This window comes from Shewanella rhizosphaerae, assembly GCF_019457655.1.
In the GTDB taxonomy this organism is placed as follows: domain Bacteria; phylum Pseudomonadota; class Gammaproteobacteria; order Enterobacterales; family Shewanellaceae; genus Shewanella; species Shewanella loihica.
On sequence record NZ_CP080420.1, the window covers coordinates 2702923 to 2760381 of the forward strand.

Here is a 57459-nt window from a genome sequence, read left to right on the forward strand (position 1 = left end):
AGATGTGCGAGCCGCTTCTGTCACAAACTGCTCTGCCAGCAATTGCTGCACCACAGCCAGGGCGGTTGCCGCATTGGCCAAGGGTAAGGTTGGCAGTGGCAAGCCAGACAATGAAAATTGGGGCACAGACGATTGAGGCATATCACCTAGCTCAAAACACCAGTCAGTCTCGCTCGCCTGGTAGCTAAATTCGTGATTTACCCTTACCATCTTGGCGCCTATGGACTCGGCGTATTCAACAACGCTTGCCGGCAAGTCTGGGTCGCCTATCACCACGGGACGGCCTGCGCGCATGATCCCCGCCTTCTCGCGGCCCACCAACTCCCGGGTATCGCCCAGGTATTCCTGATGGTCGATGTCGATGGCGGTGATCACCGCGATATCGGCATCGATAATATTGGTGGCATCCAGGCGTCCACCCAGCCCCACCTCGAGTAACACAAGATCCAGTTTCGTCTGCTTAAACAGGTAAAGTCCGGCCAGGGTGGCATATTCGAAGAAGGTCAGCGAGATGTCGCCGCGCGCGGCATCTATGGCACAAAACGCCTCGATAAGCGCCTCGTCGCTGGCATCCACCCCGTCAATGCGTACCCGCTCATTGTATTTGAGCATGTGAGGCGAGCTGTAGACTCCGACGCGCTGGCCGGCTTCTCTCATGATGGCTTCTATCATGGCGCAGGTGGTTCCCTTGCCATTGGTGCCAGCGACGGTCACCACCTTGGTGCCCTCGAGGCTGTCGAGCGCCATGACCTTGGCAACGGCCGCGACACGGCCAAGACCCATATCTATCTCTGTGGGATGGATAGCCATCAGGTGGTTCAGCCAGTCATTAAGGCCAGATTGTGCGTTGGGTACAGGCGTCATATCAGAATCTTTTTAACCTTTGTTAATCAGATGTTTAGTTTGGGTTAGTCGAGCATAAACAGTGGCCCCAGGGCCAGTTTAGGCAGGGCATAGTGCTCGGGATAGGTCACATCCACCAGGTAAAGGCCGTTAGGTTTGGCTGTCGCCGCTGCCTGAGTGCGATCCTTTAGCGCCAGCAGATCCTTAATCCAGCTCACGGGTTGGCGGCCATAGCCCACCTCGAGCAGGGAGCCGACGATATTACGCACCATGTGATGCAAGAAGGCGTTGGCCTTGATGTCGACGCAGATATACATGCCTTGGCGGGTCACATTGACCTCGTGAACGCAGCGAAACGGGGTGTTCGACTGGCATTGAATGGCGCGGAAGCTGGTAAAGTCCTGCTCACCCAGCAGGAACTGGGCCGCCTCATGCATCTTGGCCTCATCGATCTGCCCCGGATAGTGGCTCACTCCAGAGCGGAGAATGCCGGGTCTAAACTGATGGTTATAGATCATGTAGCGATAACGGCGGGCGGTGGCGGTAAAGCGGGCGTGGAATTCGTCATCCACATCCTTGGCCCAGCGCACGGCGATATCATCCGGCAGGTTGACATTGACCCCTAGGGTCCAGGCACTCTCTTTACGCACGGCATTGGTCTCGAAATGCACCACCTGGCCCGTAGCATGAACACCTGCGTCGGTACGTCCGGCGCACTGAATCGAAATAGGTTCGTTGGCAACGAAAGATAGGGCTCTCTCGAGCTGGGCTTGTACCGAGTCCACCTCGGCCTGACGTTGCCAGCCAAAATAACGGCTGCCATCATATTCGATACCTAATGCTACGCGCATGAAATACCTGTCCTCATGTTTAATTACTCACGTTTAAATAAATCTGTTCGCTAGGCGGCGGATTCTAGCACAAGCTAGGTGTTAACTGGATAGTAAATGGCGCGTTAACTGGATAGTTAAGGAGAGAGTTAAGTGGAGAGTTAACTGCACCGATAGTCAACCTCCAGACTCGCCGCCATCAAAAATATGCTCGCCGCCATAAAAAAACGGCGCCTAAGCACCGTTTTTCAAATCGCTTCTCTGATTTAGAGCTCGTCAGGATTAGAGTTCGTCTAGCAGCTTCTTGGCTTCCTGTTGCTGACGCTCGTTGCCGTCCAGTTCGACCTCTTTAAGCAGCGCCTTGGCGCTGTCCATATCGTCTATTTCTATATAGGCGCGGGCCAGATCCAGCTTGGCGTTGACGGCATTCTCTTCGTCGTCCACATCGACCATGGAGGCGTTGCCCATCAGGCTATCGAGCTCGCCCATGTCTACATCCAGCTCCTTGTACTTATCGACATCCAGCTGCTCCTCGTCGGCCTCATTGAGCAGTCTATCGATATCGATAAAGCCGTTGTCTTGCTGGAAGGCGGTCAGGTCGTGCTCGGGCACGGCTCTGGCGGGACGCTTCTTCTCCGCCGCATCCAGGGCAGCCAAGGCCTGATCTACGGTCAGATTATCATCATCGTCCAGCTGCAGCGAGATAGCGTCGTCATCCTCAACCGGCGTATCTTCGACGCTCGGCGCATCGCTGGTCAAGGCTGATTCCCACTCCAGCATATTATCGCTGCTACGCTTGTTCCCCTTGAGATCACCGAAGAAACCCGATTCACCCTTTTCGACCTTAGGCTCTTCAGCCTCTTCGACCGATTCAAGATCGGCGAGCAGCGCGTCGAGATCCACCTCGCCGTCATCTTCGGCCTTAATCTCTTCCTCAGCTTCTGCCTCTGCAGCCGGCTTATCTTCACCTAGGTCGAACTCGAGCGGCGCATGACCGGCCGGCTTACTCTCTTTCTGGCTATCTTGCTGAGAGCCTGCTTCCAGCTCTGCGGCTAACTCGGCTGCAACGTCAAGTTCTGGCCCTGTCTCCTCAGGTGCAGTCTCCTCAGCTTCAGCCTCGGCGAACTCAAGATCGGCGACGTCGGCTTCTGGCTCGCTTGTCGGCGCAGCAGGTTCGAACTCGGCCAGTAAGGCATCGAGATCCGCCTCTTCAACCTCATCGTTTTCTTCCTCAAGCTCGGCGGCGATCTGACGCGCTATCTCATCATCCTCGCTATCGGACGCCTGGGCTGCCGGCTCGGCATCGAATCCAGCCAGCAAGGCATCGAGATCTGTCTCATCGACGTCACCCTCATCGCCCTTAGCCTCGATCGCCTCTTCGAGTTCCTGAGCGATCTCATCGGCCAAGGTTTCCTCGGACGCTGCTGTCGCTTCAGGCTCGGCGGCTTCTTCTGGCTTAATCTCTTCTAAGCTAGTCTCTTCTGCGCGAGTCTCTTCCGCGTTAGTCTCTTCTGCGTTAGTCTCTTCGTTCGCAGTTTCTGCCGGCAGGTCAAACTCCGCCAGCAGCGCATTCAAGTCTTCCTCTTTAGCCTCTTCGCTTGGCGTCTCTTGCTCAAATTCGGCTAGCAGTTCGTCGAGATCTGTCTCTGCGGTCGCCTCTTCTTCAAAAGTTGGCGCCTCGAAGGCAGTTTCTTCGATACTCTTCTCTTCAGCATGCGTCTCTTCGATTGGCGCTTCTTGCGGGGCATCCAGTTCGGCAAGCAGGCTGTCGAGATCATCTTCCTGAGTTGTCTTGGCTTCTTCCTGCTCCTGCTCACCCATAGCCTCGGCCCAGAGATCGTCCAGCGTTTGACCTTCATCCTCAATCGGTGACATCACCTGCTCATCACCCGCATCCACTACCATCTCGGCAGCTTCTTGGGGCAGCTCATCACTCAGATCCGCCTCAGGCTTAAGCTGAGTCTCATCGACCTTCATCAAGGAATCCAGCGAATCGGCCTCATCATCTGTATCCAGATGCACCGCCATCATCTCTTCACTGTCCTCAGGCGCTGGCGCGACTGGCTTGTCGTCCATCGGCGGCGTTACGGGCGCGCTCGACTCGACCGCCTCGTTCTTGTTGTTGCGACGCTTGATAAAGAGCCATACCAATACCAGCAGCAATAGCGCCGGAATGGCCGCAAACAGACCGAGATAAAGCGGATTGTCCATCATGGTGCGCCAGCTGTCGTCCACCTCTTTAGGCTTAGCCGGTTGGGTCGCGGCGGCCAGCTGCTGACGAAGCTGCTCGACCTCACTGTTTAGCTGCGCCTTCTGCTCTTTTTGAACCAGCAGCGCTTCTTCCAGCTCGGCGATGCGGCTGCTTTGTTCGTCTATCTTAGCCTGCAGCATCTCGCTGTCGTTGTTGCCCAGGTTTAACTTATCTTGTGCCCTGGCCAGCTCGTCGGTGAGCGACAGGTTCTTGGCCTGCTCGGCCTCAAGCTTGGCGGTTAACGCCTCGATCTGCTTCTGCTGCTCGGCGCTAGGCTTATCAGCCTGAACCATCTCTGGCTGACTAGCTTCTGACGCCTGAGCCTGTTTAGTCGGTGTCACTACCGGCTTAGGCTTTGCTGCCGTCTGTGGCTTCTGACGCCAGCCTTTATCGTTACTCTCTGCCTGCTGTTTGGCCAGGCTCTTAGGAATAGCCAGCATCACCTCTTTAGATGGGATCAGCAGGATCATCCCCTTCTCTAGGCTGTTGTAGTTGTCGCTGGTAAAAGCATGAGGATTGGCTTCATAAATCGCTGCCATCACCTGATAGATGGTCACACTCGCATCGGGACGGGTTTTCTGTGCAATACTCCAGAAGGTATCGGATGCCGTAGTAGGGCCATATTGGCGCAGGGTCTGGCGACTTTCACCATCTGGACCGGTAATATTAAGAGGTTCTGCGGCAGATAAAAGACCCGAAGTCGACGAGAGAACAAGCAGAGCGCTGGCTAGCAAACCAGCAAGATGCGATGTGCGAAAGTTCATCAATTCTTCCCTTTCAAGCGATGATGGACTGCCATTTGGCAGTGTGCTTTAGGCAATTGTATTTATTGAGATTACTATAAACCAGTTTTAGATGGCCTGCTACTGTTCACATTTCAAAAACAAGTGATCACACAAAAAAAGCCTGCAAACTGCAGGCTTTTTCTCCACTTATGCGCTACTTAGCCCCTTAGGGCCAGGGATCAGTAGTAGTCTCTGACCAAGACTTCGGCGATCTGCACGCTGTTGAGCGCCGCGCCTTTTCTAATGTTATCAGACACAACCCAGAGGTTAATGCCGTTAGGATGAGAGATATCTTCGCGCACGCGGCCCACGTATACAGGATCGGTTCCTGCCGCTTCGGTTACTGCCGTTGGATACTCTTCGTTAGACTCGAACAGCTCCACGCCAGGCGCATCACGCAACACGGCCTTAACATCCTCGGCGCTCACCGGCTGCACGGTTTCGATATGCACCGCCTCAGAGTGACCATAGAATACCGGCACACGCACCGCGGTTGGGTTAACCACTATCTGGTCATCACCGAAGATCTTCTGGGTTTCCCAGACCATCTTCATCTCTTCTTTGGTGTAGCCGTTGTCCATAAACTTATCGATCTGTGGCAACACGTTAAAGGCGATCTGCTTTGGATAGGCCTTAGGCTCTACCGGTAGTCCCTGAAGCAGCTTGGCACACTGATTAGCCAGCTCTTCGATGGCCTGCTTGCCCGAGCCAGATACAGACTGGTAGGTCGCCACATTGATACGTGAGATCCCGTAAGCATCATAGATAGGCTTAAGGGCAACCAGCATCTGGATAGTCGAACAGTTTGGGTTGGCGATGATGTTGCGATTACGGAAATCGGCGATCGCCTGTGGGTTCACCTCGGGAACGACCAGAGGGATATCGATGTCGTAACGGAAGTGTGAGGTGTTATCGATCACCACACAACCGTGCTCGGCGGCGATGGGCGCCCACTTGGCCGACACGTCACCGCCCGCTGAGAAGAAACCTATCTGCGCCTGAGACCAATCGAAGGTCTCCACATCTAAAATTTCGACCTGTTTACCATGGAAAGTTACCGTGTCGCCCGCACTACGACTACTGGCCAGAGGATACAAGTTGGCAACGGGAAAGTTGCGCTCTTCGAGGATCTCAATCATTGTTTGACCCACGGCTCCCGATGCACCTAAAACGACGACGTTAAATTCCTGCGACATAATTACAGACCGACTCCTGAAAAACCTAATTCGAGCAACCAATCTACATCAGAACCCGCGGTATTGGCTAGCATTAACGCGCTAAATTCACGTCGATGCTTATGATTTTTTCTCATCAGGTCGAAGCCTTTGTTATTTTGAAAGCGCTGGCGAAACAGTTCGTCGTCATCGCGCAGGTCATAGACCAGGCGCACCAGGCTCAGCAAGGCCTTTTCATCGGGCACAGACAAGGGTGACAACTGATGACTCCAGAGCGGTGGCAGCAGGCTGGCAAGCGACTTGTCGACCTCCCTGCCCAGCTGCGCCATCAAGGCCTGATACAGCATGAAGGTGCCGCGGGCCTTGCCCTCCAGGCTATAGCCAGCGATGTGTGGGGTGGCTACCTCAACCAGTGGCACCAGCTCGGGCAGTGGCAGAGGCTCCCCCTCCCATACATCCAGCACCAGCTTAAGATCGCTGCGCTGCTTTTTCACCTCGATAAGCGCTCGGTTATCGATCACCTCACCGCGGCAGCAGTTCAGCAGCCAGGTGTCTTCGGCAAGTGTGTTCAGGCGCTTCTTATCAAACAGATAGTGGGTGGGATGCTCGCCATCTCGAGTCAGGGGCACATGCAGGGAGATCACATCGCAGCGCTCGATAAGCGTATCTAACGAGACAAACTCTCGCTCATCACCCGCCTCTTCTAGCAAGGGATCGTTGAGCAGGGTCTTCACGCCATAAGCCTGCAGGCACTTTTGCAGCGCCGTGCCCGTGTTACCCGCACCAACTATGCCGACCGTCTTGCCCTTGAGTGGACTGTGAAAGCGCCTGGCCAGCTCCAGCATGGCATTGAAGGCGTATTCGCCGACGGCCACCGCGTTACAGCCCGGCGCATTGGTGCAGAAGATGCCGCGCTGCTTAAGATAGTCCAAGTCCAGATGATCCATGCCTATGGTGGCGCTACCCACGAAGGAGAGCCTGTCGCAGCCATCCAGTAGGCTCTTATTCACCTTAGTGACAGAACGCACCAGCAGCACATCGGCATCTTTTACCTGAGCCTGGGTCAGGGTGCGGCCATCGACCATCACCACCTCACCAAGATCGGCAAACAGGGCTTCGACATAGGGCATGTTTTCATCGGCTACAATTTTCATCGACTTCTCTTCACAGTTTACTTGGGGCTACTTTATCGTATTATTTCGCCGTACTATTTTGCCGCACTATTTTTTTGCAGTAAATTTCGGGCACAAAAAAGGAGCCCTAAGGCTCCTTTTCGAGTGTTTTGCATCGGACTCGGATTAACGAGTACGTGGGCAAAGTTCTTCAGCGCTGAAGAAGTAAGCGATTTCACGCTCTGCAGAAGCAACGGCGTCAGAACCGTGAACGGCGTTCTCGTCGATGCTGTCAGCGAAATCAGCACGCAGAGTGCCACGAGCCGCTTCAGCTGGGTTAGTTGCACCCATGATTTCACGGTTAGCCATAACAGCGTTTTCGCCTTCCAGTACTTGAACCATGATAGGACCAGAAGTCATGAACTCAACCAGTGCGCCGAAGAAAGGACGCTCGCTGTGCTCGGCGTAGAAGCCTTCAGCTTGTTCTTTGCTTAGGTGAACCATTTTAGAAGCGATGATTTTCAGGCCAGCGGTTTCAAAACGGTTGTAGATAGCACCGATGTGGTTTTTAGCAACGGCATCAGGCTTGATGATAGAAAAAGTACGTTCGATAGCCATGTCTAGCTTCCTTCATTAAACAGGTTTTTAAAAATTCGCGCGGATTATACGAAATTAAATCCGAAAAACCTACCTTTATAGCGAGATGAATGAGACATTCATCAAACCGTCATCTAGGCTGGCGCGATCCGGCTAGCAAACTGGCATGTGCAAATCGAAACCAGCTAGTAAGCGAGCGAGACTTTAAACCTCGAAACCGGCTCAGTACTCGTTGATCCAGCAGGCCTGAATCGCCTCCAGGATCCGCTCGTTGCAATGGTTGGGATCGTCGTCAAACTCATCCAGTGCCAGGATCCATTCCCGCAGATCGGTGAAGCGGATCTTGGCGGGATCCACATCGGGATGAGCCTCGAGCAGACTGAGCGCCACATCGAGAGAATCTATCCATTTCATTGTCTTACCTCTATCGCAAATGCTTATCCTTTAAGTTTAGCCCCTAGAAAATTGGCAGGATCAAAAAAGCCGGTCTGATAGACCGGCTTTCTTTGAGATTGCTAATACATTAAGCAGGCTTAGCCTTCACTCACCATGTTGATGGTGTATTTAGGGATCTCGACCACGAGATCGCTGTCAGGCACCTTAGACTGGCACGACAGACGGCTCTCAGGCTCCAGGCCCCAAGCCTTATCCAGCATGTCATCTTCCAGCTCATCGCTCTCTTCCAGCTCATCGAAGCCTTCACGAATGATCACATGACAAGTGGTACAGGCACAGGATTTCTCACAGGCGTGCTCTATGGTGATGCCGTTACGCAGCGCCACATCCAGCACAGTCTCGCCCACCTGGGCCTCGACTACCGCGCCGTCCGGGCATAACTCTTCATGGGGTAAAAAAACTATCTGAGGCATATTGTTACCTATATATTGTCAACCGACTGGCCCTTGAGCGCCAATCGAATGGAATTATCCATACGTTTCGCGGCAAAGTCCTGGCTGGCATCGTCCAGCGCAGCAATTGCCTTCTCGATGGCGTCAGTATCCGACTGGCTCGCCACCTGTGCCAAATTGGCCATGCCCGCCTGGATGGTCGCCGCTTCCGCTTCGTCCAGCAGATCGCCATCTTTGGCCAACGCCGCCGACAGGGACTCTAATACCCTTGCCGCTTCTACCTGCTGCTCCGCTAACATGCGGCGCTCGATATCCTCTTTGGCATGGGCCATAGAATCTTTGAGCATGGTACCGATCTCTTCGTCGGTCAGCCCGAAGGAAGGCTTCACCTGAATGCTCGCCTGCACGCCAGAAGATTTCTCCATGGCGGTCACGCTGAGCAAGCCATCGGCATCGACCTGGAAGGTGACACGAATATGCGCCGCGCCGGCTGCCATAGGCGGAATGCCCTTGAGGGTAAAGCGTGCCAACGAGCGACAATCGGCCACCAGCTCACGCTCACCCTGCACCACATGAAATGCCATGGCCGTCTGACCATCTTTAAAGGTGGTGAACTCCTGGGCGCGGGCGACCGGAATCGTGGTGTTACGAGACACCACCTTCTCCACCAGGCCACCCATGGTTTCGATACCCAGCGACAGCGGGATAACATCCAGCAGTAGCAGATCAGACTCTGGCTTGTTACCCACCAGAATATCAGCCTGAATCGCGGCGCCGATAGCCACCACTCGATCGGGATCGATTGAGGTCAGCGGCGCCTTGCCGAAGAAGCCTTCGACGCGCTCACGCACCAGAGGCACGCGGGTCGAGCCGCCCACCATCACGGTTTCCAGCACTTCATCGTTACTGATCCCCGCATCGCGCAGTGCGCGGCGACAGCTGGCGATGGTTTTCTTCACCAGAGATTCGATAAGCGCGTCAAACTGCGCCTTCTCAACAACTTGTTCATGAACGTTGCCCTGCTCCAGGGTCAGACTTGCGGTCACGCTAGCCTGTTCGGTCAGGGCCTCTTTCACGCGGCGACTCTCAATCAGTAGCGCACGGCGCTCACTGGCTGTAAGGCTGGTGAGATGCCAGCTACTCTGCAGATGTTCGGCCAGGGCGTGATCGAAGTCATCGCCACCCAGCGCCGAGTCACCGCCGGTCGCCAGTACCTCAAACACGCCTTTGTACAGGCGCAGAATCGAGATATCGAAGGTACCGCCGCCCAGGTCATAGATGGCAATCACCCCTTCCTGGCCTGAGTCCAGACCATAGGCGATGGCGGCCGCCGTCGGCTCATTGAGCAGACGCAGCACCTTGACACCAAGCAGGTTTGCCGCCTCTTTGGTGCCCTGACGCTGGGCGTCATCGAAATAGGCCGGCACTGTGATCACCACGCCTTCTAAAGCGCCGCCAAGGGTCTTCTCGGCGCGATCCACTAGTGGCCTTAAGATGTCGGCAGAGATCTGAATGGGATTAAATTGCCCCGCCTGAGTATTGAACAGTGGCAGGCCATTTTCGCTGGCAGAGAAATGATAAGGTAGCGAGGCATCCTTGGCCTGAATATCACTCAGGCTGCGGCCCATGAAACGCTTCACCGAGACCACGGTATTGAGTGGGTCCTGGGCGGAGAAACGCTCGGCATCCACGCCAACCTGCACTCCGTCCTCGCTGTAACGCACAACGGAAGCCAGGGCATGACGACCAGATTCGTCGGCCAGGGTATCGGCTACGCCGCTGCGCACGGCCGCCACCAGTGAGTTGGTCGTACCTAAGTCAATGCCTACCGCCAGCCTGTGCTGGTGCGGCGCGGCGCTCTGTCCGGGTTCAGCGATCTGCAAAAGTGCCATATCTTTCCAACTTAAAAAAATAAAGGCTCAGTCGACCGCAATCGACGACAGAGCCATAAAAAACATTCGCGCTTAAAAGAGAGCGTCTTCGGCTCGCTCGAGTTCCGCCTGCAACTTATCCATAAACTTGAGTTTACGCACCAGATCCGCGGCCTGCTCCAGAACTGAAGCCTCTTCACTGCCTATCTTTTGCGCCAGCTGCGCCGTGATATCGCTGCGATACTCGCCAAAGGATTGATGCAGGTGCTCGATAGCCTCATCGGGATCATCGCAATCGCTAATCTCCTCCAGCGCCTCGCGCCACTCCATCTGCTGCATTAAAAACATTGTGTCTTTAACCGTGGTGGATTCGTGGCTGAGGTCGATTCCCTTAAGGCTGAGCATGTGCTCGGCGCGCGAGATGGGATGTTTCAGGGTGTTATAACCATCGTTAACCTGAGCGGTGTGCTGCACCGCCAGGCGCTTGTCCTGCTCGCTGGCATTAGCAAACTTGTCAGGGTGCACCGCACGCTGCAGTTCGCGATACCGCTCTGAAAGCAGTGCGGTATCTAGCTCAAACGATGGCGATAAACTAAACAACTCAAAATAGTTCATGTATCTCGATTCGCTCTAAACGGTGAAGCTCTCGCCGCAGCCACACTCCCCTTTCGCATTGGGGTTGTTGAACTGGAAGCCCTCGTTGAGTCCCTCTTTGACGAAATCTAACTCGATCCCTTGCAGGTAGATGAAACTCTTGGCATCGATGATGATTTTCACCCCATCGATCTCATAAACTTCATCGTCGTCGTTGAGTTCGTCGACGAACTCCAGCACGTATGCCATGCCGGAGCAGCCGGACGTCTTCAGTCCCAAACGTAATCCGATACCTTTACCGCGGTTGGCCAAGAAGCTTCTTACTCGATCGGCCGCCGCCGGTGTCATCGTTATTGCCATTATTACTCCGACTATTACTTTTCGTGCTTAGCCTTGTACTCGTCTAACGCTGCCTTGATGGCGTCTTCAGCCAAGATTGAGCAGTGAATTTTCACAGGCGGTAGGGCAAGCTCTTCAGCAATATCCGTATTTTTAATCGCTTGCGCTTCTTCAATCGTCTTGCCCTTCACCCACTCGGTGACCAGAGAGCTTGACGCGATAGCGCTACCACAGCCGTAAGTCTTGAACTTGGCATCTTCGATGATACCGTTGTCGTCGATCTTCAGCTGAAGCTTCATGACGTCACCACAGGCAGGCGCACCTACCATGCCGGTAACTACTGAAGGGTCGTTCTTGTCGAATGAACCTACGTTACGCGGGTTCTCATAATGATCTATTACTTTTTCACTGTAAGCCATGATTCTGCTCCAATCTCTATTCGTTTATCGGCCGGATTAATGGTGTGCCCACTGCACTGTTGACAGGTCAACACCATCTTTAAACATCTCCCACAATGGAGACATCTCTCTCAACTGACCGATAGACTTGGTAATGGTCTCGATCGCATGGTCAATCTCCTCTTCAGTCGTGAAACGACCGATAGAGAAACGGATTGAGCTGTGCGCCATTTCATCGTCTAATCCTAATGCACGAAGCACATAGCTAGGCTCTAAACTTGCTGAGGTACAGGCAGAACCAGAAGAGACCGCCAGATCTTTCAGCGCCATCATCAAAGACTCACCTTCGACGAAGTTAAAGCTGACGTTCAGGCTGCCGCAGTATCTTTGCTCTGCATCACCGTTGATATAGGTTTCTTCGATATGCTTGATGCCGTCCCACAGTCTGTCGCGCAGACGACGGATACGAGCGTTATCGCTTTCCATGTCGGCCTTGGCAATCGCCGCCGCTTCACCCATGCCCACAATTTGGTGAGTCGCCAGGGTACCACTGCGCATGCCGCGCTCGTGTCCACCACCGTGCATGGTCGCTTCCAGACGAATACGTGGCTTACGACGGACATACAGGGCGCCAATGCCTTTAGGGCCGTACATCTTGTGAGCCGAGATAGACATGAGGTCGACCTTGCTCTGTTGCAGGTCGATAGGTAGCTTGCCGGCACTCTGTGCCGCATCCACGTGGAAGATCACCTTCTTGGCACGGCATAGCTCGCCGATGGCGTCGATATCATGGATCACGCCAATCTCATTGTTAACATGCATCAGGCTGAGCAGTATGGTGTCTTCACGCATCGCCGCTTCGAGCTTCTCGATAGGGATGATGCCGTTTGACTCAGGCTCAAGGTAAGTCACCTCGAAGCCTTCACGCTCTAGCTGACGACAGGTGTCCAGCACGGCCTTATGTTCTGTCTTACTGGTGATGATGTGCTTGCCTTTCTTATGATAAAAATGCGCAACACCCTTGATGGCCAGGTTGTCAGACTCGGTAGCACCCGAGGTGAACACGATCTCGCGTGGATCGGCGTTGATCAGCTCGGCGACCTGGTTACGGGCGATATCCACCGCCTCTTCGGCCTGCCAGCCGTAACGGTGAGAACGTGAAGCGGGGTTACCAAAAATCCCGTCCATCGTCATGTATTGCATCATTTTCTCTGCCACGCGCGGATCGACCGGCGTCGTAGCAGCATAATCTAAATAAATAGGAAGCTTCATCTCACACTCCGTACTGAGTAGTCATGGCGCGACCACTTAACCACGTACATATAGTAATAATTAATAACAAAGTTAACTTACAGGGTTACCCTTTGTTCCTGTTGCATCTTGTCTTGCTTGATTGAGATAAATTGCACATCTCGCTTGTTCATCAGACCCGCAAGGCTAATGCCATTTAAAAAATCTGAAATCTGTTTGCTCAAATCGCCCCAGAGCGAATGGGTTAAACATCGGGTGCCGCTCTGACAATTTCCCAAACCTTGACAACGTGTGGCGTCGACCGACTCATCTACCGCCCTAACCACCATGCCCACGGAAATATCGCTGGCGTCGAAACCGAGACGATAACCGCCGCCGGGTCCTCTGACGCTGGAGACTAATCCGTGCTTACGTAATTTAGCGAAGAGTTGTTCAAGATAGGAAAGGGAGATTCCCTGACGCTCGGAGATGTCAGCTAATGGGACCGGGCCAGAAGTAGAATGCATTGCAACGTCTAACATTGCCGTTACCGCATACCGACCTTTTGAAGTTAGTTTCATAGCTACCACTGCTCTCTAAAATGCTTGGGTCAATTCAACCATACTTGACTGTTTTAGTCAAGTATAAAACCTAGCAGATTAGTCAGGTATTAAGGACGTTATCGGAAACAGGAAATACCCTGCTTCGTTGCTGGGGTATTTAACCTGTTTCAAGGCAAAGATTCAACGCTCAGAGGGCAATAAATCTCACTCTTTATTAAATAATGGGATCAAACTCATCTATCGCCTGCTGGCGCTTCTCGGCCGCGGCCTGCTCGGCGTCGCTAAATTCACCCACTTCAAGCTCGGGAAGGCGCTCGGTACAGACGCTGCCGCCCATGCTCTGCACGGCCTGACACACCTCTTGCACCTTAGAATCCATCAGGTGCATATGATCCAGCATCTTGCCGATGGCATTGGCCACAGGGTCCGGATTATCGGGCGATACCGCGTAGGCATCGAAGCCATATTTCTTGGCCATCTCGGTGCGGCGCTGAACATGCTCCTTGGCCTCTTCGCTGGGCCTGGCCACCTCACGGGCAGGGATCCCCACCACAGTGGTATCTTTTGGCACCTCTTTAACCACCACAGAGTTGGAGCCGACACGCGCCCCATCATGCATGGTGATCGGCCCCAAGATCTTAGCGCCTGCGCCCACTACTACATTGTTGCCCAGGGTCGGGTGACGTTTGCCCGCCTGCCAGGTCGTTCCCCCCAGGGTCACGCCATGGTAGAGGGTACAATCGTTGCCTATCTCGGCGGTCTCCCCTATCACCACGCCCATGCCGTGGTCGATGAAGAAACGGTCACCTATGGTGGCGCCAGGATGGATCTCCACCCCGGTCAGCCAACGGGAGAAAGTTGAGATCATGCGCGCGGTGAGACACCACTTGGCCTTCCAAAGCTTATGGCTGACACGGTGGATCCAAATCGCCTGCATACCAGGGTAGTTGAGCAGGATCTCTAGTGTACCGTTTGCCGCCGGGTCTCTGTGATAGATGGAGGCTATGTCATCTTTAATTCTGGAAATCACGCCCATGGCTCTATTCTTCCTTCGTTGACTGTGCGTCTTGTGTGGCCTGCTGTGCCAATTCAACCTTCTTATCCACCGAGGTCAGGATACCGCGGAGGATGTTCATCTCCTGACTTTCGATTCTCGCCCGGCTAAAGAGACGTCTGAGCTTAGTCATCACCTGCCCCGGATGTTGCTTGATGATAAATCCAGTCGACAGTAGAGTCTTCTCCAGATGAACGAAGAAGTTTTCCTGCTCCTTGGCCAGGGGATAGGCCTGCTCTTCTACGGTCTCGGGATCCATGGCGAGGTGCGCCACGCGCGCCTCATAACAGATGATCTGCACCGCCTGGGCCAGGTTCAGCGAGGTGTACTCAGGATTGGCCGGTATGGTCACATGATAGTTGCACTTTTGCAGTTCGTCGTTGCTCAGGCCGTTACTCTCGCGGCCAAAGACGATGGCTACTGGGCCGTTAACGGCGGCGCCGGCGAGTTTCTCACCCGCCTGACGGGGATCCAGCATAGGCCAGTCCAGGGTGCGGCTACGAGCACTGGTGGCGATCACCAGGCTGCAGTCTGCAATGGCATCTTCCAGACAATCGACGGTGACCGCATGTTTAAGGATATCCGACGCCCCGGCGGCAAGGGCCACAGACTGGCCATCGGGTGCCACCTTGGGTTCGGCGAGATAAAGCGTGGAAAGGCCCATGGTTTTCATGGCACGGGCGGTTGAACCTATATTACCTGGATGAGTGGTTCCTACGAGAACGACACGAATATTGCTAAGCATGAAACAAGTTTGATTTCTTTCTATAGAACAGTGGATTGATGGTACCACAGCGCAAGGGGATCCCTTAATATAAAAATCTATATTTGATATAACGCTTGAAAAGCGTATAATACGCGCCGATTATTTATATCTGTTCTTTAACATCCAGGGGATTGTAATGCATCCGATGCAGACCATCGCCGTGCGCGCCGCTCGCGCCGCCGGCCAAACAATTATGCGTGCCTATACCGAACTCGACCGTGTAGAAGTTAGCGCAAAAGGTATCAATGACTACGTGACTAACGTAGATAAAGAAGCTGAAGCTGCCATTACATATCAAATCCGCAAGTCGTACCCGGACCACACCATAGTGGGTGAAGAAAATGGTGAGAACAAGGGTCAAAACAGCGACTACATGTGGATTGTCGATCCTCTGGATGGCACTAACAACTTTGTTAGAGGCATCCCTCATTTCGCGGTATCTATCGCCGTACAACACAAAGGCAAGACCGAAGTTGCCGTCGTCTACGATCCTGTTCGTGACGAGCTGTTCACTGCCGTGCGCGGTAAAGGCGCCAAGCTAAACGATTTCCGTATTCGCGTAAGCAAGGCGAGCGATCTCGATGAGGCCATCGTGGGTACAGGTTTCCCCTTCAAGGCGAAGCAACACACTGAAACTTACATGAAACTTTTTGCTTCTACCTTTAGCCAATGTGCCGATCTGCGCCGTGCAGGTTCAGCCGCCCTGGATCTGGCTTATGTAGCAGCGGGTCGTATGGACGCCTTCTTCGAGATCGGTCTCAAGCCTTGGGATATCGCTGCTGGCGACCTGATCGTCCGCGAAGCCGGCGGTACCGTCACCGACTTTACCGGTAACCATGGCTACATGGGTTCAGGCAACATCATCGCAGGTAGCCCTAAGGCGACTGTTGCCATGGTGAAGAGCTTCCGTCCTCTGCTGAGCGATGCCCTTAAGCGTTAGTCCCCGGATTAAACAGCATCACACGCTAAAGACCGCCTTCAAGGCGGTTTTTTTATGTCTGAATTTTAAGGCATCTGTTAATCGATTTTGTTTATGTCTTCGAGTAGCGCTTTTCTCTAAGTCTATCCTGCATTCAACCATCAGTTGCCATAAGCTTTCCTCAAGAGTGCCCCTTGTTAAAAGCCGCCACGCGAAAAATGCTAGATGAAGAAGCCGCCTTCATTCAAAGCCGGTGCCCTGATTCAATCGACATTCATTAAAAGCAAGCAGTGCTTATTTACATGTATATAAATTACACCTTATAATATCCGACATAATTACTCGGATATTTAATGAGACGCGTATGCTTAACATAGACGAACCCGCCCATCTCCAACCCAAACTCGCCCTGCTGCGTTTGGGATTTCGTCCCTTCTTCCTGTTTGGCGCCCTGTTCAGCCTAGTCGCCCTGGCGCTGTGGGGCAGCTTCCTCACCGGTCGTCTCGGCTTCACGCCCCATGGAAATCCGCTATGGTGGCACGGCCATGAGATGCTATTCGGCTTCGTGATGGCGATTGTCGCCGGCTTCCTGCTAACCGCCTCCCAGACCTGGACCGGCCAGAAGAGCATCAAGGGCTGGCCTCTGGGCGCCCTCTTCCTGCTATGGCTGGCGCCGCGCATCTTGCTGGCAAACAATCAATGGGGCACATTTGAGGTAGTCGCCATGCTGGATCTGCTGTTCGCTCCGGCGGCCGCGCTGGTATTGGCGAGACAAGTGATCGCCGTCAGACAATGGCGCAACTTTGCCTTCATCCCCATCCTGCTGTTGCTTACTGTGGCCAACGCCCTGAGTTACTACGGCGTCAGCAGCCAAAACAGTCTGCTGGTATCCCACGCCTTTCACGGCGCCACCATCTTAATGGTGACCATAGTGGCCCTCATCGGCGGTCGGGTGATCCCCTTCTTCACCGACAGAGCCACACAGTGGCAGCGACTGGACAACATCTCCTGGCTGGAAAAGCTCACCTTCGTCAGCTTGATGGCGCTCTTTATCGCCATGCTTATCGGTCAGTCCCTTGCAATAATGCTCTGCGCCGCCGTGGCCGGGATCACCCTACTGGTGCGCTGGTCCCGTTGGGGCGTGCAGTCTACCTTTGGTGTGCCACTGCTCTGGTCACTACATCTGAGTTATCTCTGTATTCCTGTGGGTCTACTGCTGATCGCTGTGGGCGCTAGCGTCTCCGCCGGTCTGCATGCCATGACGGTGGGGGGACTCGGCGGCATGATCCTGGCGATGATGGCGAGGGTCTCGTTAGGTCACACGGGTCGTAACCTCTTGCCACCTAAGGTGATGACGGGCGCTTTTGCGCTGATCCTCATCTCGACCATCACCCGAGTCTTGGCCAGCCTGTTCCCGACGCAGTTTATGCTCTGGCTGACTATAGCACTGGTCGCCTGGATCTTTGCCTTTGGCACCTTCGTTATCTGTTATGCCCCTATTTTGCTCACGCCAAGGGTAGATGGCAGACCAGGCTAGGCGCCTAACAGAGGCTAAAGCGTCAGATTGTGAAAAGCATCACACCCAGACGCTGGCGTAGCGCTCAATACTTGTTACCATCTATAAAAACACAATTGAGCGCTATTTATGGGAAAACTCTACACGCAATATGGCTCTAAAAGCCTCAAAGCAATAGAACATTTTGTTTTAATTATCATCGCCATCGCCACCATAGTGGCCATAGGGCAAGAGATAGCGCACATCATCAAGATGGGAGAAGTGGCGCTGGCGGATCTGCTGCTACTCTTCATCTATCTCGAGGTGCTGGCCATGGTGGCCAACTACGCCGAGTCCGGTAAGTTGCCGGTGCGGATGCCGCTCTATATAGCTATCGTCGCCCTGGCCCGTTATCTGATTCTCGATATGAAGGGAATGGAAGACTGGCGCATTCTGGCTATCTCAGTATCTACCCTGGTGCTTGCCAGCACGGTTATCGTGATCCGCTGGGGTCAGCTAAAGCTTCCCTATCCGCGCAAAGAGGACGACCACTAGCCTGTTTATGAGCCAGTGAGCTCTAGGCCACCAATAACAGACAAGTTACGGGGCGGTAAGCTATTAAGACGGTATGCTACTAAAACGGAAAACGCCGCCCCTCTTATCATTAAATGCCTGACTTAGCCGACATAGACACCCCAAGCGTCACTGCGAACCTATTCACTCCTCATCGCTCCTCACTAGCCGGTGTACCCATTAGCTCGCCTGCAAATAACTAACCGTTATTCATGTTGTTATAACTATTATTTCACTCATAAACTGTGCTACGTTTAAAGGGCTTTACCCCTATCTCTAACAGCAAGGAATATTCTGATGGATCAAAGCCACGAAGATTTTGAAGAACGCCGTCAATCCCTGCGGGTTGACATGGAAGCCGAACGCATACTGATCTCATGGACAGATGGCTTAGGCGTGGTGCACACAGATGATGCTATCTGTATGGATCTGGCACGTCGTGGTGTGCTGATTGAATACAAGCAGGCATTTACCCTGGGCGAGCTGCTCACCGTTACCTTCAATCCCAACACAGATAAACAAAACAGCATCAAGGCTCAGGTGTGTCGCTGCAGCGAATGTGCCCCGCACCGTTTCCAGGTTGCGATGCAAATTATTTAGGCTTTTCAGTGAACTAAAAACGGGAGTTCAGGCAGTATCCATAACTCTGTTCTATACTAAACAGCACAAGTTCTGCGACATAAATCAGTGCCAATGCTTGAGGGAGACACGCTATGATTCTGCTTGTTGGGGGTGAGAAAGGCGGCGCGGGCAAGAGTTGCCTGGCCCAGAATATCGCCGTACATATCACTCAAAAATTCAATGCCAACGTATTGATGGTCGACTGCGATCCCCAGCGCACCACCTCAGACTGGATCCAGGCCCGTAACGAAGATGCCAGCCTGCCCGCGATCAACTGTATCCAACTGTACGGTAAAATTCGTAATGATCTGCTTGGGTTGGACCAAAGGTTTGACTATGTGATTGTCGACTGTGGCGGTCAGGACAACCTGGCCATGCGTGCGGCCATGTCGGTAGCCACCTATGTGGTGCTGCCACTCAGGCCCAAGCGGCGCGATCTCAAGACCCTCCCCCATATGGAAGACATGCTCAGCACCTGTAAGATGGTTAACCCTAAGATGGTTGCTACCGTGGTGATGACACAATGCCCAGCGCTGCCCAGCCAATATAAACGCATATTGGAGGCCAAAGAGGTGGTTGAGTCATTTGGGCTGAGGGTATTGGACGCGGTAACCTTTAGCCGCAACGTCTACGATGACAGTGAAGAACAGGGATCGTCGGTCATCGAAATCGAACCGGATGGAAAAGCCGCCGCCGAGATACGTGCTATCGCCGATGAACTGTTTGCGATACCACCAGAAAATTCCTATGAGCTTAACTGATCTTAAACGTCGTAAATCCAAACCTCGCAAGAAATTGTCGGTTGAAGATTTTATCGAGGATGCCAACAACTATGCGTTTGGTCAGCCGAGCCTTGCCAATCGCGTCAAGAAATCGCGCAAAACCAACACCACGGTCAATCAGAAGAAACAGGCGAGTCGCATCTTTCGCCACGCAACCTTCACCTTGACCGAGACCTGCATAGCCCAGCTCAATACCCTGGCGAAGGAGAGCAAGGTCGCCAAGTCACGGCTGATCCGTATGATGATCACCGAGTTCGCCAGCAAATCCAAGGCCGAGCTTGAGGTGCTAATAGAGCTCAGCCAGGACTAGTCATTCGTTAGTGACTATTCGTTGATGACTAGTCGTTAATGATTACAGATACGATCAGCTGCGGTGGCAATCCCTTCGGCCGACTCGGTAAACTTACCCTTACGCTCGAGAAACGCGATCAGCTCCTGGGCGTCCATCTCGCTGGCCGAGCAAGTATGGTAACGAGCCTGTTCACCAAACTCCTTATGCATGAGCTGAGTCAGCTCCCCCTTAGATATGGCGCGGCCCAGGGACAACATAAGTTCCATCACCTGATGACCATGAATTGAATCTGACATACTCTTCCTAAAAGATATAAAATAGATATCCCTTTATAACCTATCTCGGTGGCAGAAACTTTGATCCCGAGCCCAAAGCCCGCCCTTGTCCTAAAACCAGCGCCAGTGCTATGCTGAGGATCACTAAGGCCTCTCCCACACGAGTACCCAAGTTTCTATGCCTTTGATCCTCCTGCTCACCCAACAGATGTGCCTCTACCTGGTCATAGTGTACCTGTTGAGTAAGACGCCGCTGTTTAAACTATTTGCCGAGACGGCAACCCGTCTGCCCCATAAGATCTACATCTATCTTATCTTCTCGGGTTTCTGCATCATGGCCACCTATTTTGGCGAGCAGACCAACGATGCCATCGCCAATACCCGCGCCATGGGCGCCGTGCTCGGCGGCCTGTTAGGCGGACCCGTTACCGGCTTTCTGGTGGGCTTAACCGGCGGCCTGCACAGATACAGCATGGGAGGCTTTACCGATCTCGCCTGTGCCATCTCCACCACGTTAGAGGGCCTGTCGGCGGGCATAGTCGGTTATTACCTGCGTAAGCAAAATCGCAGCGAGATGGTCTATGCGCCGCTGCTGGTCGCCCTGGTCACCTTCTCGGCCGAGATGTTACAGATGGCGCTGATCCTGGCCATCGCCAAACCCTATGGCGAGGCCCTAGCCCTGGTGAAACAGATCGCCCTGCCCATGTTGACGGTCAACTCCATCGGCGCCGCTCTCTTCATGAGCATGGTGCGGGATCAGAAGACCATGTTCGACAAGCTTTCCTCCGCCTTCTCCACCAAGGCGCTTAAGATTGCCGAGCGCAGCGTGGGGATCCTCTCCAAGGGATTCGATCAGGAGGGCAGCACTAAGGTGGCACAGATAATATTGGAGGAGACTAATGTCGGTGCGGTGGCGATCACCGACCGGGAGAAGCTGCTGGCCTTCATCGGCATCGGTGATGACCATCATATTCCCGGCACCCCCATCTCCTCAAAGATCACCCAAGATGCCATAGAGCAGAACTGCGTCATGTTCGCCGACGGTGTGGAGACCCCCTATGCATGCTCCATCTCGCCCCAGTGTCGCCTCGGCTCAAGCCTGGTGATCCCACTGAGGTGCGAGTCTGAGGTGATTGGCACCATCAAGCTCTATGAGCCCAAGAATAAGCTGTTTCTCAACATCAACCGTACGCTGGGCGAAGGGATCGCCAGGCTGATGAGTAACCAGATCCTCTACGGCCGCTACGAGCTACAACAGAGCCTGCTGACTCAGGCGGAGCTCAAGCTGCTGCAGGCGCAGGTCAATCCCCATTTCCTATTTAACGCGCTCAACACCATCGCCGCCATCATAGGCAAAGATCCCCTGATGGCGCGGCAGCTGCTGCAACACCTGTCGCAGTTTCTGCGCATCAACCTCAAGCGCACCACTGGCCTGGTGACCCTCAGCGACGAGCTGGAACATATCGACGCCTACCTCACCATAGAGAAGGCAAGATTTATCGATAAGCTCAGCGTGCATATCGACATTCCCGCCACGCTGCACCAGTACCGCCTACCGGCCTTTACCCTGCAGCCCATCATAGAAAATGCGGTGAAGCATGGTACCTCACACCTGCTGGAGCCCGGGGAAATCTGGGTCAGTGGCAGAGCCGAGCAAGATTTATTAATATTGGAAGTAAAAGATAATGCAGGTCTGTATCGAGAAGAGCTCAATGCAGACACCTCAGGATTAGGTATGTCCATCGTCCATAAGCGGATCCAGAGCCTGTTTGGCCCCCACTATGGCGTTAAGATCAACTGCGAGAAGGACCGTTTTACTCAAGTCATTATTACCCTGCCGCTAAATGATGTGGCACAAACGGAACCCACAGCGTGATCACTTGCTTAATTATCGACGATGAACCCTTTGCCCGCGAAGCCCTCAACGACCAACTTCAAGCCTATCCCGATCTCGAAGTGATAGGCCAATGCAGCAACGCCATCGAGGGAATGCAGGCCATAGGCAAGCTCAAACCGCAGCTGATCTTCGTCGATATCCAGATGCCCAAGATAAGCGGGCTCGAGATGGTGGCCATGTTAGATCCCGACAACATGCCCAGGGTGGTGTTTGTCACCGCCTTCGATGAATACGCCATCAAGGCCTTCGATAATCATGCCTTCGACTATCTGCTCAAACCCGTGGATGAGGCACGCCTGGCCACCACCATATCCAGGGTGCGCCGAGACTTGCACCAAGTGCCACTCGACGCCGTGTTGCCAACGATGCTCGAACATGTCCCCTGTTACTGCGGTAACCGTCTCAAGGTGATCAACGTCGAAGAGGTGGAGTTTGCCTTTAGCGATCTCAGCGGCATACATGTCACCACGGCGCAGGAACAGGTGCACACCCATCTGACCCTCAAGGTGCTGGAAGAGAAGACAGATCTGGTGCGCTGCCACAAGCAGTATCTGGTTTCACCCCAGGCGATCAGCGAGATAGTTATCTTAGAAAACGGCGCCGAGGTCCTGACCCACTCGGGGAAGACGGTCCCCGTCTCCCGCCGCTTCCTGAAACCGATAAAACAGCTCTTCGGCTTTCACTAATACAGTTACCGGCTCGATTTTACCGCTTAATCTGCTTATTCGACCACTCACCTAAATGTCGGTTTCCTTAAATTGCCGACAGGTTACACTCTTGTTAACTTTAAATGGGAGTACTAATTATGATGTGGTTTCTAATGTGTGTCGGCCTGCTACTCGGCGGATACTTCATCTACGGTAAGTTTGTTGAGAAGGTGTTCGGTATCAATACCGCTCGCCAAACCCCCGCCTTTACCAAGACAGACGGCGTCGACTATGTGCCTATGTCAAAAGGTAAGGTCTATCTGATCCAGCTGCTGAACATTGCTGGCGTCGGTCCCATCTTCGGCCCTATCTTAGGTGCCCTCTATGGTCCCGCCGCCATGTTGTGGATCGTGATCGGCTGTATCTTCGCCGGTGCGGTGCATGACTACTTCTCTGGCATGCTGTCGGTACGCAACAATGGCCAGTCAGTGCCAAACCTTGCCGGTAAATACCTGGGCAACAGCGCCAAGCACTTCATGAACGTGTTTGCCATCATACTACTACTGCTCGTGGGCGTGGTCTTCATCTCGGCGCCTGCAGGACTGCTCGGCAAGTTAACCGGTTGGGACGTTAGCCTGTTCCTCGGCATCATCTTCACCTACTATCTGATCGCCACCATCGTGCCGGTCGACAAGATCATTGGTCGCCTCTATCCCTTCTTCGGCGCCCTGCTGCTGTTCATGTCTGTGGGTCTGACCATAGCATTGATCGTCTCTAGCGAGCACACATTGCTGCCAGGTTTCAGCGCCGGTGACTTCCTGTCTAACCTGAACCCTAATGACATGCCACTCTGGCCTGCCCTGTTCATCACCATCGCCTGTGGCGCCGTATCTGGCTTCCACGCCACTCAGTCACCACTGATGGCTCGCTGCGTCGAGAATGAATCTAACGGCCGTTTCGTGTTCTACGGCGCCATGATAGGTGAAGGTATTATCGCCCTGATCTGGTGTGCTATCGCCCTGTCATTCTTCGGCGGTGTAGAAGGCCTGAATGCCGGCATGGCGGGCAACCCTGCAAACGTTGTGTATGAAGCTTCTACCGGCCTGCTTGGCGCTGTGGGTGGATTCATGGCTATCCTGGGTGTGATTGTTCTCCCTATCACCTCTGGTGATACCGCATTCCGCTCTGCACGTCTGATCTTGTCTGAGTTCTTCAAGATGCCACAGACTGCATTGCCTAAGCGTCTGGTCCTGGCTATTCCACTGTTTGTGATTGGTGCGATTCTGACTCAGGTTGACTTCGGGGTGATCTGGCGTTACTTCGGTGTGGCTAACCAGACCACAGCCGTGATGATGCTTTGGACCGCTTCTGCCTACCTGCTGCGTCATAACAAGCTGCACTGGATCTGTACCATACCGGCCATGTTCATGACCACAGTGGTTATTAGCTTCCTGCTGAACTCTGCCACCTTAGGTGCAGGCCTACCTATGACGGTTTCTACCATTGCCGGTGTGGTATCGACCTTGGTCATTACCGCACTCATCATAGTGAAGACTAAGGGTCGCGGCGAAGAAGAGTTACCCGAAGAAGCCTAAACACTCCGTAACATCCCCCAAAGTAAAAAACCAGTCGCAAGACTGGTTTTTTTATGTTTGTGTCGGTGTCGCTCACAACACCAATCGTTTTAGCGCTATACGCCTGAGCGTCTTATCCCTTTAGCTGCTCAGGGATAATATGTACACTGCCGCTATCGTTGGAGAGCCACACCTCGCCCTCGCTGATATTATATTGCAGGCTCATGTTGCGACTGACCATCTCGCCCATCGCCTTCACCTGCTCTTCGGGCAGGTTCCACACAGCAAGGTTCTGATAACGGCTGAGAGCCTGCTCATTTTGCTGCCACCAGATAGGCACGGCGCGGCCGCCATAGGTATAGAGCAACACCCTATCGGCGCGGCTGCTGGCCTTTCTCAGCCACTTCTCATCGCTCTGACCAAACTCGATCCACAGCTCTATCTCGTCGCTTAAGGATTTCTGCCACAACTCGGGCTCGCCCTCGACGCACAGCCCCTTGCTAAAGGCCAGGGTGTCGCTGGCGTTCAGGGCAAAGGCGAGCAGCCTGACCATCATGCGGGCATCGGTTTCCGATGGGTGTTGTGACAGCGTGAGGGAATGATCTTGATAGTAGCCACGATCCATGTCGGCAATCTGCAGCTGCACTTTATAAACGGTTGCTTTGGGCGCCATAATGCTCAGTCGTTAAGAATAAAGCGCCTAGTTTACCCTAAATAGGCGCCCTTTGAGCAAGAGATGCGTTACAGTGCGCCCGGGCGCAGGTGTTTCGCCATGGGGAAATGGGCCACCAGCTGGGCTATGGTCTCAGTTTCACCATAGACCATCACCCGCTCGCCCTTGTCTAACCTGGCTGATAACTCACTGAGCGGTAACATGGCCTGACGCCCGGCGTCGCGGCGCACCAACTCAGACAGACGCTCTGGCAGCGCTAAGTCACTACAGAGCCAGTCGAGACGCTGCATCATAGGCACGGCGGCCAGAGGCAACAGATCGATTGGGGTGTGGGCCTCGAGCAGCAAGAGCTCGCCACTGCCCGAAAGCGTACCGAACGCCTGCTCGAAATAGCTATCCGTGCGCTCGTCGAATCTGTCGCCATTAAGACGAAAGAACTGCTCCCAGAACAACTTACGCTGCTCAAATGCCGGCAGGCGATTCTGCACCTCGGTGCGTTTATCGGCGATGAAATCGAACAGTTCACTCAAGGATGCCGGCAGCCAGGTCTCCAAACGAGCCCTAAGCTCGCGGGCAAACACGGGGGCGGCGCCACTGGTGCTGATAGCGACCTGTAAGCGGCCCCTGTCGACGATGGCGGGGGTGATGAAGTTACAGAGCTTGGGGGCATCGACCACATTGACCCAGAGCCCAAGCGCCTTGGCCTGCAGGGCAAACTGACGATTGAGAGGCTCGTCACTGGTGGCCATATAAAGCAGATCTACCCCTTCGAGGTCCTCGAGTTCGGCGAATCTCTGCTCCAGGGCGATCTGCCCCTGATTTGCCATGGCTATCACGGCGTCGCAGACATCCGGGGCGATCACCCGAATATGGGCCTGGGTGCGGCTCAGCAACTCAAGTTTGCGGCTGGCGACGTCGCCTGCGCCTATCATCAGGATCTTCAGCCCATCGGCCTGGGCGAAAATGGGAAAATATTGCATCGATTAAATGACTTGTCTCGACTAAGGATAAGACAAGAGTAAAGTAAGCCTCTGCGAGCGGCAAGCACTACTAGCTGAGCTGCTCGCTGCGCTCGGCGCTGCAATGCCAGCAGAGCTCAAAGTTACCTTCATTCATCTCGTGGCATTTGACGCACTGCCACTTAGGACTCTCGCTGTTTAGGGTCTCAAGCTGCGCCCTGGCCGCCTCATACTGAGACTCGGCCACCCACAGCTCGACATCCTGTAGATCCACCGGCAACTCACCGATCCCACCTAGCAAGGCCTCGCCTCGCAGTTCGACCCCGATACCGCAGGCCTCCAACATCCCTTTCCAAGCATGGGCCTGTAACAAGTTACCACCGGCCACCAACTTACTGCGCTCTTCCATCTTTATCCCCTACAACGCTTGCTCTTTTTGGCAAATTATCAGGTGTATTGATTAATCGCTGAACATCCTAGCCTTAAAACTTACATTTTGTCGAGTCGGGATCCGGCCAAATTGGCAATAAAAAAGCCACGAAATCGTGGCTTTTTCATGACACTGGTCGGACAGCTTGTGCCTACGGCATCAATGCATCCTGATCCGCGCCCTCTTTTTCGATCTCCACAGGCATCATATGCTCGCGGTTGATCCCCAGCTTGACCGCCAGGAAACTCGCCACATAGATAGAGGAGAAGGTACCCACGAAGATCCCCATCAGCAAGGCTGTCGCGAAGCCGTGGATCATGGTGCCGCCCTTGAGGAACAGGGCCACAACTACCACCAGGGTAGTACCTGTGGTGATGATGGTACGGCTCATTGTTTGGGTAATAGAGTTGTTCACCACCTCTTCTGGGGTGCCCTTACGCATCTTGAGGAAGTTCTCACGGATACGGTCAAACACAACGATAGTATCGTTGAGCGAGTAACCTACTACCGTGAGCACACCCGCCAGCACCGTCAGGTCAAACTCCAGCTGGAACAGCGAGAACACACCGAGCGTGATGATCACGTCGTGCGCCAATGCCGCCACCGAACCGAGCGCCAGACGCCATTCGAAACGGAAAGAGACATAGATAAGGATACAGATAAGCGCCACCAAGACGGCCAGGCCGCCCTGCTCGGCAAGCTCTTTACCCACCTGAGGACCAACAAACTCGACACGCTTCTGGCTTACACCAGGATCGACTTTGGCCGCAGCCTCCATCACATGCGCAACCTGTAGGTCGCTCTTCACGCCTTCCTTTACCGGCAGACGGATCAGCACGTCACGGCTTGAACCAAAGTTCTGCACCACGGCGCCATCTGTCTCGTCTGAGGTCAGGGCTGCGCGCAGCTGATTTAGATCGACAGGGTTCTTAAACTCCATCTCAACGACGGTACCGCCGGTGAAATCCAGCCCCCAGTTTATTCCATTAACCGCCAGAGAAGCCAGAGAGCCGATCACCAAGATGAGTGATAGCGCACTGATAGCCACGGCGTGACGCAGGAAGTTGATCGTGCCTTTAATTGATAAAATCTCGAACATGGTCAACGTCCCCTTAAATAGACAGTTTCTTCACGCGTTTACCGCCCCAGATAGCGTTAACTATCGAGCGAGTACCCACGATGGCGGTGAACATAGAGGTCGCGATACCTATCATCAGGGTCACGGCGAAGCCTTTCACGGCGCCGGTACCCACGGCAAACAGGATCAAGGCCGTCATAAAGGTGGTGATGTTGGCATCGGCAATGGTTGAGAACGCGTTGCCATAACCTTCATGGATCGCCTGTTGTACGCTGCGTCCTGCACGTAACTCTTCACGAATACGCTCGTAAATCAATACGTTACCATCAACCGCCATACCGACTGTCAATACCATACCGGCAATACCCGGCAGGGTCAGCACGGCGCCAGGGATCATAGACATGACGCCCACTACCATTACCAAGTTAGCCGTCAGCGCCAGGTTAGCGATAAGGCCAAAGCCGCGGTAGTAGACCAGCATGAAGATCAATACGACAGCCATACCCCAGATCATCGCCTGCAGACCGTTGTCGATGTTTTCCGCACCCAGGCTAGGACCAATGGTGCGCTCTTCAACAATAGAGACAGGTGCAATTAGAGCACCGGCACGTAGCAAGAGAGCCAGGTTTTGCGCTTCAGAGTGATCAAGCCCGGTGATCACGAAGTTGCGGCCCAGACGCGCCTGGATAGTCGCGACCGAGATAACCTCTTCGATCTTATCCATCTTCACGCTGCCGTCAGGGTTCTTGGCACCGTTATCTTTATACTCGATGAACAGGGTCGCCATCGGCTTGCCGATGTTGTCCTTGGTCACATTCGAGAAGATAGAACCACCCTTAGAATCCAGGTTGATAGACACCTGAGGACGGCTGTATTCATCGAAACTTGGCTGTGCGCCCTGAATATGGTCACCTGTCAGCATCACCTCTTTTTGCAGAGCCACTTTACCGCCTTCACGGCGATCATAGATCTGCGAACCTGGTGATACGCGACCGGCTGCAATCGCCGCCGCATCGGCCTTCTCGTCTACCATGTGGAATTCGATAGACGCGGTAGCCCCCAGGATATCCTTGGCGCGGGCCGTGTCTTGAACACCCGGTAGTTCGACGATGATGCGCTCCGCGCCTTGGCGCTGAACCACTGGCTCGGCAACACCCAACTCGTTTACACGATTACGCAAGGTGGTGATGTTCTGCTGCAGCGCTTCCTCTTTCACTTGCTTGAGGTAGATCTCGCTCATGTTCGCCAGCAGCATGAAATCGCTACCAGACGACGCATCGACGAACACCATCTCGTTAGTGCGGCTCTTGAGGAATCGTTCTGCCTTAGCTAAATTCTCGGCATCACGAAACTTGATCTCAATCCCTTTAGGGGTATTGCGAATACCCGCATAACGAATTTTTTCACCACGAAGATCGGTTCTGAAATCGGCAATTTTCGCCTCGGTCATCTTGCGGATCGCCTCGCTCATGTCCACTTCCATCAGGAAGTGCACACCACCGCGAAGGTCCAGACCCAGCTTCATCGGGCTACCACCCATAGACTCCAGCCACTGAGGCGTAGCCGGTGCCAGGTTAAGCGCCACGATATATTTGTCGCCGAGTACCTCGGCAATTGCTTCTTTCGCCAGCAGTTGCTGGTCTGCATCGGCAACACGTACCAATAGCTGACCGTTTTCCAACTCTGAACGCTTCACCGCGATGCCTTTCGCCGACAGGATGTCAGTGACTTCACTCTGAGTCGAAGCATTAACTTCCGCGCCACGTGTGGCCACGACTTGCACCGCGTGATCTTCACCAAATAAATTTGGTATTGCGTAGAAGGCACCGACGGCGATGATCAACGCCACCATCAGGTTCTTCCACATTGGGTATTTATTTAACACACCATCGCCCTCTTGGCTTAAAGTGACTTAACTTTCAACTTAAAGTGACTTAATAGACCCTTTAGGCAAAACAGCCGCTATGTAATCCTTCTTGATTGTGATTTCTGAGGTTTCGTTGATCGTCAGCAACACATAATCGTTGTCATCGCTGATCTTAGCGATCTTACCCAAGATCCCACCACTGGTGAGCACTTCATCACCCTTGCTCAACGAGCTCATCAGGTTCTTATGTTCTTTTACACGCTTAGATTGCGGACGGAAAATCATGAAGTAAAAGATCAGGCCGAAAATGACCAGCATGAAAACCAGTTCCATGGTACCACCCGCACCACCTACTGGCGCATCGGCTGCGTATGCATTTGAAATGAACATATTTCTCTCTTCTTATTAGCAGTAAAATTAATCGGATAACTTAGGAACTTCGCGACCTTGACTGGTATAGAACTCCTCAACAAAGGCGTCTAATGTACCTGTCTCGATAGCGCCACGCAAACCTTCCATCAACATTTGGTAGTAACGCAAGTTGTGAATGGTGTTTAAACGTGCTCCTAAAATTTCATTACAACGATCTAAATGGTACAGATACGCCCGTGAGTAGTTCTTACAGGTGTAGCAGTCACACTTAGCATCGAGCGGTGAAGTATCATCACGATGACGCGCATTGCGGATCTTGATAACCCCTTCACTGGTAAACAGGTGGCCGTTGCGCGCGTTACGAGTCGGCATGACGCAATCGAACATGTCGACACCTCTACGTACCCCCTCAACGAGATCCTCCGGTTTACCTACCCCCATCAAGTAACGCGGCTTATCGGCCGGGATCTGTGGGCAGACATGCTCAAGAATACGGTGCATATCTTCCTTAGGCTCCCCAACCGCCAAACCGCCGACGGCATAACCGTCGTATCCTATCTCTAACAAGCCTTTAAGGCTCTCATCGCGCAGGTCTTCATACACACTGCCCTGAATGATCCCGAACAAGGAGTTAGGGTTTTCCAGACGGTCGAACTCATCGCGTGAACGCTGTGCCCAACGCAGCGACATCTGCATCGACTTGCGCGCCTCGTCGTGGGTCGCCGGGTATGGCGTACATTCGTCGAAGATCATCACCACATCTGAGCCGAGCGAGTATTGGATCTGCATCGACTTTTCCGCGTCCATGAAGATCTTCTCGCCGTTGATTGGCGAGCGGAAATGCACGCCCTCTTCGGTGATCTTACGAATGTCACCCAGGCTAAATACCTGGAATCCGCCTGAATCGGTCAGAATTGGACGCTGCCAGTTCATGAAGTCATGCAGATCGCCATGCTTACGCATGATCTCTTCACCAGGACGTAACCAAAGGTGAAAGGTGTTCCCCAGCAGAATATCGGCGCCCGTGGCGCGCACTTCTTCAGGCGTCATCCCTTTTACCGTACCGTAGGTGCCCACTGGCATGAATGCCGGTGTCTCTACCGTACCGCGTTCGAACACTAAGCGACCGCGACGCGCGCGACCATCGGTTGTATCTAATTCAAATTTCATTTTTAACCTCGCCAGAGAAACAGTCTGACTCTCTTCGTGCCATTAAAACAGACACAGCTGAACAATAGAGATAAGGGCAAACAACTCAGTATCAACCCTTATCAATAAAAATCTCTAAAAAAATACCCACCTCAAGTGTGGGTGGGTATTTTAAAGCAAAATCATCGCTTAGATCGCTTTTTTAGTCACAAACATGGCATCGCCATAGCTGAAAAAGCGGTATTTTTGCGCAATCGCGTGCTGATAGGCGTTTTTCACCTCATCGAAGCCGGCAAAGGCGCTGATCAACATGATAAGGGTCGATTCCGGCAGGTGGAAGTTAGTCACCATGGCATCGACAATTTGAAACTCATAACCAGGGTAGATAAAGATGTCGGTGTCGTTGCTGTAAGCCTGCAGCTCTCCTTCACTGGCCTTGGCCGCACTCTCTAATGATCGCACCGAGGTGGTGCCTACGGCGATGACGCGTTTACCGGCCGCCTTGGTGGCCTTAATACTATCGACCACATCCTGAGGCACCTCGGCCCACTCTGAGTGCATCTTATGATCTAAGATGCTGTCGACCCTAACCGGCTGGAAGGTGCCCGCGCCCACATGCAGGGTCACGAAGGCAACATTGACCCCTTTCTCTTTCAGCGCGGCAAGCAGAGCATCGTCAAAGTGCAGACCCGCCGTTGGCGCGGCCACTGCACCAGGGTTCTGATTGTAGACTGTCTGATAACGCTCTTTATCGGCATCCTCATCGGGACGGTCGATATAGGGCGGCAGCGGCATATGGCCAACCTCTTCGAGCACCTCGAGTATGGTGGACTCGCTATTGAGCTCAAGCTCAAACAGGGTGTCGTGACGGGCAAGCATGGTCATCTCGTAGCCGCCGTCTAAGCAGATGATGGTGCCGGGCTTAGGTGACTTGGAGCTACGCACATGAGCCAGAATACGCTTGTCGTCCAGCATACGCTCGACCAAGATCTCCAGCTTGCCACCGGTTTGCTTCTGACCGAAGACGCGCGCCGGGATCACTCGGGTGTTGTTGAACACCATGAGATCGCCAGGGTTAACCATCTCCAGGATATCGGTAAATTGCTTGTCCGCCACCGCGCCACTATTACCATCGAGTGTCAATAGTCGGGACGCCGTGCGATTAGGCATGGGGTAACGGGCGATCAACTCATCGGGAAGATCGAAAGAAAAGTCGGCAACGCGCATAGTCTGTCTCTGCTTAGCATAAATCGGCCGCTAGTCTATTGGCTGATGATGATAAGATCAAGACACACAGCTTAGCTGGCCTTCTTCTCCTTGTCGGCCACGACAATATTGGCCTGTAGATCTAAGCTAGCTTTTCGATAACTGTGCTGTTCGAAGGGGATATCGACCTCGACCCGCCGCCGTCGAGAGGAAGATTTTTTGCCTAGGCGTTTCATTAACCAGTTCCACATCATCCATGATCCTTTAAACCGATAATTAATATGAGGAGTCATAGGTGCACATCCTGTCGATCCCAATACCTAAGCAAGCCGTCGGTGAAAGATAACGTCGCGTAGAATAAAGGTTTCATCGCACCTTCTGGCATGATAACGTGAAAAGCGTGATTTAACAAAGCAATTAACTTTATCTAATGAACTTTTTGGCTCATCTGCACCTGGCAGATAACAGTAAAACCGATCTTGCCGCCAACCTTGCCGGTGATTTCGCCAAGGGCAATATCGCCGACCACCCCAAGGCCCTGCAACAGGGGATCTGGCTGCACAGGCAGATAGACTCGCTTACCGATAGCCATGAACTCACCAAGGAGCTCAAGGCGGCCTTCCCCAAGACGCTGCAACGCGCCGCGCCGATACTGATCGATCTGGCCTTCGACCATATGCTGGCCAAATATTGGGAAGAGTATCATCACCTGCCACTGCCCGACTTTGCCCAGCAGGCTTACCTAGCGCTCAGCAGCGCCGAGCAACTGCCGGTTAATCTGAGCGATCTCATCATTCGCATGCGCCAGGAAAACTGGCTAATCGCCTATGAGAGCCGTGAAGGGCTGAATCAGACCATTAAGGCGGTAAGCAAAAGGGTTTCTAAGCCGGAAATTTTCGATGGCGCCATCGACACGGTTAAGCGGATGGATACCGAGATAGAGATAGCCTTTCGCACCTTCTATCCCCAGCTGATGGCCTACAGCCGCATCTGGACCCGCCAGACGCCGCCCGAGTTTCTCTAGCCGGTGAAGCGCTAAACCTAAGAGTTCAATTCTGTGTCATCGACCTTCAAAAGCCTGGCAAGCAAGTTAAAGCCGTTCGTTAAGCCTAGGCGCAAGCGCTATCGCTTTCTCAGAGATGCGGCTTTAATGGTGCTGGTTGCCTTTGCCCTGCTCAGCTATCAGCAGCGCAACATGATCTCAGGCGAGGCGCCGCTCCTCAAAGGCTTCACCACCCAAGGTCAGCCCATTGCACTTAAGCAAGGTGAAGTTACTCTGGTCTATTTCTGGGGCACCTGGTGCCCGGTCTGCCGCGTCACCTCGCCCATGGTCAATAGCGTGGCCGAGCAGCACAAGGTGATCAGCATAGCCGTTGCCTCGGGCACAGATGATGAGATCAACCAATTCATGGCGGAGCACGGCTATCAGTTTGACGTCATCAGCGATGAGGAGATGCTGCACCAAGCCTGGGGCGCAAGCGTTTTCCCCGCCATCTACATCGTCGACACGCAAGGGCAAATTCGTTTTAAGACCTCTGGTGCCACCAGCAGCTGGGGCATGAGACTCAGGCTGTTGCTCGCGGCCTGGTGAGCTATCGCTTTAATTGACATAGACGCCATCAATAGCCTCCTTGAGCGACAGCAGGCCGCTAATGCGGCAACACAGCTAATCTAGACCAGCTGATATTTCTCCAGCCGATAGAGGAAGGCCTTATAGCTCAGGCCTAAACACTTGGCGGCCTTGGTACGATTGCCTTCGAAACGGTCCAGAGCCTGACGCAGGCAATCCTTCTCGAAACTCTCCCACTCGATACCCGCCTCGGGCAAGACAAAACGCCTGGTATCCAGCGGCTGCGGCGTGGTGCCGAGTTCCTGCACCATCTCCTCTTCATCGCCGAGTAACACGAAACGTTCGATGCGATTCGCCAGCTCGCGCACGTTACCCGGCCAGCTATGGTCCAGCAGCGACTTTAAGGTATCCCGGCTTAGCTTGGGCACCTCCATGCCATATTGATTGGCGTGGAGTTTAAGAAAGTGCTCCACCAGTCGGCCGATATCCTCGGGTCGCTCCCTAAGCGCCGGCATATGGATAGGCACCACGTTGAGGCGGTAATAGAGATCCTCGCGAAAACGCCCCTCGGCCACCTCCAGCTGCAGATCCCTATGGGTCGCGGCGATCACCCTGACATCCAGCTTGATCTCGCTGTTCTGCCCGAGGCGGGATATCACCCCCTCCTGCAAGAAACGCAGCAGCTTGGTCTGTTGCAGCAGGGGCAGCTCGCCTATTTCATCGAGAAAGACGGTGCCGCCATCGGCTGCCTCCAACTTACCTATCTTCTGGGTATTAGCCCCCGTGTAGGCCCCCTTCTCGGCGCCGAACAGCTCCGCCTCGGCCAGAGACTCTGGGATAGCGCCGCAGTTGATGGCGACGAAGGGCTTATGGCTACGGCCCGACAGCTGATACAGCGCCCGCGCCGCCAGCTCCTTGCCCGTGCCACTCTCGCCGCCAATGAGCACGGTTGCATCTGTGGCGCTCACCCGCTGCACCCTCTGATACACCTTCTGCATCAGGGAAGAGCGTCCCACCAGCCCCACCAGCTCCTGCTGCTGAGACAGCTCGGAAGAGAGACGACGGTTCTGCCGCTTCAGCGCGATAGATTTGGCCACCTTCTCGATGGCCAACAGCAGACTCTGGCGTTGATAGGGTTTGGCCAGATAGTCGTCCGCTCCCGCCTGCATGGCATCCACCGCGTGGGTGATGGTGCCGTAGGCGGTGGCGATGATAAAGCCCATATCTGGATGTTCGCGGCGCACATAGTTAAGCAGATCCATGCCGGTTAACTGCCCCAGCTTCCAGTCGGAAAACACCAGATCCGGCGCCGATGCCTTTATCATCACGATCGCCTGTTCGACGCTGTCGGCGCTCTCCACCAAATACTGGTTAGCCGTCAACATCTGCACGATCAATGCTCTCTGATCCGGCTCATCCTCTACCACCAAAATATGCAACTTAGGCTGCTCCATCATACTTCCTCTGTCCGGGGCTTATCTTCTTGCTGTGTTTTATTACTATCGGGCTTGGCGAAATAAAGAGTCACCAGAGTGCCGCCGCCGGGATTATCAGCAAAGGTGATGCGCCCACCGTAGTGCCCTTGAATCAAACGCTCGGCGATATAGATCCCCATGCCAGTACCTTCAGCCTTGGTGGTCACATGGGGCTGCGCCAGCTTATCACGCACCTCAGGGCTGATCCCCTTGCCGGTATCGGCCACCACTAAGGTATAACTCTCATCATCTTCCGCCAGGGTCAGGTCGATACGGCCTGTGTCCGGAGTGGCCTCCACCGCATTGATCACCACGGCATGCAAGATGCTGCGGATCTCCGATTCGGCGCCCTGCACCTGAACCCCTTGATCCTCACAGTGAAAGGCGATGCTGGGCTTGCTGCCGTTGATAGACAGTTCCAGCAAGATATCCTGCACTGTGGCCGCCAGTGGTACCCAAGACTGGCGATTCACCTGGGTACTCGACAGTGTCAGCAGAGATTGAATGCTCTTATCCATCATGGCGATCTTCTGCTGCATCTGGCTAAGCAGCTTATTGGCATCCTCTATCGATGCTGACTGGGCGACCGCCTCAGACAAGAGCCCCAGGGTGTGCAGCGGATTACGCAGGCTATGGGCGATCCCACGCGTCACCTCTCCCAGTTCGGCCAGCTGCTTTTGCTGCGCCATCTGCTTCTTCTGCTCGCTTAGGGAGGCGAGCTGACTGCTCATCTTATTAAAGCCGTTGAGGATACTCTTTAACTCTTTGACCCCACGCTCATCCACCTGATAACCAAGATCCCCCTGCCCCAACTTCTTATGGCCCTTCGCCAGGGCCGATAGCGGCGCGCTGATCACATGGCTGAGCATATAGACCAATAAGAGGCCAGCCAGTGAGCTCATCAGAATCGCCCCTATCATGGACTCGCTGAAACGCTCCAATTGCTCGTTAGTCTCCTGATTAGGCAAGTTGATATCATGGGCAAATTCCACCGCAACCTTACCCTTCTCCGGCGTGGTGGGCGAAATGGGCGCGTCTATGATGGCCACGTTACCCTTGTCGAGCCAGCTGTTGGTGTCTATCTCAATCTGGCTCACGGCGTCATGCAGGCGCCGGCGATACTCATCGGCGGCCTCGCGCTTGGCCTCGGCAATACTGGCTCTCTGGCGCTGCTTAAGCTCCTTCTCGTAGGACATCATGGCGTTGAGATGATCCCTAAGCTCCTGCTGCTTGGCCGCCAGCTTGGCGCGAAAGAAGGCTTTTTGCTCGGCAGAGGCATTATCCGTCTCCATCTCCATGCGCACCACCTCTTCGCTGAGCTGGGCAATCGCCTGGGAGACAGATTCAATATCCTGCTCAAACTCCTGCCTGAGCGCCTCGGCATCTTGAAGCGATTCCTGCAGGGCCTGCTCATCGAACTGCACCACAAACTCTTGCTCTGTGCCGACGTTGTCGATCAGCACCTTCACCAGGTTTTGCGACAGATCCCGCGAGCGCTCACTGAGCTCGCTCTGCAACTGCGCCTTATAGAAATGCGACACCAGCAGCTGGCTGCCTCCCAATATCAGGATGAGCGCGCCAAATAGCACAAACAGATAACCTTTAATCGACATAGAGCCCTCTAGTTTCAATAACAATGCCACGCCGGCGCTTGAGAAAATTAGTAATAGAGCGCCCGCCTCTCAGGTTATACAAAAACAGTACCAAGATAAAATCCCTTGTGGATCACCCGATTAGCCACCGGGGGTCTCTAGCCATGCCCAGACTAAGCCATGAATTTCCCCAAATCGGGAAATCCATGTCCCATATGGGGGTGAATCGCCAGGGGCGACAGAACTTATTTTTCAACCAGAGCCTCACCAATGCCCATCCAGACTGGATTTCGCTAGTTTGGCACGCCTCTAGCAACACATAGGGAAATCATAATTCATCACTACGGAAGGAAACACCATGAAACTCAATAAACTCACTTCGTTTATCGCCTGCTCTGCGCTGTTGTCATTTACCCTGGCGGCGGCACCTACCGACGTGCGTCAAATCGATTTTAATGACAACCAACTCAAGGCCAACTTGATTCAAGATGGCGACAAGGACACTAAGTTGACTCTGGATCTTGAAGGTAAGCAGCACCACTACAGCTTCAGCAATGATGAGATAAAAGATGAGAAGCTCATTAGGCAGAAGCTCGCCAAGCTGCCTAAAGAGACCCAAGATATGATGGTCCGCCTGCTCAAGCAGATCGACGGTGACGAGTCTCACTACCATTACCTGCGCCACAGTGAGCTATCTGAAGCCGATCAGGCCAGAATGGACGCGCTCACCAAGAAGATGGCCAAGAAAGAGGCCGAACTAGCCAATCACATCGCTAAGATAGAAGTTAAAGTTGCGGCCAAAAGTGCTGAAATGGAGGCCAAAAGAGCCGAAATGGAACGTAAAGCCGCAGAGCTTGAGGCTAAGGCCCGTGAGTTTGAGGTGATTATAGATACGCAAGACGGCGAATTTAATAAGAACATTGAGCTGTTGTCGGACGATATCGCCGAGATCGCCACCGAGATAGCCGAGATCGAAATGAAATACCACGGTGACGGTGAGCGAGAGTTTGTGGTGATAAGAAGCGACGACGAGGCCGATGTGGAGCAGCTGATCCAGCTTATCGAAACCGGCAAGCTGAGCGATGACCAAAGGCGCAAACTTCAACAGGCGCTAAACAATGATAATCGCAAATAAATGAAATTGTGAACAATGCGATAGAATGCGCCGCTGCCCCAAGGTAATCTGCCACCAAGATGTTTACTCTCACTCCGACAACTTGAGGCAATTATCATGTGGTGGCGCATTCTCATCATCTTTCTCGCTTTTGCACTGCTCGGTGCCCACTTTATGCGCTTCGGCCAGACGCTGATCAGCGCGGCCTTCATCTTAGCGCCACTACTGTTACTCATTCGCCACGTGGCCATCACCCGCACCCTACAGTTGGTGCTTTTCTTAAGCGCCATCTTCGTCTGGGGCCTGAGCGGCCTGGATTATGTGCAGATGCGCATCTCGATGGACGCCCCCTGGCTAAGACTCGCCATCATAATGTCGGCGGTGACCCTATTTACCCTGCTGGCATCATTCTGCTGCCAAGGCGTGCAGCGCCTGCGACAGGCTAGGCGCTAGACTCTCATTTTATAGTCATTCGTTAACTTGTCTTTCGCAAAAAAGTTAGACCACGCAAGATACCTGGCCGACCGCCATCCCTTGATTCAGGCGCTTGGCCAGCATTCGCCGCGCCAGGCTATCCACCAGCACGTTGAGTAACGCGGTCACGATAAGTAGATAGAAGGCGTTGTTGTAACGTATCTCGCTAAAGGCGCTATCGATATAGAAGCCTAACGTCATCACCCCCAGCACGCCAAAGATGGCGGTCTCCCTCAGTATCACCTCGAACCGATAGAAGAGTAGCGACATCAGGTTGGGATAGATGCGCGGCAACACCTCATAACCATAGTGGTCGCTGCAGCGCTGATACAGGGCGCTGGGTTTAACCAGGCTGTCCTGGCGCGTCAGCAGGTAGGCTATCAGGGCGCCGTTGTGCAGCCCCAGAGCCAAGATGGCGGGCAACATGGAAGGGCCACAGAGCATCATGAAGATGAAGGCCAGAATATACTCAGGCATGGAGCGCATGATCAGTAGCAGAAGCTGCCCTATAGGCATAGAAAACTTGCCGCGGCTATGCATGCTGGCAAAACGATGGCCGAAAAGTGCCAGCAGATGGGTCAAGCCAAGTGCGCTTATCGCCAGCACTAAGGTGGCCCCCACGCCGGGTAAGGCCTGCTCAACAGTCAAACGCTGCCACCAGCAGGCAAATCGCGACAGTCCCTGAGCAAGCTCTTGCTGCCCATAGAGCACCTCGCGGATCCCCGGAGGCAGAATATCTACAGTTAAGAACTGCCAAACCAGCTGCAGATCCACGCTGGTCAGCTTAGGCAGGGTAAACAGCGCCGCCAACAGATAGAGCGGCAACAGACGCCTGCGTGACCAGAGCGGGATAGTGCCAATCAGGACCACGAAGAGGATGAGCAGCGCCGCCCCCTCATGATACTTACCCTGACGAAAGGCGGTCTCTAAGTAGAAACCCAGAGTAGGCATGCCGATAAAGCCCAGCACGGCACTGCTGCGCAGGGCACACTCGAACCGGTAGCGCACATAGGCCAGCATCAAAGGCAGCACATGACCAAGCTTTCCGTAGAAGTAAGCACTCAGCCTGTCGCAACCAAAAGGCAAGGTATCATTGGTGCTACTGGGCGCCTGCTGCAGTATGTCATGAAATACCCTGGCAAAGGTGGCGCCATAGGGTAAGGCGATCGCCAGCACACCCGTCACCGGCGACAGGCCAAAGACTTGCAGAAAGAGCAGCGCCCAGAAGATCTCATGGATCCCCCGCACCATGGCGCAGCAGGCCGCGACCCAGGGCGAGCGATAAATCAGCGCCAAGGGGGAGCCGAGCAGCAGGCCGAAACTCACCCCAAGCAGGGCAAAGCTCACCGTCTGCCACAGGGCATTGACCAGCGACTCGGTGGCGAAAAAATCTGGCGTGAGCAGCCCCTGCCCCATGCGCAGCAGTTCACCCCAGGGATCCAGGCTGATGATCTCAATATCGACAAACAATAGACTGATCGCCACCAGCAGCCAGAGGCCCAATGTCAGCCGCTGCCAGGGACCGACAAATTTAAACATCTGATCTAAACATCGAATGTGAACATCTAATTTTAAACATCTAATTTTACAAACCCTAGCTCGTCGCCATCTGGTTATCGAAGAAGCAGGCCAGCTGCTCACCATCGAGTTGACTCGTCGGCTTATCGAGCACCAACTTGCCCTCGCTAAGGCCTATGATGCGATCGAAGTGACTCAAAGCAAGGTCGCTGTCATGCAGCACCATGATCACGGTTTCATGACGCGCCTTGACCAGACTCAGCAGGCGCTGAGCCATCACGGGATCCAGGGCGGAAAACGACTCGTCGCCGATGAAACTAGGTTTTTGCTGATAGAGCGCCCGCGCCAAGGCAACCCGTTGACGTTGGCCGCCAGAGAGCGAAGAGACAGGCTTCTGCAGCGGCGCCTCAAGATAGAGCTCAGCGCACAGCTTGGCCACCTCTTCACGCCTCGCCGCCAATGGCCAGGCGAGATTTAACAGGTTATAGGCAAAGGAGTGTCTGGCCAGCGCGCCCATATAGACGTTATGGAACACGCTCAGGGCATCAACCAAACCTTGGGACTGACTGCATAGGGCGGCGTCTTGCTTAAGCTGCTCGTAGATATAACTCAGCAGCGTCGACTTACCCGCCCCAGAGGGACCGACTATGGCTAAAGACTCTCCCCGTTTAATCGACAAGTCGAGATCGTCGATGACCCGAGTCTCACGATAACTCAGGGAGAGTGATTCTATTTGGAGCACAGAATTAATCTAGCAGGCCGATCGCCGTGGCCACAGATTCGATAGGCTCATAATCTGCGTTGTCTGCCTCAACAAACGACTGACGTGGGAAGCTGGCCAGCAGATCCGGATCTTTCATCTCCAGTAGCGCCTTGGTCAGCTTCTCAGTAAAGCCTGCACCGAAACGTTGATCGGCGTCCGCACGTACCGTCCACTGATAGTCTGGATAGGCTGGGGTTTCCCAGATCACCTTCACCTTGCTGGTATCGACTGTGCCATTGGCCACCGCCGTTTCCCATACCTTGTAGTTTACCGCGCCTACCTGATAGGCACCGGCCTCGACTTGGGCGATGGTACGGCTATGGTCGCCAGAGAAACCGATACGGGTAAAGATATCTTGCACCTGCTTGCCCATGTTGCGCTCGATGTAAAATTGCGGCATCAGGCGGCCAGAGGTCGACCCTTTCGAACCGAAGGTGAAGGTATAACCGTTCAGGTTAGGGAAGTTAGTCGACTGCTCGAGCGGAGTCGAGGCATTGGCGATGAAGAAGCTCTTAAAGTATTGGTCTTCATAACCCTGAGCAATGGCCTGTGAGCCAGGCACCAGACGTCTCGCCTGCACGCCAGAGAGGCCACCAAACCAAGCAAGCTGCACCTGATTGTTACGGAACGCGGTGACGGCTGCCGAGTAAGATTTGACCGGCACATAGTTCACCTTAACGCCCAGCTCAGTCTCCAGGTACTTTGCGACCTTGTTAAAACGCGTCTTTAGCTGACTCTCGTTTTCATCAGGGATGGCCGTAAAGGTAAAGGTTTCGGCTAACGTCGCCGGCACAAACAAACAGGTAAAGATTAAGGGTAGAATTTTAGCGAAGGACATATCTAGGCCTAAACGAGTAAGAAATTTACCGGATTCTAACCATTTGACAGGCAAATTAACAGGCGGAACATGACCTTATTGCTCACAAAAATCTAACAACTAAACTTTGTTTGAAGATGAGTCAGTCCCTGTTAAGCTAACCTATTATAAATTAATGTTTTATAAAACGTCCTCCGCTTGGCTAACAATTGCCCTAACGGGTCACCGAGCGAGCACTTAAATAAACATAGGCAAAGCATATGAGAATTTTGGTCGTTGAAGATGATCCCCTACTGTCCCACCACCTCAAGGTACAACTGAGCGAGTTAGGCAACCAGGTTCAAGTCGCCCAAACCGCCAAAGAAGGCTTCTATCAGGCGACTAACTATCCCATAGACATTGCCATCATAGACCTTGGCCTGCCGGATCAAGACGGTATCTCGCTGATCCAGTCTCTGCGCAAGGCCGAACTCAAGGCGCCAATTCTTATCCTCACCGCCCGGGTTAACTGGCAGGATAAGGTCGAGGGGCTCAACGCCGGCGCCGACGACTATTTGGTGAAACCCTTTCAGAAAGAGGAGCTGGTCGCCAGACTCGACGCCCTGGTGCGTCGCAGTGCGGGCTTCGTCAAACCGCAGATCACCAGCGGACCACTGGAGCTGGACTTGGCCGCCAAGCAAGTCACGCTGGATCAGAGCCCCATGGAAGTGACCGCGTTCGAATATCAGATCCTCGAATACCTGATGCGCCACTGTCACGAGGTGGTGGCCAAACAGCGACTGCTGGATGTGATCTACGGCGATAAGGAAGGCGATCCCAACACCATTGAAGTAATGGTCAGCCGTCTGCGCAAGAAACTGACCAAGGGGGGACTGGAAAACCCCATCGCCACCATTCGCGGTCAGGGCTACAAGTTTAATCTGCCATGCAAATAAGGTTTAAACCCAAACAGCGTCTGCTCACGCGGATGTTTCTCACCTCGCTCTCCATCATCGCCTTGGTGGGCTTCGGTCTCGCCTGGCTGGTCAACCTGTTGTACGCCCAGAATAGCTACAACGAGGAGACCGCCGAGCTTATCGCCGAGATCCCCAAGGTGGCCGCCGAGCTGAGGGAGCACGACCTGATCCCCGAGACCTCAGAATGGCTCGACGAGAACAACACCCCGGAAAAATATATCATCGCCAGCTGCAACGAGGAGTTTAAGCAGGTATGGACCTCCTCTCTGGCCGTAGATCGTGGTCTGTTCGACACCTGTGAGCGCTTCAACGAGATACGCTTCGACTCGCCGCCCTACTACCTCAACCTCGCCGACAGTAAAAACTACTTCGTCTACCTGTTATCGGTGGAGATCGCCAAGCAAAAATACAACCTGCTGGTGATGAAAGATGCCCAGAAACTGGAACAGGAGTTCGACAAGTTCAGTCGCCGCACCTACTGGCGCCTGGGCATGATCTTGGCCCTAGCCTTGGTGCTATTGATCAGTGCCGGCTACTGGGGAATGCGCCCCCTGGTGCGTATGCGTAACGAGCTGCACCAGGTCAGCAGCGGCAAGGCCAAGGCACTCTCGGAGGATTACCCTGTGGAGCTCGAAGGGGTCACCCAGGCGCTCAACCAGCTGCTGGTACAATCCAGTGCCCAGCAGGAGCGCTACCAGAACGCGATGAACGATCTTGCCCACAGCCTAAAGACGCGTCTGGCGGCGGTGCACGCCATCACGGACGATCAGACCCTGAGCAAGTCGAGTGCCAGCGAGAAGATCATGGAACAAGTCAGTCAGATGGATCAGTTGGTCAAGTATCAGCTCAAGCGCGCCATGCTCGGTCGTAAGGGACTCAAGCAGGAGCAGACCCTGGTCGCGCCGCTGATCGACCAGCTGTCGCAGATGTTGTTTAAGGTCTACCGTGACAAGCAGATCCAATTTAGCGCCGATATTCCGGATGATCAGGTGTTCCCCGGCGACAAAGGCGATCTGATGGAGCTGTGTGGTAACCTGATGGAGAACGCCTTCAAGCTATGTATCAGCAAGGTAGCGGTCACCGCCCGTTACAGCGATAACAGCGAGTTTGTCTTAATTGTGGAGGATGACGGCCCAGGGGTTCCCGAGGCCATTCGTCAACGGATAATAGAGCGCGGCGTGCGCGCCGACACTCAGAAGGCCGGCCAAGGCATAGGGCTTGCCGTCTGTAACGAAATCGTCTCCAGTTACAACGGCAGCCTCAGCATAGATACCTCATCCCTCGAGGGGGCGAGGTTCACCATCAAGATCCCGCTTTAACCCACAGGGGCGTAAAGCTTCTCGGCGCGGTTAAACATCACCCAGGAGGTGGCGATATACTTATCGCCACTGATGGGCATATTGCCCCTGTGACTGTGAGTGAAGCCTGCCGGCGCAATCACCATGGTGCCCTTCTTCGGCTTAATCTTACGCTGCTGATAAAAGAACTCGGTTTCACCGCCCTCTTCCACATCGTTTAGATAAAACATATAAAGCACGACCCTGTGCAGCGCCTCATTGTGTCCCATCTGCGGAAACTGCTCCGAGTGCCAATGGGGATAGCCCCCCTTGCCCTGCTGGTAGTGTTGAATATTAATGGTGCCGCTGCGATACAGGTACTGCACCAAAGGCTGTACCCTGTGCCTTCCCAGGGTATCGAAGTTGTCCGGGGTCAGCGTCTGCGGCTTACCCTGCTCGTCCGCCAGAGTGACCGCCACCGCCCCCATCAAACCCAGGGCATATTTTTCAAAATATTGCGCGCTGTGTTTTAGCGTATAATTAAGGAGTTCGTTTCTCAGTGGCAGTAACTCCTGAAAGTTATCCATGGTTATGTCACGGCTAATTTTCTTTTCCAGGTCAACACCATGACCCGTAATACCATCAATGACACCAGGATGTGTGTTGACGGTCTCGATGAGACGATCGCACAGTTCATCTGGAATGGCATTGGGGTAGACTTCGATGAAATCCATGTACAACTCGCTAAATTAGACAAATTTGTGATGCAACTATGCTGACACATAGCTTAAGTAATTGTAAAGCCAGCTGGTTCAGATAAAATAACGCGCAACTTAAGGCAAACGTAAAGACACATGAGCAGAAGCTGTAAGGTAAACACAAACCAACTACAAGTGGGCAATTTTGTTAGATTACCTGTCTCCTGGAAAGACCATCCCTTTCTATTTAATTCCTTTAGACTCAAGCAAGAAGCTCAGATCGAACTGATTAAAAAACTCGGTATCGAGTATGTGTTTGTCGACCTGGATAAGAGCTCAGCGCCGCCGCTGGGCAAAGAAGATGCCTACGATGCCCCAAGCTTTAGAGATGACGGCGACCTGACCAAACTCAGTCAGCAGATGAATCAAAACAAGCAGGAGCGTATCGAGCACCTCAAGAAACTCAAGCGCGATCTCAAGAAAACCGAGCAGGAATTTGACCGCTCCGTTGCCATGATGCGCAACCTGATCGCCAAGCTGAGAAATCGCCCGCTTAACGCCATTTCCGACGCCAAGGAGCTGATCAACAGCATCACCGAAGAGCTGCTTAACTCCGACAACCTGGTGCTGCACCTGATGAGCGACGCCAAAGACAGCGACGGGATCTACTATCACTCCCTCAACGTGGCGGTGCTCTCAATGATGATCGCCAAGGAACTGGACTGGCCAAGAGAAGATATCGAGGCCGTCGGCATGGGCGCCCTCTTTCACGATACGGGCAAGCTCAAGATCCCGCCTCAGCTGCTTCGCAAGAAGACGCCGCTCACCCAACCCGAGCTGAACTTCATCCGGCAGCACCCCGCCATGGGGATAGAACTGTTGAAGCTGGCCAATAACTTCCCCGAAGATGCGGCGCCAATCGTCAGAGACCATCATGAGTTTCTCGATGGCAGCGGCTATCCCAGAGGCTTGAAGGCGGAACAGATCAGCCTGCCAACCCAGCTAGTCGCCGCGGTCAACCTCTACGATCAGCTCTGTCACCCAGAAGGGCAAGTTAAGGCGCGAACCCCCTATGCGGCGCTGGGCTACCTGTATAAGAACTACAAGGAGCGGCTCAATCAAGAGGCTATTGGTAAGCTCATCAAGATGCTCGGCGTCTATCCGCCTGGCAGTGTGGTGGAACTTTCCAGCGGACAATATGCCATGGTGATGGCGGTGAATCTCGAGAAAATCCTCTTCCCAAGGATCTTGGTCTACGATGCGCTCGTGCCAAAAGAGCAGGCGCCTATCGTGGATCTGGAGAGCGAAGGCCTAACTATCGTCAGGTGTATCGCCCCCTCGGCGCTGCCGGAAAAGATCTTCAAATACCTGAGTCCCAGAGAGCGGGTCAGCTATTTCTTCGGAGGCGATAAGAAGGCGTAACGTACGCCTGACTGTCTTTCTCCGCGGGCCAGACTAAAATTAGAGTACTGGCCTTGCATTATGGCGTTTATGCGCTAAGGGGAAAGAGTATGGTAGAGCTACCCGATTTCGACAGCCTGAAATGGCTGGCGCAGCATGCGCCGCAGCAACTGGCCACCCTGCAGAAAAATCTTAACCAGGCCTTAATCAGCGAGGCCCATGCCAATAACCGCGCCCAGCTGGAAACCATTCGTCATCATCTCGAGTTCAAGCTGTCCCGCTGCACCACGCCTTACGCCCGCTGCTATATGGCGCTGCGGCTGATGAATGACAAGTTCATCACCTTAAATCAGGTGATCAATCAGCCCGACCTTTACACAGATAACAGAGCCAAGGTGCTCTGTTATCCAGGTAAATAACTCACGCCGTTAAGATGTGCGTTTGACTGCCGGCCAAAACTTTAAACCAGGCAGGTACCAACCTCAGGCTAATATCAGAGCCAGCCTTTACGCTTGAAGAAGAAATAGGTCGAGGCCGCACTGCCAATCATCATCATGATCGCCATAGGATAACCCCACTGCCACTCAAGCTCTGGCATGTTGGCGAAGTTCATCCCATAGGCGCTGGCAATCACGGTAGGAGGCAGGAAGATCACCGCCGCAACCGAGAAGATCTTGATGATCTTGTTTTGTTGCAGCCCACTGAAACCCATGGCCGCATCGAGCAGGAAGTTCAACTTATCGAAGATGAACTGACTGTGGGGCATTAGAGATTCGATATCCGACAACATCTCCCGCAGATCTTTCAGATCTTCATCGGTCAACTTGCCGCGATAATAACGCTGCATATAACGCAGGGACCGCTGGGTATCGAGCAAACTCAGACGGATCTTACCGTTGGAGTCTTCCTGCAAGGTGATCAGCTTAAACACATCGTCGAGTTCACTGCTCTCAAACACCTGCTCACCCACACTATCCAGCACGGAATAGACATCTTCGATCAGATCCGAGAGGTAATCCACCTTAAGGTTAAACAGCTCCAGGAAGAGCGCCTGTGGCGTCTGTACCTCTAAGCGGCCTAAACGCAGATAGTTACGCAGTAAGCGGATCAGCCCCACATCATCTTCCCTCAGGGTCACCAGAAACTGTGGACGCAGGTTGAAGGAGACGTTCACCCCTTTAACATCCTGTCCGACACGCTGGGGGAACAATGAGTTGATGTGCAGACCATCCTTGTTTTGATAGAAACGCGCCGAGGCCTCAATTTCGTTAATATCTTCCTCGTCCGGTAGCTCCTCTACCGAATAGCCCCTCAGCCATTCACGTTCGTCATCTTCAGGTTTATAGAGATCCAGCCATAAGGTACCCTCGGGAACACTGTCTCGAATATTCAACTCGACAATGGATAACTTATTCGCTTGAAAGACATAAGCCGTGATCATAGGACCTCCTGAAAAAGACACTTAGATGAAAACGCACCACATCCAAGCGCAGGGTATAATTTGGCGTTATTCTACCGAATAACGCGCCATTGAACAGCCTAATCGACTGCTAATGAAGGGAATATAACCAAAATAAAAATGAAGCGGTGTTAAAAACCAGCCTACCTCATATTCGGCGGGGTATCGGCTATCACAATCCGCTCTTGAGTCGACAAGCGAACCTTAAGGCCATCTACAGTGGTGAAGGCATCGCTCTGTAACTCGCGTTTACGTACCTGATAGACCTCTTTCGAGGCCGATGCCGGCGAGATTATGGTGACATACACCAGCTGATTGCCCTCTTGCCAGGACCAATACCAGTAGCCACCACTCCCCAGCAGTGCCAGGGCGGCGATACCAAAGGCAAGGTATTTAAATACGATTCGCTGACCCAACTGACTGGCCGTCGGTTGGCTGGACACCTTAGGCTTACGAAGATAGGCGATCGCCGCGGCAATCACTAACAGAGTCACTAAAATTTTAGTTAACACGCTAAGCTCCTGGAATTAATCCCCACCATTATAGAGTCTTAGCAAGCAAATTACTGTAACCCAACACTCAGGATGCTCAAAAAGCCCAATGGCCGCTTGTAAAGTTGTCCAACTGGGCCACGAGGTGCTATAACACAGATAAATTATTCTTTTCCCGGTTTACCATGAAATCTTTAATCCATTGCCTATTCTTGATCCCACTCTTTTTTGTACAAGCGCACGCCGAAGTCACCATCACACTGCCAGATAGCGCAGAACCATTGCTGCTTAACGGTAAGGATATCACTGGCCATCAGCTGATCTCGCAAAATGGCCCGCAGCAACTGGTCTTTAATGCCCGCGCCACCTACCGCGAATTTGGCCAACAGAAGCGCTTCGTCTCAGAGACCCTTATCGTCACCTTCTCTGGCGAAAACAATCACTATCGCGTCGCCATCCCTAAGATCAACTCACCGAAATCGGCGGAGAAATTTAACAACGCTCCTCAAATTAGCCTCACGGATACCCAAGGCAATAATGTCACTTACAAGATAGATAAGTTGCTAAAGGATGGCATTCAGATAGGCCGCGATTACAGCGAAGAGATAAAGGCCTACAACATGGGCCAAGGCGTTGCGGCCATAGCAATTAATCAAGCAATCCAAGTAGCGCCTACTAGCACCTCAAGCAGTGCCTCGAGCAATGCCTCAAGCGGCGCAGCAAGTCCTGCGGCAGCCTCAACGGCCTTGGCAGCGCAGCAAACCACTGCGCAACAAGGCGCTCAGCCGGTAGGCCAGCCAACTAGTCAACCAAGCACTCAGCCTGTAACTCAAACAGGCACGCCACGCCGCGATCAGATCAATGTCGGCCAGATGCTAGATTTCTGGTACGAACAAGCGGATGAAGCCACCAGAGAAGCCTTTAAAAAGCGTATAGGGCTCATCGAACAGGCTCAGCGAGACGGGCACTAAGCCAGCCGGTTGGATACTTCCGGTACCGATAGGCGCATGACTTTCAGTGAAATAGCTTTCAGTGAAACAGCTTTAAGTAAAATAGCTTTAGCCAGCATAACGTTATGCGGCACGCTTCATGGTGGAAAGGCTATCCTGTTTCAGGAACTTAAATCCCGCCCGCCGCCCAAGTCGATAGTCCCTATCAAGCTCTGCCGTCGAACTGCCGAGTAACTTGCTCGCTAGTGCCCGGCGGGGAAATAACTGAATGATCTCCACGCCCTCAGGTGGATTGTCGATAAAGGAAAGTGAGCGCTTATATTCGGCTTCATGGTGCAGGTAATACTCAATCGCCCTAGGGCAGCGATTCGAGCTGCAGATCCAAGACTTGAGACGATTCACCCAGGGCGTATAAGCCTGGTATTCCTCTGGCATGGTACGTATCACAACTATCTTAGTCGCCCCGCGCCGATGGGCCTCCTCCACCGGCAGCGGCGCCGACAGGCCACCATCGACATAAAAGCTGTCCTCTAAAGGCACCCCTTGGCGATAGAGAAACGGGAGCGCGCTTGACGCCTTGAGTAACTCCAGCCAGTTCTGCTTATTGGGCTGACGAAATATCGCCTGATAGTTAGAACCATTGGTCATGCTAAAAAGCAGTCGGCGATGGGTCAATGCCCGCATCCCGGCAGACAGATCTAGGCCTAAGGACTCGCCTTGCACCTGATTAAAGTACCAATCGAGATCCACTGTACTCTTCCCGGCAAGACCGCGACTCACCTTCACAAATTGTGGATCGCGGGACAAGCCCTTAATCGCCTGCTTGGCAAAGCCAATCTGCCCCGTGAGATAACTCGAGAGATTTTGGGCTCCAGCCGAAGTACCGATAAGCAGCGCAAAAGGGTTATATCCCCTCTCAAGCCAGGCATCTAACACGCCGGCAGTAAATATCCCCCGCTGCCCACCGCCTTCGGCGATCAACGCCGTATTGGCCTGTACGGGCGTTAGCACTTGCCCTAGCTGACTGTCCTCTTCCTTAGGAGTCAAGGATGGGCCCAACAGAGAAAGCGAGCCGGTAGAATCAGAATTTTGAGAACCAGTCTTAGGAAAACCGGCAGTAGGAAACCCAGCATTAGGAAAGCCAGTATTAAGAGAATGCATCACAGATTTAGTGCCCCAGTTAGCCATTAGCTTGATATCCTAAATCTAAATCCCCCTAGCTCCCCTGTATAATTGAATGATCAAATCGCACAGATAGAAAACATCTATTAACGCCCAAGTACTCTCAAAGTAACCTATCCGAGCCTCTCGCCAAGAGGCATTAGAGATCTGCTAACTCAGTGCTTATTAACGGATGGCGATTAGAACAAGTAAGAGGACACGGAATACATTTTGAGCCTCTCACATGAAGGTGTAAGACATCCGCTTATCAAGCGCAGCTTGATGGATGACTGGAGCGCGAAGCAGTTAAGCAGAGGGTCTAATGAATAAAGAGAAAAGGCGCCTGTCATGGCCAACTTATAGCCAGACATCAGATACTAACTCCGTCAATCTCACATGGGGGCGTAAGGCATCCGTTTATCAAGCGCAGCTTGATGGATGACTGGAGCGCGAAGCAGCTAGGCTGCGAGCTGAGGGGCCCACCCACGAAGTGGCTGTGGGCTGCATGTGAAGTAGCACTTTCGCGGAGCGTAGAAAGCAAAAAGCCCTAGCGTTTTAGGCTAGGGCTTTTTGTTTTATTAGGCGCCTGGAAATGACCTACTCTCACATGGGGAGACCCCACACTACCATCGGCGCGATTGCGTTTCACTTCTGAGTTCGGGATGGGATCAGGTGGGACCACAATGCTATGGTTTCCAGACAAATTTGGAAATTCGGAAAGCTGCTTGAGTTCGCACTTCAATCAAGTACTTTTGTATTCTTTTGATTACGTAAAACCATCGTACGAAACCCTTTTGGGTTGTATGATTAAGCCTCACGAGTCATTAGTACAGGTTAGCTCAACGCCTCACAACGCTTACACACCCTGCCTATCAACGTCCTAGTCTCGGACGGCTCTTTAGAGACCTTAAAGGTCTAGGGATGACTCATCTTAGGGCTCGCTTCCCGCTTAGATGCTTTCAGCGGTTATCGATTCCGAACGTAGCTACCGGGCAATGCCATTGGCATGACAACCCGAACACCAGCGGTTCGTCCACTCCGGTCCTCTCGTACTAGGAGCAGCTCCCTTCAATCATCCAACGCCCACGGCAGATAGGGACCGAACTGTCTCACGACGTTCTGAACCCAGCTCGCGTACCACTTTAAATGGCGAACAGCCATACCCTTGGGACCGACTTCAGCCCCAGGATGTGATGAGCCGACATCGAGGTGCCAAACACCGCCGTCGATATGAACTCTTGGGCGGTATCAGCCTGTTATCCCCGGAGTACCTTTTATCCGTTGAGCGATGGCCCTTCCATTCAGAACCACCGGATCACTATGACCTGCTTTCGCACCTGCTCGACGTGTATGTCTCGCAGTTAAGCTGGCTTATGCCATTGCACTAACCGTACGATGTCCGACCGTACTTAGCCAACCTTCGTGCTCCTCCGTTACTCTTTGGGAGGAGACCGCCCCAGTCAAACTACCCACCAGGCACTGTCCTCAACCCCGATTCAGGGGCCAGAGTTAGAACATCAACACTACAAGGGTGGTATTTCAAGGATGACTCCACGAGAACTGGCGTTCCCGCTTCAAAGTCTCCCACCTATCCTACACATGTAGGGTCAATGTTCAGTGCCAAGCTATAGTAAAGGTTCACGGGGTCTTTCCGTCTAGCCGCGGGTATACGGCATCTTCACCGCAATTTCAACTTCACTGAGTCTCGGCTGGAGACAGCGTGGCCATCATTACGCCATTCGTGCAGGTCGGAACTTACCCGACAAGGAATTTCGCTACCTTAGGACCGTTATAGTTACGGCCGCCGTTTACCGGGGCTTCGATCATGAGCTTCTCCGAAGATAACCCAATCAATTAACCTTCCGGCACCGGGCAGGCGTCACACCGTATACGTCATCTTGCGATTTTGCACAGTGCTGTGTTTTTGATAAACAGTTGCAGCCACCTGGTATCTGCGACTCCCGTCAGCTTAGAGAGCAAGTCTCATCACCAACAGGAGCGTACCTTCTCCCGAAGTTACGGTACCATTTTGCCTAGTTCCTTCAGCCGAGTTCTCTCAAGCGCCTTGGTATTCTCTACCCGACCACCTGTGTCGGTTTGGGGTACGATTCCTACTAACCTGAAGCTTAGAAGATTTTCCTGGAAGCATGGCATCAACTACTTCATCACCGTAGTGACTCGTCATCAACTCTCAGTATTAGGTACCCGGATTTGCCTAAGTACCCTACCTACAGCCTTAAACGCGGACAACCAACGCCGCGCTAGCCTAGCCTTCTCCGTCTCTCCATCGCAGTTAGCAGAAGTACGGGAATATTAACCCGTTTCCCATCGACTACGCCTTTCGGCCTCGCCTTAGGGGTCGACTCACCCTGCCCCGATTAACGTTGGACAGGAACCCTTGGTCTTTCGGCGAGGAGGTTTTTCACCCCCTTTATCGTTACTCATGTCAGCATTCGCACTTCTGATACCTCCAGCGTGGGTTACCCCTTCACCTTCAACGGCTTACAGAACGCTCCTCTACCGCACCAGCGCAAGCGCTAGTACCCATAGCTTCGGTGTATTGCTTAGCCCCGTTATATCTTCCGCGCAGGCCGACTCGACTAGTGAGCTATTACGCTTTCTTTAAATGATGGCTGCTTCTAAGCCAACATCCTAGCTGTCTAAGCCTTCCCACATCGTTTCCCACTTAGCAATAACTTTGGGACCTTAGCTGATGGTCTGGGTTGTTTCCCTTTTCACGACGGACGTTAGCACCCGCCGTGTGTCTCCCGAGTAGTACTCATTGGTATTCGGAGTTTGCAAAGGGTTGGTAAGTCGGGATGACCCCCTAGCCTTAACAGTGCTCTACCCCCAATGGTATTCGCTCGAGGCGCTACCTAAATAGCTTTCGAGGAGAACCAGATATCTCCCGGTTTGATTGGCCTTTCACCCCCAGCCACAAGTCATCACCGCATTTTTCAACATACGTGTGTTCGGTCCTCCAGTTGATGTTACTCAACCTTCAACCTGCCCATGGCTAGATCACCGGGTTTCGGGTCTACACCTTGCAACTAAACGCGCAGTTAACACTCGGTTTCCCTACGGCTCCGCTATTCGCTTAACCTCGCTACAAAATGTAAGTCGCTGACCCATTATACAAAAGGTACGCAGTCACGGTCTCAAGAACCGCTCCCACTGCTTGTACGTATACGGTTTCAGGTTCTATTTCACTCCCCTCACAGGGGTTCTTTTCGCCTTTCCCTCACGGTACTGGTTCACTATCGGTCAGTCAGGAGTATTTAGCCTTGGAGGATGGTCCCCCCATATTCGAACAAGATATCACGTGTCCCGTCCTACTCGTTTTCACCTAAAGTTAGTTTTCATGTACGGGGCTATCACCCTGTATCGCTGTGCTTTCCAACACATTCCACTAACACCCTCTAGGCTTAAGGGCTAATCCCCGTTCGCTCGCCGCTACTAGGGGAATCTCGGTTGATTTCTTTTCCTAAGGGTACTTAGATGTTTCAGTTCCCCTCGTTCGCCTCACTAAGCTATGTATTCACTTAGTGATGACACCTTATGGTGCCGGGTTTCCCCATTCGGACATCGTTAGCTCAAATGCTTGTTACTAGCTCGCCAACGCTTTTCGCAAGTTACTACGTCCTTCATCGCCTCTGACTGCCAAGGCATCCACCGTATACGCTTAGTCACTTAACCATACAACCCAAATGAGTTTCATCTGAGTCGCATCGCAACTAACGGTTTCTACTTTCGCCAAAAGAATACTCAAGTCACTTGATTAAAGTGTGTTTTGAGAACTCAATTATTTTTCGCAATAACCTTTCGGTTATTACTATCAGCTTTCCAAATTTTTAAAGAGCGACCTCCACGGATGGTGGAAGTGTCGAAAATCGTATGGAACGATTTCGACCTGGCTTAAAAAAGCCAAAGATAAATTTTGCATTTATCTTTGGCATCTCTAACCATAACTGCATGCTCTCTTTAAGAGCAAATGGTGGAGCTATGCGGGATCGAACCGCAGACCTCCTGCGTGCAAGGCAGGCGCTCTCCCAGCTGAGCTATAGCCCCATTACATGCAGCGAACAAAGTATACCATTGCCAATTCGAGTTGAAACAAGGCATGTATTGAGGACGTTTAGCCAGCTAAACGACGAAATACATAACGCAGTATCAACGAAGAATTGGTGGGTCAGAGTGGACTTGAACCACCGACCTCACCCTTATCAGGGGTGCGCTCTAACCAGCTGAGCTACAGACCCATTTCTTTTTGGATTTTTAATCCTTACTCGGCGTTACTCTCTTCGTTTCTCAGTCATGTGCTTAAGCACACTCCCTGCGAGACTCATCAAGTGCCTTGATTAAGAATCAAAACCCTCAAAAATATCTTTCGATACTTTGCTCTATCTTTCTATCAAGTAATCTGTGTGAACACTCAACAAATATCAGTCAATCGTATAGGTAAGGAGGTGATCCAGCCCCAGGTTCCCCTAGGGCTACCTTGTTACGACTTCACCCCAGTCATGAACCACACCGTGGTAAACGCCCTCCCGAAGGTTAAGCTATCTACTTCTGGTGCAGCCCACTCCCATGGTGTGACGGGCGGTGTGTACAAGGCCCGGGAACGTATTCACCGTGGCATTCTGATCCACGATTACTAGCGATTCCGACTTCATGGAGTCGAGTTGCAGACTCCAATCCGGACTACGACCGGCTTTGTGAGATTAGCTCCACCTCGCGGCTTCGCAACCCTCTGTACCGACCATTGTAGCACGTGTGTAGCCCTACTCGTAAGGGCCATGATGACTTGACGTCGTCCCCACCTTCCTCCGGTTTATCACCGGCAGTCTCCCTAAAGTTCCCGGCATTACCCGCTGGCAAGTAAGGATAAGGGTTGCGCTCGTTGCGGGACTTAACCCAACATTTCACAACACGAGCTGACGACAGCCATGCAGCACCTGTCTCAGAGTTCCCGAAGGCACCAATTCATCTCTGAAAAGTTCTCTGGATGTCAAGAGTAGGTAAGGTTCTTCGCGTTGCATCGAATTAAACCACATGCTCCACCGCTTGTGCGGGCCCCCGTCAATTCATTTGAGTTTTAACCTTGCGGCCGTACTCCCCAGGCGGTCTACTTAATGCGTTAGCTTGAGAACCCAGTGTTCAAGACACCAAATTCCGAGTAGACATCGTTTACGGCGTGGACTACCAGGGTATCTAATCCTGTTTGCTCCCCACGCTTTCGTACCTGAGCGTCAGTCTTTGTCCAGGGGGCCGCCTTCGCCACCGGTATTCCTTCAGATCTCTACGCATTTCACCGCTACACCTGAAATTCTACCCCCCTCTACAAGACTCTAGTTGACCAGTTCGAAATGCAGTTCCCAGGTTAAGCCCGGGGCTTTCACATCTCGCTTAATCAACCGCCTGCGTACGCTTTACGCCCAGTAATTCCGATTAACGCTTGCACCCCTCGTATTACCGCGGCTGCTGGCACGAAGTTAGCCGGTGCTTCTTCTGCGAGTAACGTCACAGCTAACGGGTATTAACCGTTAACCTTTCCTCCTCGCTGAAAGTGCTTTACAACCCGAAGGCCTTCTTCACACACGCGGCATGGCTGCATCAGGCTTGCGCCCATTGTGCAATATTCCCCACTGCTGCCTCCCGTAGGAGTCTGGGCCGTGTCTCAGTCCCAGTGTGGCTGATCATCCTCTCAGAACAGCTAGGGATCGTCGCCTAGGTGAGCCATTACCTCACCTACTAGCTAATCCCACCTAGGTACATCCAATCGCAGAAGGTCCGAAGATCCCCTCTTTTCCCCCGTAGGGCGTATGCGGTATTAGCAGTCGTTTCCAACTGTTATCCCCCTCGACTGGGCAGTTCCCTAGGCATTACTCACCCGTCCGCCGCTCGTCAGCAAAGAAAGCAAGCTTTCTTCCTGTTACCGCTCGACTTGCATGTGTTAGGCCTGCCGCCAGCGTTCAATCTGAGCCATGATCAAACTCTTCAATTAAAAGTTTTTTTGCTCCACTCTTTATTCAAAAGGAAGCGACTCAATGAATTCTGATTCACATAAATGACTCGGAAGAATCATTTATATGTTTGTACATATTGCTATGAACACTCATCGTTGCATTGAGATTTAAATCGTTTTCGATTAACTCAATACCTGTGAGTGTCCACACAGATTACTTGATAAATTGTTAAAGAGCGTGCTCATGGTGCCTTAAACACCTCATGAGCGCTAGCACATCTCGGCAGTTCCAAGTGGCTAGGGCTGCGTATTCTACTCAGGGCGACCGAGGCGTCAAGGCCTTTTCTCAGATTGTTTTATAAATTCGGCTCAAATGCTCAAACATCGAACAACATGACGAATTAGCCATCAGAAAAGGCACATTTTGAGAAATGATAAAGTGAATTTCGGTCACTAGGTTCGTCTAATCTGGTCGAAATAAACGAGCAAAAAGGCGATTCTGACTAGATTCGCCCATCAAAGGCATATAAAAGGCGACTTAATAGCTATTGATAACACATTCATCAGATAAAACATTCATCAACAGCTTATAAAGACTTGTAACTAGTTTAGCGACGCCAGGTAAGCCGGCACATCGGCGATAGAGTCCAGAACGACGGTCGCCGCGGTTATGGCTTCATCTGTTACCGTTTTGCCGGTGCGCACTAATATACGGGTCGGCACCCCTGCGGCCTCGGCGGCCAGCATATCGTCACGCTTATCCCCCACCATGACAGAGCGGCTCAGGTCTATCTTTAAAAACTGCGCCGCACTCTTGAGCATGCCGGGTTTAGGCTTACGACAATCACAGTCCTGCTTATACTCGCCAATGCCTTTTTCGCTGTGATGAGGACAGTAATAGATGCCATCGAGGTCGACACCCTTATCGGCGAAGTTCCAGTCCATCCATTCGGTCAGGCTGTGAAACTGATCTTCAGTGTAGAGTCCGCGGGCGATGCCCGACTGATTGGTCACCACCACCAGCTTATAGCCTTGCTGCTTTAACGCGGCGCACGCATCGAATACTCCCTCGACATATTCGAAATCATCGACCTGATGCACATAACCATGGTCGATATTAATCACTCCATCTCTATCCAGGAAAACGGCACGATTCACGAAAACTTCCCCAATCCGACTGAACCCAAAAATTAGTTGGCCATTATTATCACACTTGAATCAACAAAATGCACCGAACAATCACGAATAAAGTCGACGAGGACTAGAAATGAATAAAATATACAAATATAGTTAAGCCATTCGCAAATGACTACACAGCATTAGGGATAGAGATGCCCGCAAACAGCCAATACGCCATTAGACGCCAATGCCTCATGGACAGCCTACCCGAGGACAGCTTTGTGATCCTCGTGGGTTATCAGCAAAAGGTACGCAGCAAGAACATCAAGTATCACTTTCGCCAAGACAATGATTTTCTCTACCTCACAGGTTTTAACGAGCCTGATGCGGTTGCCCTGCTCTATCGTGGCCCGCAAGGCGAGATAAATTACACCTTGCTCTGCCGCCCAAAGGATCCTCAGCAGGAGGTCAGCTTCGGCGCCAGAGCCGGCATTACCGGTGCCATCAAACATTTTGGCGCCACCCAGGCGTTTGATATCGCCGAGCTAGAGAGCGTCATCGCCTCCAGCCTCACTCATCAGACTCAGGTATTTA

Annotated in this window: 55 protein-coding genes, 2 tRNA genes and 3 rRNA genes (2 of these 60 cut by a window edge); 19 read left to right on the top strand and 41 right to left on the bottom strand. The window is 53.0% G+C overall.

All coding sequences use genetic code 11. The features are described from left to right. The 16 genes from folC to trmJ all read right to left on the bottom strand — a co-directional run. A protein-coding gene (gene folC, locus K0I63_RS11945) for a bifunctional tetrahydrofolate synthase/dihydrofolate synthase (protein WP_220081191.1) crosses the window boundary here: on the bottom strand, positions 1 to 864 show its 5' portion. It extends 429 nt beyond the left edge of the window; 864 of the gene's 1293 nt are visible here — the first part of the coding sequence; it begins with the start codon at positions 862 to 864; its stop codon lies off the left edge, out of view. Between the two features lie 44 nt (positions 865 to 908). Next, positions 909 to 1694 (bottom strand): tRNA pseudouridine(38-40) synthase TruA, encoded by a 786-nt coding sequence (gene truA / locus K0I63_RS11950; RefSeq protein ID WP_220081192.1) that lies wholly within the window; start codon positions 1692 to 1694, stop codon positions 909 to 911. Positions 1695 to 1955: 261 nt separating this feature from the next. Continuing rightward, on the bottom strand, positions 1956 to 4688 hold the full coding sequence (locus K0I63_RS11955; RefSeq protein WP_220081193.1) for a FimV/HubP family polar landmark protein: 2733 nt from the start codon (positions 4686 to 4688) through the stop codon (positions 1956 to 1958). A 200-nt stretch (positions 4689 to 4888) separates the two neighbouring features. Further along, positions 4889 to 5905: an aspartate-semialdehyde dehydrogenase gene (locus K0I63_RS11960; protein ID WP_011866105.1), complete on the bottom strand. Its 1017-nt coding sequence runs from the start codon at positions 5903 to 5905 to the stop codon at positions 4889 to 4891. A 2-nt stretch (positions 5906 to 5907) separates the two neighbouring features. Further along, entirely contained in the window at positions 5908 to 7038 is a 1131-nt protein-coding gene (locus tag K0I63_RS11965; RefSeq protein ID WP_220081194.1) for a 4-phosphoerythronate dehydrogenase, read from the bottom strand. Positions 7039 to 7182: 144 nt separating this feature from the next. Further along, complete coding sequence (gene ndk / locus K0I63_RS11970; protein ID WP_220081195.1) at positions 7183 to 7614, bottom strand: nucleoside-diphosphate kinase; 432 nt, start codon at positions 7612 to 7614, stop codon at positions 7183 to 7185. 201 nt (positions 7615 to 7815) lie between these two features. Continuing rightward, positions 7816 to 8007 (bottom strand): Fe-S cluster assembly protein IscX, encoded by a 192-nt coding sequence (gene iscX, locus K0I63_RS11975; protein ID WP_011866108.1) that lies wholly within the window; start codon positions 8005 to 8007, stop codon positions 7816 to 7818. A gap of 119 nt (positions 8008 to 8126) precedes the next feature. Beyond that, positions 8127 to 8462, bottom strand: coding sequence for an ISC system 2Fe-2S type ferredoxin (fdx, locus tag K0I63_RS11980; RefSeq protein WP_011866109.1), 336 nt, complete (start codon positions 8460 to 8462; stop codon positions 8127 to 8129). An 8-nt stretch (positions 8463 to 8470) separates the two neighbouring features. Then, a complete protein-coding gene (gene hscA / locus K0I63_RS11985) occupies positions 8471 to 10333 on the bottom strand; it encodes a Fe-S protein assembly chaperone HscA (protein ID WP_220081196.1) in 1863 nt (620 codons plus the stop codon). A gap of 72 nt (positions 10334 to 10405) precedes the next feature. Continuing rightward, the gene (hscB, locus tag K0I63_RS11990; RefSeq protein ID WP_220081197.1) at positions 10406 to 10927 is read right to left on the bottom strand and encodes a co-chaperone HscB; all 522 of its coding nucleotides are present in this window, start codon (positions 10925 to 10927) and stop codon (positions 10406 to 10408) included. Positions 10928 to 10942: 15 nt separating this feature from the next. Then, complete coding sequence (gene iscA, locus K0I63_RS11995; RefSeq protein WP_011866112.1) at positions 10943 to 11266, bottom strand: iron-sulfur cluster assembly protein IscA; 324 nt, start codon at positions 11264 to 11266, stop codon at positions 10943 to 10945. A gap of 14 nt (positions 11267 to 11280) precedes the next feature. Next, positions 11281 to 11664: a Fe-S cluster assembly scaffold IscU gene (gene iscU / locus K0I63_RS12000; RefSeq protein ID WP_011866113.1), complete on the bottom strand. Its 384-nt coding sequence runs from the start codon at positions 11662 to 11664 to the stop codon at positions 11281 to 11283. Between the two features lie 36 nt (positions 11665 to 11700). Continuing rightward, entirely contained in the window at positions 11701 to 12915 is a 1215-nt protein-coding gene (locus tag K0I63_RS12005) for an IscS subfamily cysteine desulfurase (protein ID WP_220042709.1), read from the bottom strand. Positions 12916 to 12992: 77 nt separating this feature from the next. Continuing rightward, a complete protein-coding gene (gene iscR, locus K0I63_RS12010) occupies positions 12993 to 13454 on the bottom strand; it encodes a Fe-S cluster assembly transcriptional regulator IscR (RefSeq protein ID WP_011866115.1) in 462 nt (153 codons plus the stop codon). Positions 13455 to 13650: 196 nt separating this feature from the next. Then, positions 13651 to 14472: a serine O-acetyltransferase gene (gene cysE / locus K0I63_RS12015; RefSeq protein ID WP_011866116.1), complete on the bottom strand. Its 822-nt coding sequence runs from the start codon at positions 14470 to 14472 to the stop codon at positions 13651 to 13653. A 4-nt stretch (positions 14473 to 14476) separates the two neighbouring features. Continuing rightward, positions 14477 to 15235, bottom strand: coding sequence for a tRNA (cytosine(32)/uridine(32)-2'-O)-methyltransferase TrmJ (trmJ, locus tag K0I63_RS12020; protein ID WP_011866117.1), 759 nt, complete (start codon positions 15233 to 15235; stop codon positions 14477 to 14479). Positions 15236 to 15392: 157 nt separating this feature from the next. Here trmJ and suhB point away from each other — a divergent pair, with 157 nt between their 5' ends. The 6 genes from suhB to K0I63_RS12050 all read left to right on the top strand — a co-directional run bounded on the left by suhB (position 15393) and on the right by K0I63_RS12050 (position 19956). After that, on the top strand, positions 15393 to 16196 hold the full coding sequence (suhB, locus tag K0I63_RS12025) for an inositol-1-monophosphatase (protein ID WP_011866118.1): 804 nt from the start codon (positions 15393 to 15395) through the stop codon (positions 16194 to 16196). Between the two features lie 343 nt (positions 16197 to 16539). Then, a complete protein-coding gene (locus K0I63_RS12030) occupies positions 16540 to 17712 on the top strand; it encodes an NnrS family protein (RefSeq protein WP_220081198.1) in 1173 nt (390 codons plus the stop codon). Positions 17713 to 17820: 108 nt separating this feature from the next. Continuing rightward, positions 17821 to 18225, top strand: coding sequence for a phosphate-starvation-inducible protein PsiE (locus K0I63_RS12035; RefSeq protein ID WP_011866120.1), 405 nt, complete (start codon positions 17821 to 17823; stop codon positions 18223 to 18225). A 315-nt stretch (positions 18226 to 18540) separates the two neighbouring features. Then, complete coding sequence (locus tag K0I63_RS12040; RefSeq protein ID WP_011866121.1) at positions 18541 to 18843, top strand: PilZ domain-containing protein; 303 nt, start codon at positions 18541 to 18543, stop codon at positions 18841 to 18843. Positions 18844 to 18956: 113 nt separating this feature from the next. After that, on the top strand, positions 18957 to 19625 hold the full coding sequence (locus tag K0I63_RS12045) for an AAA family ATPase (protein ID WP_011866122.1): 669 nt from the start codon (positions 18957 to 18959) through the stop codon (positions 19623 to 19625). Continuing rightward, positions 19612 to 19956, top strand: a complete 345-nt coding sequence (locus tag K0I63_RS12050; protein WP_220081199.1) for a replication protein RepA — start codon at positions 19612 to 19614, stop codon at positions 19954 to 19956. The genes K0I63_RS12045 and K0I63_RS12050 overlap by 14 nt, the downstream gene beginning before the upstream one ends. 35 nt (positions 19957 to 19991) lie before the next feature. Here the strand turns inward: K0I63_RS12050 and K0I63_RS12055 are convergent, their stop codons facing one another. Next, positions 19992 to 20234, bottom strand: a complete 243-nt coding sequence (locus K0I63_RS12055) for a YecH family metal-binding protein (protein WP_041406649.1) — start codon at positions 20232 to 20234, stop codon at positions 19992 to 19994. Between the two features lie 157 nt (positions 20235 to 20391). Here K0I63_RS12055 and K0I63_RS12060 point away from each other — a divergent pair, with 157 nt between their 5' ends. The 3 genes from K0I63_RS12060 (at position 20392) to K0I63_RS12070 (ending at position 24352) form a co-directional block, all read left to right on the top strand. Next, positions 20392 to 22089, top strand: coding sequence for a sensor histidine kinase (locus K0I63_RS12060; RefSeq protein ID WP_220042714.1), 1698 nt, complete (start codon positions 20392 to 20394; stop codon positions 22087 to 22089). Further along, a complete protein-coding gene (btsR, locus tag K0I63_RS12065) occupies positions 22086 to 22796 on the top strand; it encodes a two-component system response regulator BtsR (protein ID WP_220081200.1) in 711 nt (236 codons plus the stop codon). Before K0I63_RS12060 ends, btsR begins: the two co-directional genes overlap by 4 nt. A 119-nt stretch (positions 22797 to 22915) precedes the next feature. Further along, a complete protein-coding gene (locus K0I63_RS12070; protein ID WP_220081201.1) occupies positions 22916 to 24352 on the top strand; it encodes a carbon starvation CstA family protein in 1437 nt (478 codons plus the stop codon). A gap of 112 nt (positions 24353 to 24464) precedes the next feature. On the opposite strand, the gene K0I63_RS12075 is transcribed toward K0I63_RS12070, so the two are convergent. The 9 genes from K0I63_RS12075 to K0I63_RS12115 form a co-directional block, all read right to left on the bottom strand. Next, entirely contained in the window at positions 24465 to 25004 is a 540-nt protein-coding gene (locus K0I63_RS12075; RefSeq protein WP_220081202.1) for a YaeQ family protein, read from the bottom strand. A gap of 68 nt (positions 25005 to 25072) precedes the next feature. Further along, the gene (locus K0I63_RS12080; RefSeq protein WP_220081203.1) at positions 25073 to 25984 is read right to left on the bottom strand and encodes a precorrin-2 dehydrogenase/sirohydrochlorin ferrochelatase family protein; all 912 of its coding nucleotides are present in this window, start codon (positions 25982 to 25984) and stop codon (positions 25073 to 25075) included. Between the two features lie 70 nt (positions 25985 to 26054). Continuing rightward, on the bottom strand, positions 26055 to 26372 hold the full coding sequence (locus K0I63_RS12085; RefSeq protein WP_011866130.1) for a putative signal transducing protein: 318 nt from the start codon (positions 26370 to 26372) through the stop codon (positions 26055 to 26057). 172 nt (positions 26373 to 26544) lie between these two features. Beyond that, on the bottom strand, positions 26545 to 27492 hold the full coding sequence (gene secF / locus K0I63_RS12090; protein WP_011866131.1) for a protein translocase subunit SecF: 948 nt from the start codon (positions 27490 to 27492) through the stop codon (positions 26545 to 26547). A 13-nt stretch (positions 27493 to 27505) separates the two neighbouring features. Further along, positions 27506 to 29356 carry a protein translocase subunit SecD gene (gene secD, locus K0I63_RS12095; protein WP_220078558.1) on the bottom strand — a complete coding sequence of 617 codons (1851 nt, stop codon included), beginning with the start codon at positions 29354 to 29356 and terminating at the stop codon, positions 27506 to 27508. A 39-nt stretch (positions 29357 to 29395) separates the two neighbouring features. Then, positions 29396 to 29728: a preprotein translocase subunit YajC gene (gene yajC, locus K0I63_RS12100; protein WP_041406650.1), complete on the bottom strand. Its 333-nt coding sequence runs from the start codon at positions 29726 to 29728 to the stop codon at positions 29396 to 29398. A gap of 27 nt (positions 29729 to 29755) precedes the next feature. Further along, the gene (gene tgt, locus K0I63_RS12105; protein WP_011866134.1) at positions 29756 to 30880 is read right to left on the bottom strand and encodes a tRNA guanosine(34) transglycosylase Tgt; all 1125 of its coding nucleotides are present in this window, start codon (positions 30878 to 30880) and stop codon (positions 29756 to 29758) included. A 168-nt stretch (positions 30881 to 31048) separates the two neighbouring features. Then, on the bottom strand, positions 31049 to 32086 hold the full coding sequence (gene queA, locus K0I63_RS12110; protein WP_220081204.1) for a tRNA preQ1(34) S-adenosylmethionine ribosyltransferase-isomerase QueA: 1038 nt from the start codon (positions 32084 to 32086) through the stop codon (positions 31049 to 31051). A gap of 71 nt (positions 32087 to 32157) precedes the next feature. Next, positions 32158 to 32319 (bottom strand): hypothetical protein, encoded by a 162-nt coding sequence (locus K0I63_RS12115; RefSeq protein WP_186300684.1) that lies wholly within the window; start codon positions 32317 to 32319, stop codon positions 32158 to 32160. Positions 32320 to 32495: 176 nt separating this feature from the next. Here K0I63_RS12115 and K0I63_RS12120 point away from each other — a divergent pair, with 176 nt between their 5' ends. Continuing rightward, a complete protein-coding gene (locus tag K0I63_RS12120; protein ID WP_220042720.1) occupies positions 32496 to 33089 on the top strand; it encodes an acyl carrier protein phosphodiesterase in 594 nt (197 codons plus the stop codon). Between the two features lie 33 nt (positions 33090 to 33122). Continuing rightward, positions 33123 to 33656: a protein disulfide oxidoreductase gene (locus K0I63_RS12125; protein WP_258406859.1), complete on the top strand. Its 534-nt coding sequence runs from the start codon at positions 33123 to 33125 to the stop codon at positions 33654 to 33656. Between the two features lie 80 nt (positions 33657 to 33736). Here K0I63_RS12125 and K0I63_RS12130 read toward each other — a convergent pair whose 3' ends face one another. Then, entirely contained in the window at positions 33737 to 35089 is a 1353-nt protein-coding gene (locus K0I63_RS12130; protein ID WP_220083435.1) for a sigma-54-dependent transcriptional regulator, read from the bottom strand. After that, positions 35089 to 36723, bottom strand: a complete 1635-nt coding sequence (locus K0I63_RS12135; protein WP_220081205.1) for a sensor histidine kinase — start codon at positions 36721 to 36723, stop codon at positions 35089 to 35091. Before K0I63_RS12135 ends, K0I63_RS12130 begins: the two co-directional genes overlap by 1 nt. Positions 36724 to 37060: 337 nt before the next feature. On the opposite strand from K0I63_RS12135, the gene K0I63_RS12140 reads away from it, so the two are divergent. Beyond that, positions 37061 to 37837, top strand: coding sequence for a hypothetical protein (locus tag K0I63_RS12140; protein ID WP_220081206.1), 777 nt, complete (start codon positions 37061 to 37063; stop codon positions 37835 to 37837). A 96-nt stretch (positions 37838 to 37933) separates the two neighbouring features. After that, on the top strand, positions 37934 to 38269 hold the full coding sequence (locus tag K0I63_RS12145; protein ID WP_220081207.1) for a hypothetical protein: 336 nt from the start codon (positions 37934 to 37936) through the stop codon (positions 38267 to 38269). A gap of 45 nt (positions 38270 to 38314) precedes the next feature. On the opposite strand, the gene K0I63_RS12150 is transcribed toward K0I63_RS12145, so the two are convergent. Genes K0I63_RS12150 through K0I63_RS12160 form a run of 3 tightly spaced genes read right to left on the bottom strand, consistent with a single transcriptional unit; the run spans position 38315 to position 41409 of the window. Next, the gene (locus tag K0I63_RS12150) at positions 38315 to 39829 is read right to left on the bottom strand and encodes a PhnE/PtxC family ABC transporter permease (protein ID WP_220081208.1); all 1515 of its coding nucleotides are present in this window, start codon (positions 39827 to 39829) and stop codon (positions 38315 to 38317) included. Between the two features lie 55 nt (positions 39830 to 39884). Then, positions 39885 to 40550: an ATP-binding cassette domain-containing protein gene (locus K0I63_RS12155; RefSeq protein WP_220081209.1), complete on the bottom strand. Its 666-nt coding sequence runs from the start codon at positions 40548 to 40550 to the stop codon at positions 39885 to 39887. A gap of 4 nt (positions 40551 to 40554) precedes the next feature. After that, positions 40555 to 41409, bottom strand: a complete 855-nt coding sequence (locus K0I63_RS12160; protein WP_220081210.1) for a putative selenate ABC transporter substrate-binding protein — start codon at positions 41407 to 41409, stop codon at positions 40555 to 40557. A gap of 239 nt (positions 41410 to 41648) precedes the next feature. Between K0I63_RS12160 and K0I63_RS12165 the strand changes: the two genes are divergently transcribed. After that, positions 41649 to 42323, top strand: coding sequence for a response regulator (locus K0I63_RS12165; protein WP_011866145.1), 675 nt, complete (start codon positions 41649 to 41651; stop codon positions 42321 to 42323). Next, positions 42314 to 43663: an ATP-binding protein gene (locus K0I63_RS12170; protein WP_220081211.1), complete on the top strand. Its 1350-nt coding sequence runs from the start codon at positions 42314 to 42316 to the stop codon at positions 43661 to 43663. Before K0I63_RS12165 ends, K0I63_RS12170 begins: the two co-directional genes overlap by 10 nt. Here the strand turns inward: K0I63_RS12170 and K0I63_RS12175 are convergent. Then, positions 43660 to 44355: a 2OG-Fe(II) oxygenase gene (locus K0I63_RS12175; RefSeq protein ID WP_011866147.1), complete on the bottom strand. Its 696-nt coding sequence runs from the start codon at positions 44353 to 44355 to the stop codon at positions 43660 to 43662. The genes K0I63_RS12170 and K0I63_RS12175 overlap by 4 nt on opposite strands. 120 nt (positions 44356 to 44475) lie before the next feature. Between K0I63_RS12175 and K0I63_RS12180 the strand changes: the two genes are divergently transcribed. Continuing rightward, on the top strand, positions 44476 to 45741 hold the full coding sequence (locus K0I63_RS12180) for a cyclic di-GMP phosphodiesterase (RefSeq protein WP_011866148.1): 1266 nt from the start codon (positions 44476 to 44478) through the stop codon (positions 45739 to 45741). Positions 45742 to 45830: 89 nt separating this feature from the next. Continuing rightward, positions 45831 to 46139 carry a DUF3135 domain-containing protein gene (locus tag K0I63_RS12185; protein WP_220081212.1) on the top strand — a complete coding sequence of 103 codons (309 nt, stop codon included), beginning with the start codon at positions 45831 to 45833 and terminating at the stop codon, positions 46137 to 46139. Positions 46140 to 46213: 74 nt separating this feature from the next. On the opposite strand, the gene corA is transcribed toward K0I63_RS12185, so the two are convergent. Further along, positions 46214 to 47161 (bottom strand): magnesium/cobalt transporter CorA, encoded by a 948-nt coding sequence (gene corA / locus K0I63_RS12190; protein WP_011866150.1) that lies wholly within the window; start codon positions 47159 to 47161, stop codon positions 46214 to 46216. A 161-nt stretch (positions 47162 to 47322) separates the two neighbouring features. Further along, positions 47323 to 47691, bottom strand: coding sequence for a hypothetical protein (locus K0I63_RS12195; RefSeq protein ID WP_220081213.1), 369 nt, complete (start codon positions 47689 to 47691; stop codon positions 47323 to 47325). 164 nt (positions 47692 to 47855) lie between these two features. Between K0I63_RS12195 and K0I63_RS12200 the strand changes: the two genes are divergently transcribed. Then, positions 47856 to 48641, top strand: a complete 786-nt coding sequence (locus K0I63_RS12200) for a DUF2057 domain-containing protein (RefSeq protein ID WP_220081214.1) — start codon at positions 47856 to 47858, stop codon at positions 48639 to 48641. A 102-nt stretch (positions 48642 to 48743) separates the two neighbouring features. Here the strand turns inward: K0I63_RS12200 and K0I63_RS12205 are convergent, their stop codons facing one another. The 7 genes from K0I63_RS12205 to gmhB all read right to left on the bottom strand — a co-directional run bounded on the left by K0I63_RS12205 (position 48744) and on the right by gmhB (position 56904). Beyond that, the gene (locus tag K0I63_RS12205; RefSeq protein WP_258406860.1) at positions 48744 to 49667 is read right to left on the bottom strand and encodes a patatin-like phospholipase family protein; all 924 of its coding nucleotides are present in this window, start codon (positions 49665 to 49667) and stop codon (positions 48744 to 48746) included. 698 nt (positions 49668 to 50365) lie between these two features. Continuing rightward, positions 50366 to 50481: ribosomal RNA gene (rrf, locus tag K0I63_RS12210) — 5S ribosomal RNA — on the bottom strand. A gap of 103 nt (positions 50482 to 50584) precedes the next feature. Next, positions 50585 to 53477, bottom strand: a 23S ribosomal RNA gene (locus K0I63_RS12215). Positions 53478 to 53773: 296 nt separating this feature from the next. Next, a tRNA-Ala gene (locus K0I63_RS12220) sits at positions 53774 to 53849 on the bottom strand. 114 nt (positions 53850 to 53963) lie between these two features. After that, positions 53964 to 54040, bottom strand: a tRNA-Ile gene (locus K0I63_RS12225). A 200-nt stretch (positions 54041 to 54240) separates the two neighbouring features. Next, a 16S ribosomal RNA gene (locus tag K0I63_RS12230) occupies positions 54241 to 55785 on the bottom strand. Together the 16S, 23S and 5S rRNA genes with 2 tRNA genes alongside form the textbook arrangement of a ribosomal RNA operon. Positions 55786 to 56349: 564 nt before the next feature. Beyond that, a complete protein-coding gene (gmhB, locus tag K0I63_RS12235; RefSeq protein ID WP_220081215.1) occupies positions 56350 to 56904 on the bottom strand; it encodes a D-glycero-beta-D-manno-heptose 1,7-bisphosphate 7-phosphatase in 555 nt (184 codons plus the stop codon). Positions 56905 to 57077: 173 nt separating this feature from the next. Between gmhB and K0I63_RS12240 the strand changes: the two genes are divergently transcribed. Next, a protein-coding gene (locus tag K0I63_RS12240) for an aminopeptidase P N-terminal domain-containing protein (RefSeq protein WP_220081216.1) crosses the window boundary here: on the top strand, positions 57078 to 57459 show its 5' end (the start). Its footprint extends 938 nt past the window's final position; the window shows 382 of its 1320 coding nt (coding positions 1-382); its start codon is at positions 57078 to 57080; its stop codon lies beyond the right edge, outside the window.

Excerpts from the sequence above, each read along its gene's own strand:
- K0I63_RS12145 (WP_220081207.1), top strand. The coding sequence starts at position 37,934 with ATGTGGTGGCGCATTCTCATCATCTTTCTCGCTTTTGCACTGCTCGGT.
- K0I63_RS12005 (WP_220042709.1), bottom strand. The coding sequence starts at position 12,915 with ATGAAGCTTCCTATTTATTTAGATTATGCTGCTACGACGCCGGTCGAT.
- K0I63_RS12050 (WP_220081199.1), top strand. The coding sequence starts at position 19,612 with ATGAGCTTAACTGATCTTAAACGTCGTAAATCCAAACCTCGCAAGAAA.
- trmJ (WP_011866117.1), bottom strand. The coding sequence starts at position 15,235 with ATGCTTAGCAATATTCGTGTCGTTCTCGTAGGAACCACTCATCCAGGT.
- K0I63_RS12045 (WP_011866122.1), top strand. The coding sequence starts at position 18,957 with ATGATTCTGCTTGTTGGGGGTGAGAAAGGCGGCGCGGGCAAGAGTTGC.
- K0I63_RS12135 (WP_220081205.1), bottom strand. The coding sequence starts at position 36,723 with ATGTCGATTAAAGGTTATCTGTTTGTGCTATTTGGCGCGCTCATCCTG.
- K0I63_RS12040 (WP_011866121.1), top strand. The coding sequence starts at position 18,541 with ATGGATCAAAGCCACGAAGATTTTGAAGAACGCCGTCAATCCCTGCGG.
- K0I63_RS12085 (WP_011866130.1), bottom strand. The coding sequence starts at position 26,372 with ATGGAAGAGCGCAGTAAGTTGGTGGCCGGTGGTAACTTGTTACAGGCC.
- hscB (WP_220081197.1), bottom strand. The coding sequence starts at position 10,927 with ATGAACTATTTTGAGTTGTTTAGTTTATCGCCATCGTTTGAGCTAGAT.
- K0I63_RS12080 (WP_220081203.1), bottom strand. The coding sequence starts at position 25,984 with ATGCAATATTTTCCCATTTTCGCCCAGGCCGATGGGCTGAAGATCCTG.
- corA (WP_011866150.1), bottom strand. The coding sequence starts at position 47,161 with ATGATCACGGCTTATGTCTTTCAAGCGAATAAGTTATCCATTGTCGAG.
- K0I63_RS12140 (WP_220081206.1), top strand. The coding sequence starts at position 37,061 with ATGAAACTCAATAAACTCACTTCGTTTATCGCCTGCTCTGCGCTGTTG.
- K0I63_RS12030 (WP_220081198.1), top strand. The coding sequence starts at position 16,540 with ATGCTTAACATAGACGAACCCGCCCATCTCCAACCCAAACTCGCCCTG.
- tgt (WP_011866134.1), bottom strand. The coding sequence starts at position 30,880 with ATGAAATTTGAATTAGATACAACCGATGGTCGCGCGCGTCGCGGTCGC.
- K0I63_RS12170 (WP_220081211.1), top strand. The coding sequence starts at position 42,314 with ATGCAAATAAGGTTTAAACCCAAACAGCGTCTGCTCACGCGGATGTTT.
- K0I63_RS12055 (WP_041406649.1), bottom strand. The coding sequence starts at position 20,234 with ATGTCAGATTCAATTCATGGTCATCAGGTGATGGAACTTATGTTGTCC.
- K0I63_RS11955 (WP_220081193.1), bottom strand. The coding sequence starts at position 4,688 with ATGAACTTTCGCACATCGCATCTTGCTGGTTTGCTAGCCAGCGCTCTG.
- truA (WP_220081192.1), bottom strand. The coding sequence starts at position 1,694 with ATGCGCGTAGCATTAGGTATCGAATATGATGGCAGCCGTTATTTTGGC.
- K0I63_RS12070 (WP_220081201.1), top strand. The coding sequence starts at position 22,916 with ATGATGTGGTTTCTAATGTGTGTCGGCCTGCTACTCGGCGGATACTTC.
- K0I63_RS12130 (WP_220083435.1), bottom strand. The coding sequence starts at position 35,089 with ATGGAGCAGCCTAAGTTGCATATTTTGGTGGTAGAGGATGAGCCGGAT.
- iscA (WP_011866112.1), bottom strand. The coding sequence starts at position 11,266 with ATGGCAATAACGATGACACCGGCGGCGGCCGATCGAGTAAGAAGCTTC.
- K0I63_RS12175 (WP_011866147.1), bottom strand. The coding sequence starts at position 44,355 with ATGGATTTCATCGAAGTCTACCCCAATGCCATTCCAGATGAACTGTGC.
- K0I63_RS12060 (WP_220042714.1), top strand. The coding sequence starts at position 20,392 with ATGCCTTTGATCCTCCTGCTCACCCAACAGATGTGCCTCTACCTGGTC.
- K0I63_RS12160 (WP_220081210.1), bottom strand. The coding sequence starts at position 41,409 with ATGTCCTTCGCTAAAATTCTACCCTTAATCTTTACCTGTTTGTTTGTG.
- suhB (WP_011866118.1), top strand. The coding sequence starts at position 15,393 with ATGCATCCGATGCAGACCATCGCCGTGCGCGCCGCTCGCGCCGCCGGC.
- iscU (WP_011866113.1), bottom strand. The coding sequence starts at position 11,664 with ATGGCTTACAGTGAAAAAGTAATAGATCATTATGAGAACCCGCGTAAC.
- K0I63_RS12120 (WP_220042720.1), top strand. The coding sequence starts at position 32,496 with ATGAACTTTTTGGCTCATCTGCACCTGGCAGATAACAGTAAAACCGAT.
- hscA (WP_220081196.1), bottom strand. The coding sequence starts at position 10,333 with ATGGCACTTTTGCAGATCGCTGAACCCGGACAGAGCGCCGCGCCGCAC.
- K0I63_RS12150 (WP_220081208.1), bottom strand. The coding sequence starts at position 39,829 with ATGTTTAAATTTGTCGGTCCCTGGCAGCGGCTGACATTGGGCCTCTGG.
- K0I63_RS12115 (WP_186300684.1), bottom strand. The coding sequence starts at position 32,319 with ATGATGTGGAACTGGTTAATGAAACGCCTAGGCAAAAAATCTTCCTCT.
- K0I63_RS12200 (WP_220081214.1), top strand. The coding sequence starts at position 47,856 with ATGAAATCTTTAATCCATTGCCTATTCTTGATCCCACTCTTTTTTGTA.
- iscX (WP_011866108.1), bottom strand. The coding sequence starts at position 8,007 with ATGAAATGGATAGATTCTCTCGATGTGGCGCTCAGTCTGCTCGAGGCT.
- fdx (WP_011866109.1), bottom strand. The coding sequence starts at position 8,462 with ATGCCTCAGATAGTTTTTTTACCCCATGAAGAGTTATGCCCGGACGGC.
- secF (WP_011866131.1), bottom strand. The coding sequence starts at position 27,492 with ATGTTCGAGATTTTATCAATTAAAGGCACGATCAACTTCCTGCGTCAC.
- ndk (WP_220081195.1), bottom strand. The coding sequence starts at position 7,614 with ATGGCTATCGAACGTACTTTTTCTATCATCAAGCCTGATGCCGTTGCT.
- K0I63_RS12035 (WP_011866120.1), top strand. The coding sequence starts at position 17,821 with ATGGGAAAACTCTACACGCAATATGGCTCTAAAAGCCTCAAAGCAATA.
- queA (WP_220081204.1), bottom strand. The coding sequence starts at position 32,086 with ATGCGCGTTGCCGACTTTTCTTTCGATCTTCCCGATGAGTTGATCGCC.
- cysE (WP_011866116.1), bottom strand. The coding sequence starts at position 14,472 with ATGGGCGTGATTTCCAGAATTAAAGATGACATAGCCTCCATCTATCAC.
- K0I63_RS12075 (WP_220081202.1), bottom strand. The coding sequence starts at position 25,004 with ATGGCGCCCAAAGCAACCGTTTATAAAGTGCAGCTGCAGATTGCCGAC.
- iscR (WP_011866115.1), bottom strand. The coding sequence starts at position 13,454 with ATGAAACTAACTTCAAAAGGTCGGTATGCGGTAACGGCAATGTTAGAC.
- K0I63_RS12185 (WP_220081212.1), top strand. The coding sequence starts at position 45,831 with ATGGTAGAGCTACCCGATTTCGACAGCCTGAAATGGCTGGCGCAGCAT.
- K0I63_RS12180 (WP_011866148.1), top strand. The coding sequence starts at position 44,476 with ATGAGCAGAAGCTGTAAGGTAAACACAAACCAACTACAAGTGGGCAAT.
- K0I63_RS11965 (WP_220081194.1), bottom strand. The coding sequence starts at position 7,038 with ATGAAAATTGTAGCCGATGAAAACATGCCCTATGTCGAAGCCCTGTTT.
- yajC (WP_041406650.1), bottom strand. The coding sequence starts at position 29,728 with ATGTTCATTTCAAATGCATACGCAGCCGATGCGCCAGTAGGTGGTGCG.
- K0I63_RS11960 (WP_011866105.1), bottom strand. The coding sequence starts at position 5,905 with ATGTCGCAGGAATTTAACGTCGTCGTTTTAGGTGCATCGGGAGCCGTG.
- K0I63_RS12165 (WP_011866145.1), top strand. The coding sequence starts at position 41,649 with ATGAGAATTTTGGTCGTTGAAGATGATCCCCTACTGTCCCACCACCTC.